The organism is Streptomyces yokosukanensis (assembly GCF_001514035.1).
In the GTDB taxonomy this organism is placed as follows: domain Bacteria; phylum Actinomycetota; class Actinomycetes; order Streptomycetales; family Streptomycetaceae; genus Streptomyces; species Streptomyces yokosukanensis.
The window spans coordinates 1-57,671 of sequence record NZ_KQ948231.1 but is presented as its reverse complement, the minus strand read 5'-3'; the positions used below and the strand labels follow the sequence as shown (position 1 = coordinate 57,671).

General features: G+C 73.0%; 49 protein-coding genes and 1 pseudogene (1 of these 50 running past the window's edge). 30 read left to right on the top strand and 20 right to left on the bottom strand.

Going from position 1 to position 57,671, the window contains the following annotated elements; genetic code table 11:
- The 5 genes from fabG to AQI95_RS40030 all read left to right on the top strand — a co-directional run.
- Positions 1–287: the 3' end of a 3-oxoacyl-ACP reductase FabG gene (fabG, locus tag AQI95_RS40050; protein ID WP_067135787.1), read on the top strand. It extends 475 nt beyond the left edge of the window; 287 of the gene's 762 nt are visible here — the last part of the coding sequence; its start codon lies off the left edge, out of view; the stop codon is at positions 285–287.
- A 12-nt stretch (positions 288–299) separates the two neighbouring features.
- Entirely contained in the window at positions 300–1,058 is a 759-nt protein-coding gene (locus AQI95_RS40045; protein ID WP_067135784.1) for an SDR family oxidoreductase, read from the top strand.
- Between the two features lie 187 nt (positions 1,059–1,245).
- Positions 1,246–2,823, top strand: coding sequence for an ABC transporter substrate-binding protein (locus tag AQI95_RS40040; protein WP_067135782.1), 1,578 nt, complete (start codon positions 1,246–1,248; stop codon positions 2,821–2,823).
- A 98-nt stretch (positions 2,824–2,921) separates the two neighbouring features.
- A complete protein-coding gene (ung, locus tag AQI95_RS40035) occupies positions 2,922–3,605 on the top strand; it encodes a uracil-DNA glycosylase (RefSeq protein WP_067135780.1) in 684 nt (227 codons plus the stop codon).
- 108 nt (positions 3,606–3,713) lie between these two features.
- Positions 3,714–4,178: a tetratricopeptide repeat protein gene (locus AQI95_RS40030; protein WP_067135778.1), complete on the top strand. Its 465-nt coding sequence runs from the start codon at positions 3,714–3,716 to the stop codon at positions 4,176–4,178.
- A gap of 49 nt (positions 4,179–4,227) precedes the next feature.
- Here AQI95_RS40030 and AQI95_RS40025 read toward each other — a convergent pair whose 3' ends face one another.
- The 3 genes and pseudogenes from AQI95_RS40025 to AQI95_RS49495 all read right to left on the bottom strand — a co-directional run.
- The gene (locus AQI95_RS40025; protein ID WP_067135776.1) at positions 4,228–4,707 is read right to left on the bottom strand and encodes a hypothetical protein; all 480 of its coding nucleotides are present in this window, start codon (positions 4,705–4,707) and stop codon (positions 4,228–4,230) included.
- Between the two features lie 115 nt (positions 4,708–4,822).
- Positions 4,823–5,335 (bottom strand): DinB family protein, encoded by a 513-nt coding sequence (locus AQI95_RS40020; RefSeq protein ID WP_067135774.1) that lies wholly within the window; start codon positions 5,333–5,335, stop codon positions 4,823–4,825.
- 42 nt (positions 5,336–5,377) lie between these two features.
- A pseudogene (locus AQI95_RS49495) lies at positions 5,378–5,521 on the bottom strand (TetR/AcrR family transcriptional regulator); the annotation flags it as partial.
- Positions 5,522–5,543: 22 nt separating this feature from the next.
- Here AQI95_RS49495 and AQI95_RS49490 point away from each other — a divergent pair.
- Together AQI95_RS49490 and AQI95_RS40015 are read left to right on the top strand one after the other, a co-directional pair.
- Positions 5,544–5,711 (top strand): hypothetical protein, encoded by a 168-nt coding sequence (locus tag AQI95_RS49490; protein WP_159056671.1) that lies wholly within the window; start codon positions 5,544–5,546, stop codon positions 5,709–5,711.
- On the top strand, positions 5,708–6,619 hold the full coding sequence (locus tag AQI95_RS40015) for a Gfo/Idh/MocA family protein (protein WP_067135771.1): 912 nt from the start codon (positions 5,708–5,710) through the stop codon (positions 6,617–6,619). The genes AQI95_RS49490 and AQI95_RS40015 overlap by 4 nt, the downstream gene beginning before the upstream one ends.
- On the opposite strand, the gene lnt is transcribed toward AQI95_RS40015, so the two are convergent.
- The 3 genes from lnt to AQI95_RS40000 all read right to left on the bottom strand — a co-directional run bounded on the left by lnt (position 6,537) and on the right by AQI95_RS40000 (position 9,946).
- Positions 6,537–8,111, bottom strand: a complete 1,575-nt coding sequence (lnt, locus tag AQI95_RS40010; RefSeq protein WP_067135769.1) for an apolipoprotein N-acyltransferase — start codon at positions 8,109–8,111, stop codon at positions 6,537–6,539. The genes AQI95_RS40015 and lnt overlap by 83 nt on opposite strands.
- Positions 8,112–8,262: 151 nt before the next feature.
- Complete coding sequence (locus tag AQI95_RS40005; RefSeq protein WP_067135768.1) at positions 8,263–8,739, bottom strand: nuclear transport factor 2 family protein; 477 nt, start codon at positions 8,737–8,739, stop codon at positions 8,263–8,265.
- A 253-nt stretch (positions 8,740–8,992) separates the two neighbouring features.
- Positions 8,993–9,946 (bottom strand): DUF5996 family protein, encoded by a 954-nt coding sequence (locus AQI95_RS40000; RefSeq protein ID WP_067135767.1) that lies wholly within the window; start codon positions 9,944–9,946, stop codon positions 8,993–8,995.
- A 332-nt stretch (positions 9,947–10,278) separates the two neighbouring features.
- Between AQI95_RS40000 and AQI95_RS39995 the strand changes: the two genes are divergently transcribed.
- Complete coding sequence (locus AQI95_RS39995) at positions 10,279–11,496, top strand: PP2C family protein-serine/threonine phosphatase (RefSeq protein WP_425264964.1); 1,218 nt, start codon at positions 10,279–10,281, stop codon at positions 11,494–11,496.
- Positions 11,497–11,758: 262 nt separating this feature from the next.
- Here AQI95_RS39995 and AQI95_RS45725 read toward each other — a convergent pair whose 3' ends face one another.
- The 3 genes from AQI95_RS45725 to AQI95_RS39985 form a co-directional block, all read right to left on the bottom strand.
- Positions 11,759–11,938, bottom strand: coding sequence for a hypothetical protein (locus AQI95_RS45725; protein ID WP_079071858.1), 180 nt, complete (start codon positions 11,936–11,938; stop codon positions 11,759–11,761).
- Between the two features lie 204 nt (positions 11,939–12,142).
- Positions 12,143–13,018 carry an undecaprenyl-diphosphate phosphatase gene (locus tag AQI95_RS39990; protein WP_067135766.1) on the bottom strand — a complete coding sequence of 292 codons (876 nt, stop codon included), beginning with the start codon at positions 13,016–13,018 and terminating at the stop codon, positions 12,143–12,145.
- A 183-nt stretch (positions 13,019–13,201) separates the two neighbouring features.
- Positions 13,202–13,672, bottom strand: a complete 471-nt coding sequence (locus tag AQI95_RS39985) for a winged helix-turn-helix transcriptional regulator (RefSeq protein WP_067135764.1) — start codon at positions 13,670–13,672, stop codon at positions 13,202–13,204.
- A gap of 125 nt (positions 13,673–13,797) precedes the next feature.
- On the opposite strand from AQI95_RS39985, the gene AQI95_RS39980 reads away from it, so the two are divergent.
- Complete coding sequence (locus AQI95_RS39980; RefSeq protein ID WP_067135761.1) at positions 13,798–14,967, top strand: thiolase family protein; 1,170 nt, start codon at positions 13,798–13,800, stop codon at positions 14,965–14,967.
- A 63-nt stretch (positions 14,968–15,030) separates the two neighbouring features.
- Here AQI95_RS39980 and AQI95_RS39975 read toward each other — a convergent pair whose 3' ends face one another.
- Positions 15,031–15,804 (bottom strand): TVP38/TMEM64 family protein, encoded by a 774-nt coding sequence (locus AQI95_RS39975; protein WP_067135759.1) that lies wholly within the window; start codon positions 15,802–15,804, stop codon positions 15,031–15,033.
- A gap of 167 nt (positions 15,805–15,971) precedes the next feature.
- Between AQI95_RS39975 and AQI95_RS39970 the strand changes: the two genes are divergently transcribed.
- From AQI95_RS39970 to AQI95_RS39960, 4 genes are all read left to right on the top strand, one after another.
- A complete protein-coding gene (locus AQI95_RS39970) occupies positions 15,972–16,706 on the top strand; it encodes a DNA alkylation repair protein (protein WP_067135757.1) in 735 nt (244 codons plus the stop codon).
- Between the two features lie 21 nt (positions 16,707–16,727).
- The gene (locus tag AQI95_RS47645; protein WP_159056670.1) at positions 16,728–16,877 is read left to right on the top strand and encodes a hypothetical protein; all 150 of its coding nucleotides are present in this window, start codon (positions 16,728–16,730) and stop codon (positions 16,875–16,877) included.
- Positions 16,878–16,976: 99 nt separating this feature from the next.
- A complete protein-coding gene (gene tuf / locus AQI95_RS39965; RefSeq protein WP_067135755.1) occupies positions 16,977–18,149 on the top strand; it encodes an elongation factor Tu in 1,173 nt (390 codons plus the stop codon).
- 88 nt (positions 18,150–18,237) lie between these two features.
- Positions 18,238–19,083, top strand: a complete 846-nt coding sequence (locus AQI95_RS39960) for a spermidine synthase (RefSeq protein ID WP_067135753.1) — start codon at positions 18,238–18,240, stop codon at positions 19,081–19,083.
- Between the two features lie 145 nt (positions 19,084–19,228).
- On the opposite strand, the gene AQI95_RS39955 is transcribed toward AQI95_RS39960, so the two are convergent.
- The gene (locus AQI95_RS39955; protein WP_067135751.1) at positions 19,229–20,293 is read right to left on the bottom strand and encodes a DUF8017 domain-containing protein; all 1,065 of its coding nucleotides are present in this window, start codon (positions 20,291–20,293) and stop codon (positions 19,229–19,231) included.
- A gap of 125 nt (positions 20,294–20,418) precedes the next feature.
- On the opposite strand from AQI95_RS39955, the gene AQI95_RS39950 reads away from it, so the two are divergent.
- Entirely contained in the window at positions 20,419–20,871 is a 453-nt protein-coding gene (locus AQI95_RS39950) for a DUF4442 domain-containing protein (RefSeq protein ID WP_208614381.1), read from the top strand.
- A 63-nt stretch (positions 20,872–20,934) separates the two neighbouring features.
- Here the strand turns inward: AQI95_RS39950 and galU are convergent, their stop codons facing one another.
- Complete coding sequence (gene galU / locus AQI95_RS39945; RefSeq protein ID WP_067135877.1) at positions 20,935–21,891, bottom strand: UTP--glucose-1-phosphate uridylyltransferase GalU; 957 nt, start codon at positions 21,889–21,891, stop codon at positions 20,935–20,937.
- Between the two features lie 305 nt (positions 21,892–22,196).
- Here galU and AQI95_RS39940 point away from each other — a divergent pair, with 305 nt between their 5' ends.
- From AQI95_RS39940 to AQI95_RS39910, 7 genes are all read left to right on the top strand, one after another.
- Positions 22,197–24,170, top strand: coding sequence for an RICIN domain-containing protein (locus AQI95_RS39940; protein WP_067135747.1), 1,974 nt, complete (start codon positions 22,197–22,199; stop codon positions 24,168–24,170).
- Between the two features lie 384 nt (positions 24,171–24,554).
- Entirely contained in the window at positions 24,555–31,760 is a 7,206-nt protein-coding gene (locus AQI95_RS39935; protein WP_079071856.1) for a type I polyketide synthase, read from the top strand.
- 1 nt (position 31,761) lies between these two features.
- On the top strand, positions 31,762–36,534 hold the full coding sequence (locus AQI95_RS39930; RefSeq protein WP_067135745.1) for a type I polyketide synthase: 4,773 nt from the start codon (positions 31,762–31,764) through the stop codon (positions 36,532–36,534).
- Positions 36,535–36,539: 5 nt separating this feature from the next.
- The gene (locus tag AQI95_RS39925; protein WP_067135743.1) at positions 36,540–36,860 is read left to right on the top strand and encodes an acyl carrier protein; all 321 of its coding nucleotides are present in this window, start codon (positions 36,540–36,542) and stop codon (positions 36,858–36,860) included.
- A 9-nt stretch (positions 36,861–36,869) separates the two neighbouring features.
- Positions 36,870–37,664, top strand: coding sequence for an alpha/beta fold hydrolase (locus AQI95_RS39920; RefSeq protein WP_425264963.1), 795 nt, complete (start codon positions 36,870–36,872; stop codon positions 37,662–37,664).
- The gene (locus AQI95_RS39915; protein WP_067135739.1) at positions 37,661–38,842 is read left to right on the top strand and encodes a glycosyltransferase; all 1,182 of its coding nucleotides are present in this window, start codon (positions 37,661–37,663) and stop codon (positions 38,840–38,842) included. Before AQI95_RS39920 ends, AQI95_RS39915 begins: the two co-directional genes overlap by 4 nt.
- Entirely contained in the window at positions 38,839–39,954 is a 1,116-nt protein-coding gene (locus AQI95_RS39910; protein ID WP_079071855.1) for a class I SAM-dependent methyltransferase, read from the top strand. The genes AQI95_RS39915 and AQI95_RS39910 overlap by 4 nt, the downstream gene beginning before the upstream one ends.
- Before the next feature lie 78 nt (positions 39,955–40,032).
- Here the strand turns inward: AQI95_RS39910 and AQI95_RS39905 are convergent, their stop codons facing one another.
- Positions 40,033–41,094 (bottom strand): lysylphosphatidylglycerol synthase transmembrane domain-containing protein, encoded by a 1,062-nt coding sequence (locus AQI95_RS39905; protein ID WP_067135737.1) that lies wholly within the window; start codon positions 41,092–41,094, stop codon positions 40,033–40,035.
- Between the two features lie 249 nt (positions 41,095–41,343).
- Here AQI95_RS39905 and AQI95_RS39900 point away from each other — a divergent pair, with 249 nt between their 5' ends.
- Positions 41,344–41,991 (top strand): DedA family protein, encoded by a 648-nt coding sequence (locus AQI95_RS39900; protein WP_067135735.1) that lies wholly within the window; start codon positions 41,344–41,346, stop codon positions 41,989–41,991.
- Positions 41,992–42,025: 34 nt separating this feature from the next.
- Here AQI95_RS39900 and AQI95_RS39895 read toward each other — a convergent pair whose 3' ends face one another.
- Positions 42,026–42,553 carry a gamma carbonic anhydrase family protein gene (locus tag AQI95_RS39895; protein ID WP_067135733.1) on the bottom strand — a complete coding sequence of 176 codons (528 nt, stop codon included), beginning with the start codon at positions 42,551–42,553 and terminating at the stop codon, positions 42,026–42,028.
- 109 nt (positions 42,554–42,662) lie between these two features.
- Here AQI95_RS39895 and AQI95_RS39890 point away from each other — a divergent pair, with 109 nt between their 5' ends.
- The gene (locus tag AQI95_RS39890; protein WP_067135731.1) at positions 42,663–43,427 is read left to right on the top strand and encodes an acyltransferase; all 765 of its coding nucleotides are present in this window, start codon (positions 42,663–42,665) and stop codon (positions 43,425–43,427) included.
- A gap of 73 nt (positions 43,428–43,500) precedes the next feature.
- On the opposite strand, the gene AQI95_RS39885 is transcribed toward AQI95_RS39890, so the two are convergent.
- Positions 43,501–44,358, bottom strand: a complete 858-nt coding sequence (locus AQI95_RS39885; protein WP_067135729.1) for a DMT family transporter — start codon at positions 44,356–44,358, stop codon at positions 43,501–43,503.
- 107 nt (positions 44,359–44,465) lie between these two features.
- On the opposite strand from AQI95_RS39885, the gene AQI95_RS39880 reads away from it, so the two are divergent.
- The gene (locus tag AQI95_RS39880) at positions 44,466–45,038 is read left to right on the top strand and encodes an XRE family transcriptional regulator (protein ID WP_067135727.1); all 573 of its coding nucleotides are present in this window, start codon (positions 44,466–44,468) and stop codon (positions 45,036–45,038) included.
- Positions 45,039–45,101: 63 nt separating this feature from the next.
- Here the strand turns inward: AQI95_RS39880 and AQI95_RS39875 are convergent, their stop codons facing one another.
- The 3 genes from AQI95_RS39875 to AQI95_RS39865 all read right to left on the bottom strand — a co-directional run bounded on the left by AQI95_RS39875 (position 45,102) and on the right by AQI95_RS39865 (position 48,677).
- The gene (locus tag AQI95_RS39875; protein ID WP_079071853.1) at positions 45,102–46,340 is read right to left on the bottom strand and encodes a 4-hydroxybenzoate 3-monooxygenase; all 1,239 of its coding nucleotides are present in this window, start codon (positions 46,338–46,340) and stop codon (positions 45,102–45,104) included.
- 66 nt (positions 46,341–46,406) lie between these two features.
- On the bottom strand, positions 46,407–48,044 hold the full coding sequence (locus AQI95_RS39870) for an APC family permease (RefSeq protein WP_067135723.1): 1,638 nt from the start codon (positions 48,042–48,044) through the stop codon (positions 46,407–46,409).
- A gap of 225 nt (positions 48,045–48,269) precedes the next feature.
- A complete protein-coding gene (locus AQI95_RS39865; RefSeq protein ID WP_067135721.1) occupies positions 48,270–48,677 on the bottom strand; it encodes a CoA-binding protein in 408 nt (135 codons plus the stop codon).
- A 145-nt stretch (positions 48,678–48,822) separates the two neighbouring features.
- On the opposite strand from AQI95_RS39865, the gene AQI95_RS49485 reads away from it, so the two are divergent.
- The 5 genes from AQI95_RS49485 to AQI95_RS39835 all read left to right on the top strand — a co-directional run bounded on the left by AQI95_RS49485 (position 48,823) and on the right by AQI95_RS39835 (position 55,347).
- Complete coding sequence (locus AQI95_RS49485) at positions 48,823–49,791, top strand: hypothetical protein (protein ID WP_244189024.1); 969 nt, start codon at positions 48,823–48,825, stop codon at positions 49,789–49,791.
- Positions 49,788–50,330 carry a SixA phosphatase family protein gene (locus tag AQI95_RS39850; RefSeq protein WP_067135719.1) on the top strand — a complete coding sequence of 181 codons (543 nt, stop codon included), beginning with the start codon at positions 49,788–49,790 and terminating at the stop codon, positions 50,328–50,330. The genes AQI95_RS49485 and AQI95_RS39850 overlap by 4 nt, the downstream gene beginning before the upstream one ends.
- Before the next feature lie 65 nt (positions 50,331–50,395).
- Positions 50,396–51,022 carry a YigZ family protein gene (locus AQI95_RS39845; protein WP_067135717.1) on the top strand — a complete coding sequence of 209 codons (627 nt, stop codon included), beginning with the start codon at positions 50,396–50,398 and terminating at the stop codon, positions 51,020–51,022.
- Positions 51,023–51,196: 174 nt separating this feature from the next.
- Complete coding sequence (locus tag AQI95_RS39840) at positions 51,197–52,360, top strand: exonuclease SbcCD subunit D (protein ID WP_067135715.1); 1,164 nt, start codon at positions 51,197–51,199, stop codon at positions 52,358–52,360.
- Positions 52,357–55,347, top strand: coding sequence for an AAA family ATPase (locus tag AQI95_RS39835; RefSeq protein ID WP_067135713.1), 2,991 nt, complete (start codon positions 52,357–52,359; stop codon positions 55,345–55,347). The genes AQI95_RS39840 and AQI95_RS39835 overlap by 4 nt, the downstream gene beginning before the upstream one ends.
- Positions 55,348–55,790: 443 nt before the next feature.
- Here the strand turns inward: AQI95_RS39835 and AQI95_RS47635 are convergent, their stop codons facing one another.
- Together AQI95_RS47635 and AQI95_RS39825 are read right to left on the bottom strand one after the other, a co-directional pair.
- Positions 55,791–56,096, bottom strand: a complete 306-nt coding sequence (locus AQI95_RS47635) for a hypothetical protein (protein ID WP_067135711.1) — start codon at positions 56,094–56,096, stop codon at positions 55,791–55,793.
- 45 nt (positions 56,097–56,141) lie between these two features.
- Entirely contained in the window at positions 56,142–56,786 is a 645-nt protein-coding gene (locus tag AQI95_RS39825; protein WP_067135709.1) for a hypothetical protein, read from the bottom strand.
- Between the two features lie 287 nt (positions 56,787–57,073).
- Here AQI95_RS39825 and AQI95_RS39820 point away from each other — a divergent pair, with 287 nt between their 5' ends.
- Positions 57,074–57,589 (top strand): DinB family protein, encoded by a 516-nt coding sequence (locus tag AQI95_RS39820; protein ID WP_067135707.1) that lies wholly within the window; start codon positions 57,074–57,076, stop codon positions 57,587–57,589.
- Positions 57,590–57,671: the final 82 nt, after the last annotated feature.

Below are 57,671 nucleotides of genomic sequence, written 5' to 3'. Positions count from 1 at the left end.
CCGGTCTGCAGGGCTTCACCAAGACCCTCGCCATCGAGCTGGGCAAGTTCGGCATCACCGCCAACGCGGTCGCGCCCGGCTTCATCGCCACCGAGATGACCAAGGCCACCGCCGACCGCGTCAAGATGGACTTCGAGGACTTCAAGAAGGCCGCCGCGGGCGCGATCCCGGTGCAGCGCGTCGGCGAGCCCGAGGACATCGCCAACGCCGTCGCCTTCTTCACCGGCGAGGCGGCCGGATTCGTCTCCGGCCAGGTGCTGTACGTCGCCGGCGGACCGCTCAACTGAGGGAACAGGTACATGACTTCCGTTGAACTCTCCGGCAAGGCCGCCCTCGTCACGGGCGCCAGCCGCGGCATCGGTTACGGCATCGCCGAGGCGCTCGTCGCCCGCGGTGACCGTGTGTGCATCACCGGCCGCAACGAGGACGCCCTGAAGGAGGCCGTCGACAGGCTCGGCCCGGACCGCGTCATCGGCGTCGCCGGCAAGGCGCACGACCTCGACCACCAGGCCGAGGTCGTCGAACGCGCCATGGAGGCCTTCGGCCGCCTGGACTTCCTGATCAACAACGCGGGCACCAACCCGGTCTTCGGCCCGATCGCCGACCTCGACCTGAACATCGCCCGCAAGGTCTTCGAGACCAACGTGATCTCCGCCCTCGGCTTCGCCCAGAAGACCTGGCACGCCTGGCAGAAGGACAACGGCGGCGCGATCGTCAACATCGCCTCGATCGCGGGCATGTCGCCCTCGCCGTTCATCGGCGCCTACGGCGTCAGCAAGGCCGCGATGATCAACCTGACGCAGCAGCTGGCGCACGAGTTCGCGCCCAAGGCGCGGGTCAACGCGATCGCGCCGGGCGTCGTCAAGACCAGGTTCGCGCAGTCCCTGTACGAGAACCGCGAGGAGGAGGCCGCCGCCGCCTACCCGCTGGGCCGCCTCGGCGTGCCCTCCGACATCGGCGGGGCCGCCGCGTTCCTCACCTCCGAGCAGTCCGACTGGATCACCGGTCAGACGCTCGTCGTGGACGGCGGGATCTTCCTGAACGCCGGCGTGGGCTGAGCCACCTTCCGGGCGCCGATTTTCGGACGGATCGGCGCCCGGATCCCCTCATGGGATCCGCCCAGCGGACTGACAACGTCGTCATGACGAAAACGATCAAGAAGCCCTGCTCCAGGGGCGATTCGGAGGCGCGAACGCTGCGGTATGGTCTGCCGACCCTTGGTACGGCAGATCGAGGAGTGTGCGCGTGTTCAACCGGAACCGATTCCTGCGGAGAGTCGCGGCGATCGCGTCCCTGTCCCTGGCTGCCGGCTGCGGTCTGCTGTCCGGCGGCGACGGCGGCGGCAAGGGGCCGATCGTCGTGGGCACCACCAGCGCCCCCAGCACGCTGGACCCCGCCGGCGCCTGGGACGGCTCCTGGGAGCTGTACCGGAACATCTTCCAGACGCTGCTCGCCTACCCCAACGGCGCCACGACCCCCCAGCCCGACGCCGCCGAGCGCTGCGCCTTCACCGACTCCTCCAGTCGCACCTACCGCTGCACGCTGCGCTCGGGCCTGAAGTTCGCCGACGGCGACCCGCTGGACGCCAAGGCCGTCAAGCACTCCATCGACCGCATCCGCACCATCGACGTCCCGGGCGGCCCCGCCGGCCTGCTCGGCAGCCTGGACCGGGTGCAGGCGCTCGGCGACCGCGACGTCGTCTTCCACCTGAACCAGCCCGACGCCACCTTCCCGTTCGTGCTGGCCACCCCCGCCATGTCGATCGTCGACCCGGACGACTACCCGGCCGCCTCGCTGCGCAAGGACGACAAGGTCTACGGCTCCGGACCGTACGAGCTGAAGTCCTACGAGGAGGGCAAGCAGGCCGTCCTCGTCAGCAACGGGACCTACCAGGGCTTCGCCAAGCGGCAGAACGACGCGGTGACCATCCGCTACTTCCAGGACTCGGCCGGCATGGTCAAGGCGCTGCGCGCGAAGCAGATCGACGTCACCTACCGCGGCCTCGCCGCCGACGACATCGTCGCCCTCCAGCAGCGCGGCAACAGCAACCTCCAGCTGGTCGACGGCACCGGCACCGACATCAGCTACCTGGTGTTCAATCCCAAGGACCCCTGGGCCAAGGAGCCCGCCGTACGCAAGGCCGTCGCCCAGATCGTCGACCGGGGCGCCATCGCGCACAAGGTCTACAAGGACACCGTCGACCCGCTGTACTCGATGGTCCCCAAGGGCCTGACCGGGCACACCACCGGCTTCTTCGACAACTACGGCGACCCGAGCGTCCCCAAGGCCCGCAAGATCCTCGACGACGCCGGCATCCACCGGAGCGTCCCGCTCACCCTCTGGTACACCACCGACCGCTACGGCTCCGAGACGGCGCTGATGTTCCAGGAGCTGAAGCGGCAGCTGGAGGCCTCAGGCCTGTTCACCGTCACCCTGAAGAACCGCCCCTGGAAGACCTATGTGGTCGGCTACCAGAAGGGCGAGTACCCGGTGTTCGGCCGAGGCTGGTTCCCGGACTTCCCCGACGCGGACAACTTCATCGCCCCGTTCGTCGGCGAGCACAACGCGCTCGGTACGCCCTACCCGTCCAAGGAGATCACCGGCAAGCTGCTGCCGCACTCACGCGCGGAGAGCGACCGCGCCCAGACGGTCAAGGACGTGGAGGAGGCCCAGCAGATCATGGTGAACGACGCCCGGCTGATCCCGCTGTGGCAGGGCCGCCAGTTCATCGCCGCCAGCGAGGACATCTCCGGCGGCGAGCAGGCCCTCGACCCGTCGACGATCATGACGATGTGGGCACTGCACCGCAAGACCAGCTGGTGAATCGTCCTCGTGGCAGCGGTTGTCAGTGGTCGCCTGTAGGTTCTGAGGCCTGGAAGTGACCACACACCGTAGTTGATCGACACCGTGAGGACGTTGACGTGACCGACATCGCCATGCTGCCCGAGTCCTGGCGCGGGGTTCTGGGCGACGAACTGCAGCAGCCCTACTTCAAGGAGCTGACCGAGTTCGTCGAGGAGGAGCGGGCGAAGGGTCCCGTGTATCCGCCGCGCGAGGAGGTCTTCGCCGCGCTGGACGCCACGCCGTACGACAAGGTCAAGGTCCTGATCCTCGGCCAGGACCCGTATCACGGCGAGGGCCAGGGCCACGGCCTGTGCTTCTCGGTCCGCCCCGGTGTGAAGACCCCGCCCTCCCTGCGGAACATCTACAAGGAGATGAAGGAGGAGCTGGACCTGCCGATCCCGGACAACGGCTATCTGATGCCGTGGGCCGAGCAGGGCGTCCTGCTGCTGAACGCGGTGCTGACCGTCCGGGCCGGCGAGGCCAACTCGCACAAGGGCAAGGGCTGGGAGAAGTTCACCGACGCCGTGATCCGCGCGGTCGTCGACCGTCCCGACCCGGCGGTCTTCGTCCTGTGGGGCAACTACGCCCAGAAGAAGCTGCCGCTGATCGACGAGAAGCGGCATGTGGTGGTCAAGGGCGCGCACCCCTCCCCGCTGTCCGCGAAGAAGTTCTTCGGCTCCCGCCCGTTCACCCAGATCGACGAGGGGATCGCCCGGCAGGGCCACGAGTCGATCGACTGGCGGATCCCGAACCTGGGGTGAGCCGCCGCCGGGCACCGGCCTGAAAAGGCGACGGCGCAGCCTGACCAGGAATCCCGACGCCGCCGGTTAGCGTCGGGACGGACAACGGACGACGGCCCGGAGGGCACCGTGGCGGAGCAACAGGAGCAGGCGGCGCTGGACGCCGTGCTGACGCGGATCGGGCAGGTCGTGATGCTGCACCACGGCGGTGACCGCGAGGAGGCCCGCAGTCGCTTCCTGGACCTGTGGGCGGAGATCGGCGAGGACGGCGCCCCGCTGCACCGCTGCACCCTGGCCCACTATCTGGCCGACACCCAGGACGAACCCGAGGACGAACTGGCCTGGGATCTGCGGGCGTTGTCCGCCGCGGAGGAGGTGGCCGACGGTCCCGGCGCCGAGCCGCCGAGCGTGCGGGGCTTCTTCCCCTCGCTGCATCTCAATCTGGCCGCGGACTACGTCAAGCTGGGCCGGCCCGAGGCCGCCCGCAGCCATGTACGGGCGGCCCGCGCCGCCGCCGGCGCGCTGTCCGACGACGGCTACGGCGACGGGGTCAGGGCCGCGATCGGTCGCCTGGAGTTGCGGTTGGGAAGCTAGGCCGGTGGTCCGAGGGCCCCGCGGGGCTGCCGTGCAGCGCCGGTGCCGGTCAGTGGCCGTACGTCTCGTCGCAGATCTGTGACTCCGGGCTGCCCTCGCGCCAGCCGCCGTACTGCCTGCCCAGGGCGCACACGCCCGGGGCCTTCGGGGCCGGGGCCGGCAGGGCCGGGGTGCGGGTGTGCGTGTGCCGGGGCTGCTCGGGCTGGGGGTGTGGGCGCGGGTGCGGGGGAGCCGGTGGGGCGGCCGGCGGGCGGTGGGGGAGCGGGGGTGCCTCGGTCGGGTGCTGCCGGGCGGTCGGCGACGGGTGTGGCGGATGCCGGGAAGCGCCGGTCATCTCCAGTGCCTCCCGCGCCGGTGCCTGCACCACCCGGGGCTCCGCGCTGCCGTCCGGCCGGGGCGCCGTCGGCGGCGCGGGTGCCCTGTCCCGGAAGGGCGCGGGTGTCGCCGGGTGCTGGACCGTCACACAGCCGGCGAGGGCCGAGACGGCCACGGTGGCCAGGAGCGCTGCGGTGGTCGTCGTTCGATGCACCCGCGCAACTCTGCTGGGTCGGCCCCCGGCTTGGCAGCAGGGAGCCGATGCCGACGCCCCCGCACGGGTGATCTCGTGCCCCGTACGAGGGGATTCGTGGTGCCGGAGGTGACGTTCAGTCGCCCACGGTGCCGTCGATCCGCTCGCGCAGCAGGTCGGCGTGGCCGTTGTGCCGGGCGTACTCCTCGATCATGTGGGTGTAGATCCAGCGCAGGTTGAACGGTGTGTCCGTGAACCTGCTCTTCCCCTGGGACAGATCGTCGAGCCCGAAGCCGGCCGCGTTCCGCCGGGCGATCTCGATCTCCGCCTGCCAGGTCGCGTACGCCTCCTGCCAGGTGTCGGCCTCGGTGAGGTGGAAGTCGCCGTCCCGGTCCTCGTCGGTGTAGTAGATGGGCCCGGGGCCGTCGCCCACCAGTACCTTGCGGAACCAGCCGCGCTCGCACTCGGCGAGATGCCGGACCAGCCCCATGAGGGTCAGTTCCGAGGGCGGCACGGAGGCGGTGCGCAGTTGGTCGTCGGTCAGCCCCCGGCACTTCTCGGCCAGCGTCTGGCGGTGGTAGTCCAACCAGCCCTCCAGCATGGCGCGTTCACCGGCGGTCTGGGCGGGCTCTCGGCGTTCCGTCGTCATACCCGTATTCTCACCGAGGCCCACGCGGTCTACCAGGGCGTTTCACCGCCCCAGCATTCCGGCGAGCAACTCCCGCAGATCTGACCGCACTTCCTCAAGGCCCGGCACCTCGGTGCTGAAGGAACCCGCGGCGCACGAGAACATCAGCCCGTCCGCCCAGGCGATCAGGGACAGCACGTGCCGGGCCGTCAAGGCCGCCCGCCTGAACATGGCCGGCAACCCCACCGTCCTGGCCCTGCGCAACCTCTCGATCGCGGCCCTTGCGCAGGCCGGGCCCGCCCTCTTCCTGCGCGGCTTCGACGGCATCGCCGACTGGCGGCCCCCGTATGCTGCCCAGGAGGCACACGCGGGCACGCGGCACAGGGAGGGCATGTGAAGGTCGGCTGCATCGGACTCGGGGACATCGCGCAGAAGGCGTATCTGCCGGTGCTGGGAGCGCAGCCGGGGATCGACCTGCATCTGCAGACCCGGACGCCCGCCACCCTCGACCGGGTCGCGGACACCCTGCATCTGCCGGCCGAGCGGCGGCACACCACGCTGGACTCGCTGCTGGCCGTCGGCCTCGACGCGGCCTTCGTGCATGCGCCGACCGCCGTCCACCCCGAGATCGCCACCCGGCTGCTCCAGGCGGGAGTACCGACGTACGTGGACAAGCCGCTCGCCTACGAACTCGCCGACTCCGAACGGCTCGTGGCCCTCGCCGAAGAGCGCGGGGTCTCCCTCTTCGTCGGTTTCAACCGCCGCTACGCCCCCGGCTACGCGCAGTGCCTGGAGCACCCGCGCGAGCTGATCCTCATGCAGAAGAACCGGATCGGACTGCCCGAGGAACCCCGCTCGATGATCCTGGACGACTTCATCCATGTCGTCGACACCCTGCGCTTCCTCGTGCCCGGCCCGGTCGACGACGTCGTCGTGCGCGCCCGCGTCGAGGACGGACTGATGCACCACGTGGTGCTCCAGCTCGGCGGCGACGGCTTCACCGCGCTCGGTGTGATGAACCGGCTGAGCGGCTCAACGGAGGAGGTTCTGGAGGTCTCCGGGCAGGACACCAAGCGGCAGGTGCTCAACCTCGCCGAGGTGGTCGACCACAAGGGCCAGCCGAGCGTGCGCCGGCGCGGCGACTGGACGCCGGTCGCCCGGCAACGCGGCATCGAGCAGGCGGTCCTCACCTTCCTCGACGCCGTGCGCGCCGGAAAGGTGCTCAGCGCCCGGGACGCGCTGGCGACTCATGAACTGTGCGAGCGGGTGGTGCGAGCGGTGCGGGACCGTTCCGGCGCAGCCTGAGCGCTCTGCCCCCTTCCGTCGCGCACAGCGCGGTCAGCACCAGGAGCGCGCCGTGCACCGGCCAGTCGCCGAAGCGGACGTACGGCGTGGTGCCGTGTGCGAGCGGAACGTCGTACACGTGGGCGGTGCTCGCGTCGGTGCCGAGCCACGGCCCGAGCCGCTCGCCGCTCGGCCCGTAGACGGCGGAGACTCCGGTGAGGGTCGCGTGCACCATCGGGCGGCCGGTCTCGGCGGCTCGCAGCGCGGCCAGTGAGGCGTGCTGCTCCGGCGCCCAGCTGCCCTGGAAGGACGAGGTGGAGGACTGGCCGAGCAGGACATCGGCGCCGTCCTGGGCCAGATGCCGGCTCATGTCGGGGAAGGCCGTCTCGAAGCAGATCAGCGGGCCGATCCGCAGCCCGTGCCCGGCGTTCATCACGACCTGCTCGGTGCCGCGCCTGCGGTCCTCGGCGGCGGCCCTGCCGACCGAGGTGGCCCAGCCGAGCAGCGAGCGGGCCGGTATGTACTCGCCGAAGGGCACGAGCCGCATCTTGTCGTAGCGGTAGCCGGTCAGGCCGTCGGGGCCGACCAGCACCGAACTCTTGTAGATGCCGGGCCGGTCGGAGCGGTGGGCGTCCACGTTCACCAGGACATCGGCGCCGGTCGTGCGGGAGAGCGCGGCGATCCGCCGGGTCAGATCGGGCCGGTCGCCCAGATCGAAGCCGACGCTGGACTCGCCCCACACGACCAGGTCGACGTGCCGGCCGGCGAGCTGCCGGGTCAGCTGCTCCTCCCGGGCGAAACGCTGGTCGCCGCTGTCCTGCCCGTCCACGATCCCCGGCTGCACGACGGCGATCCGGACCCGCCCGTCGACCTGCGGATGCGGCGCCCACACCCACGCGGCCGAGGTCGCGGCGGCCGTGGCGACCAGCGAGGCCACGGCCGGTACACGCGCCTCGCGCACGGACAGCAGCACGGCCGCCGCCACGTTGACGGCCACCACCAGGAAGCTGAGCAGCCACACCCCGCCGACCGAGGCCAGCCGCAGCGCCGGCGACACCTGCCACTGGCTGGCGCCCAGCATGCCCCACGGCCCGCCGAGCCCCTGCCAGGACCGCACCAGCTCGACCATCAGCCAGGCCGACGGCAGCACCAGCAGCGCGGCGGCTCCCCGGCCCGGCGTCGGCCGCTCGCCGAGGAAGCGGCGCACCAGCCAGCCCCAGGGGGCCCACAGCGCGCCCAGCAGGGCGGCGATCAGGAAGATGAACACATGCAGGCTCGGCAGCAGCCAGTGGTGCACGGCCACCAGGAAGCCGAAGCCACCGCTCCAGCCGTCGTACGCGGCCCGCCGCCCGGTCGGTGCCGAGCGGGCGAGCAGGATCCAGGGGACCAGGGCGACGTAGGCGAACCACCACAGTGCGGGGGCGGGGAATGCCAGTACGGGCAGGGCCCCGGCGAGGGCGGCGACGGCGGAGCGCCGCCAGGGGGAGGTGAGCCAGTGGTCGATCGTCCTCATGGGGACCCTCCCTACCCAGCCTGCACTTCCAGTGTGCGCGCCGGGGCCGAGCTGTGACAGGGGACCGCCTGGGGGCCCTGGAGCGCGGGTGGGGATGCCGACGGGCGGCCACGGGCCCGTCGCCGTTGTTCGCGCGGTTCCCCCGCGCCCCTTACGGGGTTGTCGCCCCCTGCGCCGGAAGGCGGCGCCACTTCTCCTCCACGACCACCTCGCGCAGCCGCCAGCCCTCCGGTGTGCGCAGCAGCGCGAAGCCGTATCTGCCGCCGCACACCAGGTCCGGCGCGGTGGGGCCGTCGTCGGTGGCGAAACGCATGGGGTTGAGGTAGTCGGCCCGTACCGAGGCCGTGTCGCCTGTGTCGTGCTCCATGATGTCGAAGCGCACCCGGCGGTTGACGATCAGATGCTGGCGCATGGAGAACAGCGCCAGGCTCTCGGCGAGCCACTCGGCGATCTGGCCCGCATGGCCCTCGATGCCGCCGGCCGAGCGGTAGTCGGCCCGTCCGTCCCTCGTGAACAGTCTCTGGTATGCCGTCCAATCGCCGTCGTCCACCGCCACCGCGTACGCGGTGATCAGCTCGTCCACGGCCAGCCGGTCCACCACGGCCGCCAGCTCCGCACGCTGCGTCATCGGCACAGTTTTGGGCATGGCGGGCCTGGAGCCAAGAGGCGCGCGGGGACATTCGGTGGTATCGGGATATTCGGTGGTGCGGGGCATGGCCGGGATCCGCCACGCGTCATCGAGGAAGCGATGGGCCGACTGGACTCCGGCGAAGTGCGCGATCTGGACCAGCTCGACGCCGAGGCTCGGGATGACCTCCTTGCCGGCGATCCTGCCAGGGAAGACCAGCCGGCCGCTTCCGAGTCAGGAAGCTCCACCTGAGTCAGCCGTGCTGGTGCTCGACGAGCGAGGGCGGTGTCCTGCTCATGTACCAACCCTCGACGCGGGGTCCGACGAGGTCGGACGGCCAGCCTGCCGTCTCGACGGCGGCGTCGTAGACGGCGTCACCGAACGCCACGATGGCCTGGTGCGGGTCCGCTGTCTCCCTGAGCCTGGCCCACGGCAGACGAACCAGACCGGCGTCGGGATGCCAGGCGGCGCCCTCAACGCCCCAGGACCGGCCCCCGAGACCGTCCGGCTGGGGCCAGATGTATGCGTACATGCCCACGTTCGGAGCCTTGGCGTCCCCGAAGGAGAATCCCACCGACACGTACGCGTCGAGCTGGGCGTTCTGCATGAACGGCGGCTGGTGGGCCGGCGGCACGGTGGGCTGCGCCCGGTAACGCGTGGCGGACAGGTCGAAGCCGCCCCACATCACACCGACCCGGGGGCGGTGTCCCAGGAAGGGAGCCTGCCACGCCTCGAGCCCGTCAGCGGCGAGGTTCAACGCTGTCCAGATCAGCCGGGCCGCGTGGCCGTCCCAGGTGCGCTCGACGCGATCGTCCTCGAAGCGCGGCGGGGCATCCGGAATCTCGCAGATCAACGAGCTGCGCGGTCGGTGTATGCCGAGCTCGTCCGCCGCCTCGCAGAAGGACGCGTAGAACATGGCGACTGATCCCTCGGACAATGGCACCGTCCGCGAGCCGTTGTCGGCCTCGATGACCACCCCACCGTCGAGCAGGCTGTAGTGCACTGTGAAGGTCACTCCGCGCTGCCGAAGGGTCGGCGTGCTGAGCCCCCGGGGGGTGACATCGAGGACGATGTTTCCCCAGCCGGCTTCGAAGGGCTCGTCGAGGGTGTACTTGCCTGCGACCTGTACCACCCGGTTCACGTAGTCGACCATGGGCGCCAGGTCCTCATATACCAGCGTCGGCCACGCATTGAGACGTTCGCTCACAGAGAGCCTCCCAGCGTGTCGATGGGATCAGCGGGAGGGGACGTCCGGTGATGCGCCCGCGTCGCCATGCAGCGACGAGCGGGCCTCGGACACCGAACTGCGATCCAATACCCCATTCTCACACGCAGGTCAGGGCCGTGCCCACTCGGTGGCACCGGACGTTTGACGAGCTCGGCCGGTAGCCGGGATGCGCCACCGCCACCTGATCCCATCGGGCCCCGCCGGGGGAGCACGGTTTCCGGGAGCGAGCGCCGCCGTCCTCGCCCTCCCTCACCACCGGCCTGCCCGACGTGAGACAGGTCGGGGTCGGTGTGAGACTGGGCAGGGAAGAGGTGATCCCCGTGTCGGACCCACCGCACGCGTCCTCCGGTTCCGACACCGCCGTCGACGAGAATCGGCTGGAAGAGCTGGTCATCGAGGCGCAGAGCGCTCTGCCGGTCGAACTGCCCGCCCTGGCGAACCGGTGCGCCTCGTCCCTCGGGTTCGACACCGCGCTGATCTACCTCGTCGACCTGCAGCAACGGCTGCTCATCCCACTCGACGAGGCCTTGGACCCGTTGCCGGTGGACCGCTCGTCGGCCGGCTGGGCGTACCGCACGGTCTCCCCGCGGGTGGCCGAGGCCGACGGCGGACTGGTGCTCTGGATGCCTCTGGTCGACGGTGCGGAGCGGCTGGGCGTGCTGGCGGTCCGGACCGCCTCGCTCGACGGGGTGCGGATGCGCCGCAGCCGGATGCTGGCCCATCTGTTCGCCATGCTGATCACCTCCAAGCGGGCCTACAGCGACTGGCTCGCCGCCCGGACCCGCACCACGACCATGCAGTTGCCCGCCGAGATGCTGCGGGCTTTCCTGCCGCCCCGCACCATCGGCAGCAGCAGGTGCGTGTCGACCGCGGTCATGGAACCGGCGTACGACATCGCCGGTGACGCCTTCGACCACTCGGTGGTCAAGAACATCCTGCACACCATGATCCTCGACGCCATGGGCCACGACCTGACCGCCGGGCTGACCACGTCGGTCGCCATGGCGGCGGCGCGCAACGCCCGCCGGGGCGGCGGTGACCTGGCCGATGTCGTCGGCTCCGTCGACCAGGCGCTCGCCGAGTGGCTGCCCGACCACTTCTGCACCGGTGTGCTGTGTCGGCTCGACGCCGAGACTGGGGTGCTGCGCTGGGTCAACTGCGGTCACCCCCCACCGCTGTTGATCCGTGCCGAGCGGGTGCTCACCGGCGCGCTGGACAGCCCTCCGCAGCCGCCGATCGGCCTGGCGGTCCCACTCGCCCCGGCGGCTCGGCAGGTCCACGAGACGACCCTGGAACCGGGCGATTGCGTCCTGCTCTACACCGACGGTGTGGTGGAGGCCCGCGACACGGACGGTGCGGAGTTCGGCCTCGACCGGTTCACCGACTTCATCATCCGCTCCTCCGCCGCCGGACAGCGCCCGGCCGAGGTGCTGCGGCTGCTCATCCACGCCGTCCTCGACTACCAGCGCGACCAACTGCACGACGATGTGACGATCCTGCTCTTCGAATGGCGCCCGCAGTACTGGTGACGCGGTAGCGCGCCGGGGCCGCCGCGGTGCCGAGACCGACCGGGGTGGCTTCGAGCGGGCCCCGCGCGACGCCTGTCCGTCGCGCTGCGTCCGGGACCTGCACGAGGACCAGGCTTTCCGGAGGCGGCAGTTGAGGGAGTCTCCGGCTCGTGTCGAGTGGGACCCGAGCAGGAGCCGAACCATGCTCGGCTGTTCCACCGGTCGTGTGCGAGCCCAGCCCTTCGGACCCGGGGCGTCCGGTTGCCGTGCCGCCCGGCCGGGGTCAGGCCGCCTTGATCACCTCGCCGCGGATCGCAGCGGCCCACTCGACCACCAACAGCTCGTACTCCGCGCGTTCCTGGGTCGACAGGGTGCCGCCCGCACGCAGCCACAGCGCCCGGATCTGCTCGTTCACCTCGGCGGCAGACCGCACGGAACCAGAGGGCAGGGAATCGGGGGACATGCGGACAGCCTAGGGGCAAGCACTGACACTGCGCTACCGCCCGGCTACCCAGAAGGTATGGGGTTGGTCACCGCCGTTCGGAGGCCTCGTCCTCGGTCGATCCAGGCCACCGGGCATATGCCCTGCGGGACCGCTCCGTTCGGGCCGTTGGAGATGTCCGAAACAGCGGCGGCGCACAGGGGCCGGGGCGGGGCCCCGCCTCGCTCAGCCCGCCGACTCCGCCGCGTGCGGGCTCAGGACGCCCGCCGAGACCAGGGCGATGATCACCACGCCGAGGGCCACGCGGTACCAGACGAACGGCATGAAGCTCTTGTGGGAGATCCATTTCATGAACCAGGCGATGACCGCGTATCCCGAGGCGAACGCGATGACCGTCGCCAACAGGGTGGGCCCCCAGGCCACATGACCCTCGCCCACCGAGTCCTTCACCTCGAACGCGCCCGAGGCGAGCACCGCCGGGATGGCGAGGAGGAAGGAGTAGCGCGCCGCGTCCTCCCGCTTGTAGCCCATGAACAGGCCGCCGCTGATGGTCGCTCCGGAGCGGGAGACGCCCGGGACGAGCGCGCAGGCCTGGCACAGGCCGTAGATCAGGCCGTCCCGCACGCCCAGGTTCTCCAGCGTCTTGCGCTGTTTGGGCGCGCGGTGCCGGCCGCCGGTCTCGTCACGGGCCGCGAGACGGTCGGCGACGCCGATGACCAGGCCGACGACGATCAGCATGGTGGCGGTGACCCGCAGATCGCGGAACGGCCCCTCGATCTGGTCCTTCAAGGTCACGCCCAGCACGCCGATCGGGATCGAGCCGACGATCACCAGCCAGCCCATCTGGGCGTCGTGGTCCCGGCGCCGCGCCTTGTCGAAGAGCGAGCGGAACCAGGCCGAGACGATCCGGCCGATGTCCCGGCGGAAGTAGATCAGCACCGCGGTCTCCGTGCCGATCTGGGTGATCGCCGTGAAGGCCGCTCCGGGGTCCTTCCAGCCCGAGAACGCCGCGGCCAGCCGCAGATGCGCGCTGGAGGAGACGGGCAGGAACTCGGTCAGCCCCTGGACGAGTCCGAGGACGAGGGATTCAAACCAAGACATGGAGGTACGACGTCCAAGTGCTGATAGGCAAAGAGTAAAGGGTTTATCAAGCGACGAGGGCAGCGTAGCGGGCGGCGTGACCGCGGGGAAACGGGGGGTTGGCGGGTCCGAGGGGGTGGGCGGAGCGGGTTCGGTGGCGCTGTGGAGGGTCGCGGGGCTGCCTCGGCGCACCCGGGCGGAGCGTTACGCCGCCGAAGGGCCGGTGACCGTCCAGCCCGGGACCTGGGCGTGCGCCGTGAGGTCCTCGTGGCGCACCTCGCCGCCGCAGGCCCGGCAGGTGACGACCGGCACGAGTTCGTTGCCGCAGCCGTGCTCGACGGCCATGGGCAGGTCGGTGCCCTTGCGGATGTGGCGGTCGCCCCACTCCTTGAGCGTCATCAGGACCGGCTCCAGTTCGAGGCCCGCCGGTGTGGCCCGGTACTCGAAGCGCTGCGGACGCTCGCTGTAGACGCGCTTGGTGAGGATCCCGGCGTCCACGAGCCGGCGCAGCCGGGTGGCCAGGATGTCGCGCGGGGCGCCGATGTTGCGCACGAGCTGGTCGAAACGGCCGTTGCCCAGACACACCTCGCGCAGTACGAGCAGGGAGTACTTCTCGCCGACCAGGGCGAGGGCGTCGGCGATCGAGCAGGGGCGCGGGTCTTTCGTGGCGGCCATGACGGCCAGTCTAGAGGAGGGTTTGATTTTCCAACTCTGCGAGTTATCGTGGGTCCAGATTTCCTACTCACTGGTAGCTGCCGTATCCCGCTACGGACAGCCGGACGGCCAAGGAGGCCCGCGCCATGCGCGACGCAGTGATCGTCGAAGCCGTACGCACCCCCATCGGCAAGGGCAAGCCCAACGGCTCCCTCGCCCATGTCCACCCCGTGCAACTGCTCGCCCACACCCTGCGCACCCTGGTCGAGCGCTCCGGCGTCGACCCCGCGCTGGTCGACGACGTCATCGGCGGCACCGTCGACCAGGTCGGCGAGCAGGCCATGAACACCACCCGGTACGCCGTCCTCGCCGCGGGCTTCCCGGACACGGTCCCCGCGACCACCGTGGACCGCCAGTGCGGCTCCTCCCAGCAGGCCGTGCACTTCGCCGCGCAGGGCGTCATGTCGGGCGCCTACGACCTCGTCGTCGCCTGCGGTGTGGAGTCGATGAGCCGGGTGCCGATGTGGTCCAACGTGCCCGCCGGGAAGGACCCGTTCGGGCCCGGCGTCGCCGAGCGCTACCCCGAGGGCCTCGTCCCGCAGGGGATCAGCGCCGAGCTGATCGCCGCCAAGTGGTCCCTCACGCGGGCGCGGATGGACGAGTTCGCGGTCTCCTCGCACCACAAGGCCGCCGCCGCGTGGCAGGCGGGCCTCTTCGACGCCGAGGTCGCGCCGCTGGACGGCGTCACCAGCGACGAGTGCGTACGGCCCGGCAGCACCCCGGAGATCCTCGCCGGCCTCAAGCCCGCCTACTACGACCCCGCCTTCGCCGAACGCTTCCCGCAGATCGACTGGAGCGTCACCGCGGGCAACGCCAGCCCGATCAACGACGGCGCCTCCGCCGTCCTGATCACCTCCAGCGAGACCGCGGCCCGCCTCGGCCTGCGCCCGCTCGCCCGCCTGCACAGCTTCGCCGTCACCGGCTCCGACCCGCTGCTCATGCTCACCGGCGTGATCCCGGCGACCGAGAAGGTCCTGCGCCGGGCCGGGCTGACCCTCGACGACATCGACCTCTTCGAGATCAACGAGGCGTTCTCCAGCGTCGTCCTGGCCTGGCAGCAGGAGACCGGTGCCGACCTCGCCAGGGTCAATGTGCACGGCGGCGCCATCGCCCTCGGCCACCCGCTCGGTGCCAGCGGCACCCGGCTGACCACCACCCTGGTCCACGCGATGCGTGAACGCGGTGCCCGCTACGCCCTGCAGACCATGTGCGAGGCGGGCGGACTGGCCAACGCGATGGTGCTGGAAGCCGCCTGAGCGGTGGGTGCCGTGACGCGTCGCCGGTCGTCCCGTCGCGGCGGGCCCTGCCCCTTCGGGTGCCTACTGCGAGCGCAGATGGTGACGCTTGCGCCAGGCCACCACCGAGCCCAGCAGCGCCGGTACGGCGATGCAGGCCATCGCGATCAGGAAGGCGGGGGACGTCGGCGTGGCGGCGCGGGCCCCGGCGACCGCGTAGGCGGCGGTGTTCGGGACCGAGCCGACGGCCGTGGCCAGCAGGAACGGCCACCAGCGCATCCGGGAGACGGCCGCGCAGTAGTTCGCCGCCCAGAACGGCACCCCCGGAAAGAGCCGGGCCGCCAGCATGGACCGGAATCCGTGCCGGCTCAGCTGCCCGTCGGCCGCCTTCAGCCAGCGGCCCCGCAGCAGCGGACGCAGCGCGTCCTGCCCGAGCGCCCGGCCGAGCCCGAACGCCACGCCCGCTCCGAGCACCGTGCCCGCCAGCGCGGTCGTGAGCCCCAGCTGCGAGCCGAACAGCGCGCCCGCGGCCAGGTTGAGCAGGGGCCGCGGCACGAACGCCACGGTGCACAGCCCGTACGCCACCGTGAACACCGCGGCTGCCGCGGCCCCGCCGAGCTGCGGCGGCCAGCCGTGGGTCAGCAGCCGCTGCGGCTCGAAGACCAGCACGCCCGCGGCGGCACCGGCGAGCAGGGCGAGCAGCAGGCCGAGCCGGACGTAGGGGTACGCCGACGCTCGTGCGGGGCGGCCGGCGGGAAGGGCGCCGGGCAGGCGCGCCGCAGGTGCGGCGAACTCCGTGGCGGTGGCCCCCGCGGGGGCCGTTACGGTACCCCCGGAGCGGTCCGTTGCATCGGGCATCCGGTGACACTAACCCACCTGTGCGTGTGATCGCCGCCCTGGGCCCCGGGTGCCCGTTTCACCGCCGGTACCTCCAGGCGACGCCTGTACGGAGGGGGTTGCACGCCCCGTCGGGCCGGGCGCCGCGCCGTCGCGGACGCCCCGGCGGCGAACGTATATTCGACAGTATGGCTCGTGTCACGACCGTCACCGGTGCGACCCCGCCGGACGTGCCGCGCAGTGCGCTCGCCGACACCGTCCTGGCCCGCGTGACGGCCCTGCTCCCGCCCGCTTCCGATCCCGGGCGGGCCGACGCGATGCGGGCGTACATGAAGGACGTGGCGCCCTTCCTCGGCATCCCCACCCCGGCCCGCCGCGCCCTGTCCCGCACCGTCCTCGCGGGCACGCCCCGGCCCGACGAGGCCGACTGCACCGCGATCGCGCTGCGCTGCTGGGCGCTGCCCGAGCGCGAGTACCACTACTTCGCGGTGGACTTCCTGCGCCGGCACGCCGGCCGTCTCTCCTCCGGCTTCCTGCCGGTGGCCCGGCACCTGGTGACGACCCTGCCCTGGTGGGACACCGTCGACCTGCTCGCCGCGCACGTGGTCGGACACCTGGTCGCCGCCGACCCCTCGCTCACCGCGGCCATGGACGCCTGGATCACCGACGGAGACCTGTGGCTGGTGCGCACGGCACTGCTGCACCAGTTGCCCCGCAAGGAAAGCACCGACGCCGACCGGCTGTTCACCTACTGCCTGCTCCAGTCCGGGCACCCCGACTTCTTCGTCCGCAAGGCGATCGGCTGGGCCCTGCGCGAGTACGCCAAGACCGATCCCGAGGCCGTACGGGCCTTCCTGGTGCGGGAGCGGGGCCGGTTCGCCCCGCTGACCGTGCGGGAGGCGCTGAAGAACATCGGCGCCTGAAGCCGCCCCGACGCACGTACGGTGAAAAATCATTCGACGCCGGACATCCGCTGGGCGATGATCGACGGCATGTTCCGGTACGCCTTCCTCCTCGCAGCATCCGCCGTCGCGGATGCGCCGAAGGCTGCCGTCCCGCTCCTCGTGGCCGCTGTCGACGGCGCCCGAAGCTGACCCTCTCCGGACAATCCGGCGGACCCCGCAGGGAGAGGGTCGGCCGGTCCTCGGGGTCCCGCGTTTCTCCCTACGGCTGAGAGGCTTCGAGGTACAGCCATGTCCAAAACGGCCTACGTGCGCACCAAGCCGCACCTGAACATCGGCACCATGGGTCACGTCGACCACGGCAAGACCACCCTGACCGCCGCCATCACCAAGGTCCTCGCCGAGCGCGGCACCGGCACCTTCGTGCCCTTCGACCGCATCGACCGGGCCCCGGAGGAGGCCGCCCGCGGCATCACCATCAACATCGCGCACGTCGAGTACGAGACCGACACCCGGCACTACGCCCACGTGGACATGCCGGGCCACGCCGACTACGTCAAGAACATGGTCACCGGCGCCGCGCAGCTCGACGGGGCGATCCTCGTCGTCTCCGCGCTCGACGGGATCATGCCGCAGACCGCCGAACATGTGCTGCTCGCCCGGCAGGTGGGCGTCGACCACATCGTCGTCGCGCTCAACAAGGCCGACGGCACGGACGACGCGGAACTGGTCGACCTCGTCGAGCTGGAGGTCCGCGACCTGCTCACCGCCCAGGGCTACCCCGGCGACTCCGTACCCGTCGTACGGGTCTCGGGCCTGCGGGCGCTGGCGGGCGACCCGCGCTGGACGGCGTCCGTCGAGGCGCTGCTCGACGCGGTGGACACCTATGTGCCGATGCCGGAGCGCTACCTGGACGCACCGTTCCTGCTGCCGGTGGAGAACGTGCTGACCATCACCGGGCGGGGCACGGTCGTGACCGGTGCGATCGAGCGCGGCGTGGTGCGCGTCGGTGACCGCGTCGACGTGCTCGGTGCGGACGTCCGGACGGTCGTGACCGGGCTGGAGACCTTCGGCAAGCCGATGCAGGAGGCGCAGGCCGGGGACAACGTGGCATTGCTGCTGCGGGGCGTGGCGCGGGACGCGGTCCGGCGCGGGCATGTCGTGGCGGCTCCCGGGAGTGTGGTGCCCGCACGGCGGTTCTCGGCGCGGGTGTATGTGCTGGCCGGGCGTGAGGGCGGTCGTACGACGCCGGTCGCGACCGGATACCGGCCGCAGTTCTACATCCGTACGGCGGATGTGGTGGGGGACGTCGACCTCGGTCCGGTGGGCGTGGCCCGGCCCGGAGAAACCGTGGAGATGACGGTGGAACTGGGACGGGAGGTTCCCTTGGAGCCCGGGCTCGGGTTCGCCGTCCGCGAGGGCGGACGGACCGTCGGAGCGGGGACCGTCATCGCCGTCGGATGAACCGTCGTGGGGAGCTGCGCGCCCGGTGCGGCCGGTCGCGCAGCTCCCCACGCCCCGCGCGGGGGGCTCAATCACCCACAATGGGCGGGTGAACGAATCGATACCCGTCAGCCGTACGACGGACTTCGGCAGCGCCAGACTCATGCCCGACGTCGACCGCCCGCGGGCCTGGCTGCTCACCGTCGACGGGGCTCCGCAGTCGTACGTCGATCTCGATGAGCCGACGCATCTGGAGTTCGAGTACGCGCGACGGCTCGGGTACGTGCTCGATGCCGTGGCCGAGGACGGGCGGGCGCTGGACGTGGTGCACCTCGGGGGAGGGGCGCTGACACTGCCGCGCTATGTGGCGGCCACCCGGCCCGGTTCCCGGCAGGACGTGGTCGAGGCCGACGCCGGGCTGCTGGACCTGGTCGTCGAGCAGCTGCCGCTGCCGGCGGGCTCGGGTGTCGCGCTGCACGCGGCCGACGCCCGGGCCTGGCTGGAGGCGGCCCCGGACGATCACGCCGATGTGCTGATCGCCGACGTGTTCGGCGGGTCCCGGGTGCCGGCGCACCTGACCACGCTCGCCTACGCCCGCGAGGCCGAGCGGGTGCTGCGGCCCGGCGGGGTCTATCTGGCGAACCTCGCCGACGCCGCGCCGTTCGGCTTCCTCCGCTCCCAACTGGCCACGCTCGCCCGGTACTTCGAAGAGCTGCTGCTGATCGCCGAACCGGGCGTGCTGCGCGGCCGGCGGTTCGGCAACGCCGTGCTCGTCGCCTCGCACCGGCCGCTCGACACCGCCGCCCTGGCCCGCCGCACCGCGGCGGACGCCTTTCCGGCGCGGGTCGAACACGGGGCGGCGGTGCGGGAGTTCACCGGCGGTGCGCGGCCCGTCGAGGACGCCGACGCCGTGCCGTCACCCGAGCCCCCCGACGGGGCGTTCGGCATCGGCTGAGGCGGCCTGGGCCCCGGCCGCCGGCTGGGTGCGGCGGGCCAGGGTGCGCGCGGGCCGTGCGGGAGGGGCTCCGGCTTCATCGGGCGACCATTGCCCGCGCATGGCGCGCGGGCAACCGGATCTCGCCCTCACGAGCCGGACCGGCTCACTGGTTCGTCGGGTCTCCGTGCAGCCGGACCGAGCCGAGGATCTTCATGATGGTCGCCTTGGGCACCTCGCCGTTCACTCCCGAGGCCCCGTAGAAGTTGAACGACACATAGTCGTGGGCGGAGTTCTGGAATCCGAAGGTGAGCGCCTTGCCGTCGGTGACGCACTTGCCCTTCTTGGGCGTGTGGGTCGACTGGGCCCAGCCGTAGCTGCCCTTGATGCCCGAATCGGTGGTGAAGGGGGTGGCCTTCTTGTCGAAGGTGATGCTCTTCTTGTCGGGCTGGGTGTAGCCGCCGTAGACCCACCAGGCCGGCGTGTTGATCGCGATCTCGTCGGTGTCCTTGGCGCCGCTCGCGCCCTTGGAGCCCACGACCGCCAGGGGGGTGTCGTCGGTGCGGCCGTCCTTGTCGTCGTCGGAGGTGCACCACTTCGGCTTGTCCTGGGCTGTGCCCGACATGACGATGGCCTTGTCCTTCTCGGTCTTCGGGAAGTCGAAGCCGGTGTCCAGGCCGGGGGCCTGGATCTCCCAGTCCGCGGGCACGTCGTAGGCGACGCCCCACCGGGGGTTCACCACGACCTTCCAGCCGGCGACGGTCGGCTTCTCCGACTGGGTGCCGCGCGGGTCGTCGGTCGCCGACGAGGTGGGCGTGGGCTGGGAGGTGGGTGACTGGCTCGTGTGCTGCCCGCTCTTGCCATTGTCGGCCTGGTTGTTCTTGTCGTCCTTCCCGCCGAGGACGAGATAGCCGGTCACACCGGCGGCGACCACGACCGCCGTGGCCGCGACGATCGCGATCAGCCTCGTGCGGCCACCGCCGCCCTGCGGGGCCTGCGGGACGGGCACGGTGGGCGGCTGCTGCTGCCCCCACTGCTGCTGCTGGCCGTACTGCTGCTGGTCGTACTGCCCGGCCTGCGGATACTGCTGGTACCCGGGCTGCTGGTACGGGTTCGGCTGCTGGTAACCCGGCTGCTGATACGGGTTGTGCTGAGGGTTGCCCTGCTGGTTGTTCTGCGGGTTGCCCTGCGGGTTCTGCGCGCCCCCTGGCGGCTGCTGATCTGGCCACATGGCCAGTAACCCTAGTGCTGTCGGGGACACGATTCGGTCACCGGTCCTCGTCAGGGTGATAGCGATGAGGGGCGAGCTGCGGTTCGTGCTGGCCAGTTTCTGCTACTCGTGAGTAACATGAGGTCATGAGCGCAGACCAGATGTCGATCGGCGAGATGCTCGCCGCCACCGTGCCCATGGCCCGGACGCTGAACCTGGACTTCCAGGAGACCACCCCGGAGAAGGCCGTCGTGTCCCTTCCGGACCAGGACGCCTATCACAACCACGTGGGCGGGCCGCACGCCGGTGCGATGTTCACGCTCGGGGAGTCGGCCAGCGGGGCCATCGTGCTGGCCGCCTTCGGCGACCAGCTGACCCGCGCGGTGCCGCTCGCCGTCCGCGCCGAGATCGCCTACAAGAAGCTGGCGATGGGCGCTGTCACCGCGACCGCCACGCTGGGCCGTACGGCCGCCGAGGTCGTCGCCGAACTGGACGCCGGGCAGCGCCCCGAGTTCCCCGTGGCGGTCGAGATCCGGCGCGCGGACGGCGCCGTCACGAGCGAGATGACCGTCGTCTGGACACTGCGTCCCAACAGCTAGGACCCGCAGGGCGGGTGCCGGGAGAGGGGCTCCGTCGAGAGCCCCTCTTCGCGTCTGTGGCGGTCATGCGGCCCGATGCCCGTCCCGGCTGCCCGGCGCGCGGTCGGTTGCCAGTGCGGCCGTGAACTCCCGGAGCCAGCGCCGGAATTCGGGGCCCAGGTCCGGGCGGTCGCAGGCCAGCCGGACCACGGTGCGCAGATAGTCGGCCTTGTCGCCGGTGTCGTAGCGCAGACCGTCGAAGACGACCCCGTGCACCGTGCCGCCCGCCGCGAGGTCCTGGAGCGCGTCGGTCAGCTGGATCTCGCCGCCGCGGCCCGGCGCGGTGCGCTCCAGGACGTCGAACACGGCCGGGTCGAGGACATAGCGGCCGATGACCGCGTACCGGCTCGGCGCGGTCCCGGGCGCCGGCTTCTCCACCAGACCCGTCACCCGGACCACATCCTCCTCGCCCGTCGCCTCCACCGCCGCGCAGCCGTAGAGGTGGACCTGCTCCGGGGCGACCTCCATCAGCGCCACCACGCTGCCCGCGCGCGCCTCGCGGACCTCCAGCATGCGGCTCAGCAGCGTCTCGCGGGCGTCGATGAGATCGTCGCCGAGGAGGACCGCGAACGGCTGGTTCCCGACGTGGTGGCGGGCGCACAGCACGGCGTGGCCGAGGCCGAGCGGGTCGCCCTGGCGGATGTGGTGGATGTCGGCGAGCCGCGCCGGATCGCGCACCGCGTCCAGCCGCACGGTGTCGCCCTTGGCCGCCAACGCCTGCTCCAGCTCGAAGGCGTTGTCGAAGTGGTCCTCGATGGCGCGCTTGTGCCGTCCGGTGACCATCAGGATGTCGTCCAGGCCCGCCGCGGCCGCCTCCTCGACCACGTATTGGATGGCCGGCTTGTCGACGACCGGCAGCATCTCCTTCGGGGTGGCCTTGGTCGCGGGCAGGAAACGGGTGCCGAGCCCGGCGGCCGGTACGACGGCCTTGCGGACCGTGCCGGGGCGTGCGGGGGTCGCTGAGGAGTGGGGGGCGATCATGCGGCCCATGCTGGGGGGCGCGGATGAGAGCGCGCCCGGAGATACATGGGAACCGCCTGTGAAGTGATACCGGCGGTAACTGTCATGCAATTCGCCGACTTTGAAGTCGAGTCATTCGAACTTCTTGTTTCCTATGAGTCGCGTGTGCGAAGGTGAGCCTCCCTGCGGGAGGGCAAAGGCGGGCGCCGAGCGCCCAGGCCGGCCCTTTAGGTATGTACCAGATCCAGGTATGCACCACATCGGCACTGCTTTCCGACAGGACGGCATTCCACGTGCTGTCCTGCGGCTGGAAAGGAAATGGTTCCGTGCAGTCCCCTCACCCCCCACGCCCGCCGTACCCGCCACTGCCCGGAGCGCCCGGGGAGTCCGACCGTGATCTCGTCGCCGGACTCGGCGGCCCGCACCACGTCCGCCATCACGCCGTCGCCCTGCTCCTGGCCCGTCACTGGCGGGCCGCCCGCGACTACGCCGTCGTCTGCCTGGCCTCGGCCGGTCCCACCGCCCAACTCGTCGCCACCGCCGCCTTCCACGAGGTCCTCGGCCGGATGGCCGGCGGAGCGATCGGCGGCGCCCTGCGCCCCCAGCTGCTGGTCGCCGTCCGTGACACCGTCCGCGCCTGGGCGGCGGACGAAGCCGCCTGCGCGACGCTGCCGGAATTGCGCCGCCCCACCGGAGGTCGCGGACTGCGCGCGACGAAGCCCGGAACGCCGGAAAGGCGACAACTCGCCGAACGCGCATTCCGGGCCCTTCCCGGCGCCTCGCAATGCCTTCTCTGGCACATCGAGGTCGAAGCCGAACCCATATACATACCCGCCGGTCTGCTGGGCATCGCCCCGGCCACCGCGACGGCCGCCCTGGCACTGGCGCGCGAGCAATTCCGAGGAGGTTGCGTACGCGCCCACCGAGAACTCGCGCCCTCCAGGGAATGCCGCTTCTACAACCGGCTCCTGGACGTCCCTCTGCGCCGCGGCGGCGCCCTGCTGCCGGATGTCCGACAGCATCTGACGGTCTGTGCGTACTGCCGGCACGCCGCCGAGACCTTCGCCCGGTTCGAAGACGGTCTCGGCCTCCTGCTCGCCGAGACCGTGCTCGGCTGGGGAGCCCGCCGCTACCTCGACGCGCGACCCGGACGCGTCCCCGCCGAGGAGGCGCCGCCCGCGCCCGACCCGGCGGCGACGGCACCCGGCGGCAGACACCGCACCGCGCACGGCGGCCGCCACCGCACCGCCGTGGCCGTCGGCGTCGGACTGACCTCGCTCGCGCTGCTCGCCACCGTCCTCGTGGTCAGAAGCTGGTCCGATGACAACGGTGTCCCCGCGCCGGGCGACACCTGGGGCGCCCCTGCCGGCCGCACCACCCGGCCCGGCGACGCCCGATCCGTCACCTCGCCCTCCGCCGCCTCCGCCGCCTCGGTCGGCGACCCCGTCGAGATCGCCCACGGCGGCCTGCGCGACCTCCGCTCCGGCCGCTGCCTGGACGTGCGCGGGGACGGTGCCGAGGCCGGCGCGGGCGTCGGCCTCGCGCCGTGCACGTCCGCCGCGACGCAACAGTGGTCGTACCGGGACGACGGACTGCTGCGCAGCGCCGCCGACCCGTCCCTGTGCCTGGCCGCCGACCCCGGCACCAGGAACGTCGTGCTGGCAGGCTGCGTCGTACACGCCGGGGAGGTGACGTACGACTTCACCGTGCGTGGCGAGATTCTGCTCCGCGGGCAGGAGGGCCTCGCGCTCGCTCCCGGCCCCGGCGGTACGACGGCCCGGGTCGGGCTGGCGCCGCGCGACGGCTCGCCGGAGCAGCGCTGGGTGCTGGATCCGGGTGTGTACGGGCTACGGCGGCCCGACGCGGCGGTGCCCGGCGCTCCCGCCTCCCCGGGCAGCACCGGCGGTACCCCGGGGGCTGACGGTGTCCGAGGGGTTCCCGGTGTCGTCGGTCCTGCGGGCGAGGCCAGGGCGTCGGACGGGGCGCCGGGCGGGGCGGATGCGCCGGGGGACGGGCAGCCGGGCCGTCCGGACGGCGGCTTCGGGGGCGTGCCGCACGCGGGTCCGTCGCGCGGGATGCCGCAGGGCGCGGGCGAGGGCGGCGACGGCGGGGGCGGTGGGCCCGGCGAATCGGGTGCGGCGGGCGAGACCCGGATCGCTCAGGTCCGCACCGAGCGCGACCGGCGGTGGGCCGGTCCCGTGTCGCCCGGTGAGGTGATGCGCGCGGCCCACGACGTCCTGTCGCCGATCGCCCCCACCGTCGCCGCACCGGCGACGATCGCGGGGGCGCTGCTGGGGTGACCTGCCGCGCACTGTCTCCCGAAGGCCGGACCGCGTTCGAGCCACAGCGGCGAAGTCATGCGGAATTTACAGATGCCGACCGAATGTCCCGGCGCGTTGCGGCCGGGTGAGTGCACGGTGAAGCGGCCGGACGCTTTGACGGGGTTGTGGTGGTGTGGCGCGTGGACCCGGGTGGTCCCGCGCCTGCACCCGTGGGCGGAATGACGGCGTTTCCGGTTCTTGCGGGGAATTCGACCACCTGGCCGAATCGATGTCACCGGCCGTGAAATGGGTGCGACATTATTGACCCATGAGTAGCCCCGGGCTAGGTTCCGGTGCCCTCGCACCAGAGCGTTCCGCCGCACACCCCCCACCGTGCAGTCTCGCCGATCGTGCCGGAGCATCATGACCTCGCCTGTGCGCGCCCATGACCTCGTCCTGTGCCTCACCCCCTGCGGAGAACCCGACGCAGGTCTCACCGCCGCCGCCTGCGCCGCCGGCGCACTCGGCATCCTCGACCTCGGTACGGGTGACCGAGTGTCACGTCAGGAACTGTCGCGGCTGAGACGGGCCGCCCCGGGCCCGTTCGGTATACGGGTGACCGGGCGCTGCGCCCTGACCCCGGCCGACGTCGGCGACGTCCCGGACATCGTGGTCCACACGCCGGACGCACCCTGGACCATCGCCGAACTCCCCTCGTCCGTCCGGGTGTTGGCGGAAGTCACCGACCTCGGGCAGGCGCGTGCGGCCGTACGCGCCGGTGCCCGGGGGCTGATCGCCCGGGGCGCCGAGAGCGGCGGCCGGATCGGTGACCTGAGCACCTTCGTCCTGCTCCAACAGCTGCTGTCCGACGCGGAGGTGAGCCGGCTCCCGGTCTGGGCATGCGGCGGCATCGGGCCGCGTACGGCGGCGGCCGCCGTGGCCGGCGGTGCCGCCGGGGTCGTCCTCGACAGCCAGCTCGCGCTGCTCCCCGAATCGGGTCTGCCCGAGGAGGTCCGAGCGGTGCTGCGCACCCTGGACGGCTCGGAGACCGTGGTACTGGGCGGCCACCGGGTCCTACGGCGCCGGGGACCGGACGCCCCGCGACCACCGGCGGACGCCCCCGAGGCGGTCGCACCCCTGCTGGGCACCCGCGACCTGCGCGAACAACTCCTCCCGGTGGGCCAGGACGGCTTCCTCGCCGCCCGGTTCGCCGAACGGTACGGGGACGTACGGCGGGTGGTGCGGGCGCTGTCGGCGGCGATCCACGCGGTGGCCGAGGGCGGCGCGGTGCCTGCGGCGACGGACGGGGTGGCGCACGGGCACCCCGCATCGGCGGCGACCCCCGGGGTGGCCGACGGTGGCCCGGTGTCCGGGGTGGCCGACGGCGGTCTAGCGGCTGCGGTGCCCCCCGGGGTGGTCGACGGCGGTCCGGCGGCTGCGGCGACGTCCGGGGTGGTCGACGGCGGTCCGGCGGCTGCGGTGACGCCCGAGGTGGCCGACAGTGGCCCCCTGGCAGTCGGGGGCCGTGGTCCGGTCGAGTGCGGTCCCGTGTCCGCGCTGCGGGCCGGGTCGGCGATGAGTCGGGCGCTCGGGACCCGGTTCCCGGTGGCACAGGGGCCCATGACCCGGGTCAGTGACCAGGCCGGCTTCGCCGCCGCCGTGGCCGCGGACGGGGCGCTGCCGTTCCTCGCGCTGGCCCTCGCCGACGGCGAGCGGACCCGGACGATGCTCACCGAGGCACGGGCCGTGCTGGACGGCCGGTCCTGGGGCGTCGGCGTGCTCGGCTTCGCGCCCGAGGACATCAGGAACGCCCAGCTCGACGCCGTACGGGAGCTGCGGCCCACGCACGCGATCGTCGCGGGCGGCCGGCCCGCCCAGGCCGAGACGCTGGAGCGGGCCGGGATCCGCACCTTCCTGCACGTGCCCTCGCCGGGGCTGCTGCGGCAGTTCCTGGACGCAGGCGTGCGCCGGTTCGTGTTCGAGGGGGCGGAGTGCGGCGGGCACGTGGGGCCCCGGGCCTCCTTCCCGCTGTGGGAGGCCCAACTCGCGGTGCTGGAAGACTTCCTGGCCGACGCCGACGACGCGCAGGCCCGGCGGCTGGAGGTGTTCTTCGCCGGCGGCGTGCACGACGAGCGGTCCGCGGCGATGGTCGCGGCCCTGGCCGCGCCGCTCACCGCCCGGGGCGCCGCCGTCGGCGTCCTCATGGGCACCGCCTACCTGTTCACCGTGGAGGCCGTCGCCCACGGCGCCGTTCGGCCGCTGTTCCAGCGGCAGGTCCTCGCCGCGACCGCGACCGCCCTGCTCGAGACCGCCCCCGGCCACGCCACCCGCTGTGTCCCGAGCCCCTTCACCGCCGACTACCGCGCTCGGGAGGCCGCGCTACGGGCGCAGGGTCTGCCCGGCCGCGACATCTGGGAACGCCTGGAACGGCTCAACGTGGGCCGACTGCGCATCGCCAGCAAGGGAGTCGAGCGCGACACCGGCGGCGCGTTGACGGCCGTCGGCGAGGAACGCCAGCTCGCGGACGGGATGTTCATGGCCGGCGAGGTCGCCGTCCTGCGCTCGGCGACCACCACCCTGGCCGACCTGCACCGCTCGGTGACCGACGGCGCCGCCGACTTCCTGGCGCGGCGGGCCGAGCGGATCGGGCGGGCCGTACGCCCGAGCCCGCCGCGCCCGGCCCGCCCGGCACCGCCCCCGCCGCTCGACATCGCGATCGTCGGCATGGCCTGCATGTTCCCCGAGGCCCCCGACCTCGCCGCCTTCTGGGCCAACATCGTCGGCGGACACGACGCCGTCACCGAGGTGCCGCCCGAGCGCTGGGACCCCGCCGTCCACCACACGGCCAAAAGCACGGCGTCCCGATGGGGCGGCTTCCTGCCCCGCATCCCCTTCGACCCGCTGCGCTACGGCATCCCGCCCGCCTCCCTCGGCAGCATCGAACCCGTCCAGCTGCTGTCCCTCGAGGCGGCCCGGCGGGCGCTGGAGGACGCCGGGTACGGCGAGCGGGGGCGGGAGTTCGACCGCGCGCACGCCTCCGTCGTCTTCGGCGCCGAGGCGGGCAGCGACCTGTCCAACGCCGTCACCCTGCGCGCCGTCCTCCCCGCCTACTACGGCAAGGTCCCCGACGGCATCGAGGAGCAGCTGCCCCGGCTGACCGAGGACTCCTTCCCCGGCATGCTCGCCAACGTCATCTCCGGCCGGATCGCCAACCGGCTCGACCTCGGCGGCGCCAACTTCACCGTGGACGCCGCCTGCGCCTCCTCGCTCGCCGCCCTGGACGTGGCCTGCAAGGAGCTGGTCTCCGGCACCAGCGACCTCGTGCTGTGCGGCGGCGCCGACCTGCACAACGGCATCAACGACTTCGTCCTGTTCTCCTCCGTCCACGCGCTCTCCCCGACCGGACGCTCCCGTGCCTTCGACGCCGGGGCCGACGGCATCGCCCTCGGCGAGGGCGTGGCCTGCCTGGTCCTCAAACGGCTCGCGGACGCCGAACGGGACGGCGACCGGATCTACGGCGTGGTCAAGGGCCTCGGCTCCGCGAGCGACGGCCGCTCCCTCGGCCTGACCGCTCCCCGCCCCGAGGGCCAGCGGGCGGCCCTGGAGCGCGCGTACCGCAACGCCGGTGTGTCACCCGCGGACGTCGGCCTCGTCGAGGCGCACGGCACCGGAACCGTCGTCGGCGACCGCACCGAACTCACCGTGCTCACCGAGGTGTTCGGCGAGGCGGGCGCCGCCACCGGCGGCTGTGCGCTCGGCTCGGTCAAGTCGCAGATCGGGCACACCAAGTGCGCCGCCGGACTCGCCGGACTGATCAAGACCGCCCTCGCGCTGTACACCGGGGTCACCCCGCCCACCCTGCACCTGGAGCGCCCCAATGCGGCCTGGTCGCAGGAGACCGGACCCTTCGTCTTCCACACCCGCGCCCGGCCCTGGACCGCACCGGCCGCCGAACGCCTCGCCGGAGTCAGCGCGTTCGGCTTCGGCGGCACCAACTTCCACGCGGTGCTGGCCGCTCACGCCGACGCCGTACCGCCCCGCCAGGCCCTGGACGTCTGGCCCGCCGAGCTGTTCCTGTTCCGGGGCCGGGACACGGCGGCGGCCCACCGGCAAGCCGAGGAGATCCTCCGGGCCGCCGAGGCCGACGGCAGTCCCTGGCGCCTGCGCGACCTCGCCCTCGCCGCGGCCCGCCGCGCCGACAGCTCGCACGAACCGGTACGGGCCGCGCTCGTGTCCCGCGACACCGGGGAACTCACCGGGCAGCTGCGGCGGCTCCTCGCCGGGGAGCACGATCCGGCCGCCGGGATCCATGTGGCGGACCCGCCGGACCCGGCGGCCTCCCCCGGCCAGGTCGCCTTCCTCTTCCCCGGGCAGGGCAGCCAGCGCCCCGGCATGCTCGCCGACCTCCTGGTCCACCTCCCCGAGCTGCGCCACCACCTGGACCTCGGCCGCGCGCACGCCGACACCGTCCATCCACCGGCCGCCTTCGACGACGGCGCCCGCGAACAGCGCCGGGCCGCCCTCACCGACACCCGGGTCGCGCAGCCCGCCCTCGGCATCACGGGCCTCGCCGCCCACGCCTTCCTCACCTCGGCCGGCGTCCACCCGGGCACGGCCGCCGGGCACAGCTACGGCGAGCTGGTCGCCCTCGCCGCGGCCGGCGCCCTCGACCCCGAGACCCTCCTTGACCTGAGCGCCGAGCGGGCCGGGGCGATCCTGGCGGCGGCGGGCGACGATCCGGGCACCATGGCCGCCGTCGGCGCCGCGGCCGAGACCGTCGTACGGATCCTGCGCACCTCCGGCGCACCCGGCTCCGTCGTCGTCGCGAACCTCAACTCGCCGGACCAGACGGTGATCTCGGGACCGACGGCAGACGTCGAGACTGCCGCAGGGCTGCTGCGGGCCGCCGGTCTCGGGGCCCGGCGCATCCCCGTGGCCTGCGCCTTCCACAGCCCGCTCGTCGCCGCGGCGGGGGAACGGTTCGCCAAGATCCTCGCCGACAAGACGGTACGGACGCCCGAGTTCCCCGTCTGGGCCAACCGCACCGCCGCGCCCTATCCGCCCGACCCCGACGGGGTGCGGGCCGAACTCGCCGCCCAGATCGGCGCCCCGGTCGCCTTCGCCGCCCAGATCGAGGCGATGTACGAGGCCGGCGCGCGCGTCTTCGTCGAGGCGGGCCCCGGCACGGTCCTCACCCGGCTGGTCGGACGGATCCTCGGCGACCGCCCGCACCGCACGGTCGCCTGCGAGCCGACCGCCGACAGCGGTCTGCGCGGCTGGCTCGACGCCCTCGCCCGGCTCGCCGTCGCCGGACAGCCGGTGCGCACCGCCTGGCTGCTGCGGGGCCGCGACGCGATCGACGCCCTGCGCACCCCCGCACCGAAACGGCCCGGCTGGACGGTCGACGGCCATCTCGTCCGCACCGCCGACGGAGCACTCCTGCCCGGTGCCCTGGCACCGGCCCGACGAGTCGTGGAGGCGACCGTGACCACCGACCAGCCGTACGGAGCCCCGTCCGACCGGGACGCGCTCATCGCCGAATTCCTGCGCACCAGCCGGGAGATGATCGCCGCACAGCGCGACGTCCTGCTCACCTACTTCGGCGCCGCCGTGCCACCGGTCCCGGTCGCACCCCAACCGGCAGCACCGGTGCCGCTACCCGAACTCCCCTCGGCACTACCGCAGTTGTCCGCGCCGGACGTGGAGGAGCCGGACCTGGAGGAGCCGGTGGCCGACGTGGCGCGGGTCGTCCTGGAGATCATCAGCGAACGCACCGGCTACCCCGTCGACATGATCGAGCCCGATCTCGACCTGGAGGCCGACCTCAGCATCGACTCGATCAAGCGCGCCGAGATCGCGGGCGAACTCGCCAAGCGCCTCGGCATCGCGGGCGGCGCCCATGTGCTGGACGACGCCGAACTGGAGGAGCTGGCCAAGGCGCGCACGGCGGCGGCCGTGACGGGCTGGCTGACGGCGCGCGTCGCCACGCACACGGGCGACGAGGCGGGCCGAGCCGACGGGCCGGCCGAGGCGTCGTACCAGGCGGAAACAGCCGAGGCGTCGTACCCGGCAGAGGAAGGTGAGGGAGCCGGCGGACAGCGGTCCGCGTCGGCGCGGCTCCCCGCTCTCGGGGTGGCTCCCCGGCGGCATGAGCTACGGCCCGTGCCGTTGGCGGAGCCGGAGCGCGAGCTGGCCGCCGCGCATGTCCCCGCCCCCGACCCCGACCTGTCCGGCCTGCGTTTCGCCCTGCTGGGAGCGGCGCAGGGGGCGGCGGCCGAGGTCGCGGCGCGGCTCGCGGCGCACGGTGCTGACACCGTGCTCCTCGACCGGGGCCACCTCCTGACCGGATCCGACGGTCCCGTCGACGGCGTCGTCCACCTCGACGCGCTGCCCGGCCCGGACCTCCCGGTGCTGCCGGACGCGTTCCCGGTGCTGCGGGCGGCGCTCGCGTGCGGCCCGCGCCGACTGCTCGCGGTCCGGGCCGCCGACCCCGCGGGCGCCCTGCGCGCCGCCGGTCTGGACGGGCTGTTCCGCAGCGTCGTGTGCGAGTACCCGGACCTGCTCGCACGGGTCGTCGCCGTGGCCGACACCGCCCCGGCGGCCGTGGCCGACGCCGTGCTCGCCGAGCTGCGCGCACCCGGACCCGCTCCCGTCGTGCTGCGTACGGCGGCCGGCGCCCGGCAGGGGCTGGAGCTGGTGCCCGCGCCGCTCGGCCCGCTCGCCGCCACCGGCGCCGGACCCGCCGGACCCGGCGCCGCCGAGGCGGCCGCGCTCGGCCTCGACCGGGACTCCGTCGTCCTGCTGGTCGGCGGTGCCCGGGGCATCACCGCGAGGTTCGCGGCCACGCTGGCCGGCGCCTGCCGCTGCCGTGTCGAGCTGCTGGGCCGCACCCCCGCGCCCGCCGGTCCCGAGGACCCGCACACCGTCGCCGCCCGTACCCCCGTCGAGCTGCGCGCGGCCCTCGCCGCCGGGCCCGGCGCGCCCCGGCCCGCCGACATCAACCGCGCCGCCGAGCGGATCCTCGCCCAGCGGGAGATCGCCACGACCCTCACCGAACTCGGCGCCCTCGGCAGCGCGGCCCGCTACCGCTCGGTGGACTTCCGGGACCGGGACGCCGTCCTGCAGGCGGTCAAGGAGATCCACGCGGATCACGGCCGGCTCGACGGAGTCGTCTTCGCCGCCGGAGTCATCGAGGACCGGCTGATCGCCGAGAAGAGCCCCGAGTCCTTCCAGCGGGTCTACGGCACGAAGACGGCCGGGGCCACCGCGCTGTTCGCCGCCCTGGACGACCTGCCCGGCACACCCGCGTTCACGGTGCTGTTCGGCAGTGTCGCCGCCGTCCTCGGCAACCGCGGCCAGGCCGACTACGCCGCCGCCAACGACGCCCTCGAGACGCTCGGCGCCGACTGGGCCGCCCGCACGGGCGCTCGTGCGCTGACCGTCCACTGGGGCCCCTGGGCGCCGTCCGGGACGCACGGCGGCATGGTCGGCGCGGAACTGGGCCGCGAGTACGCCCGGCGCGGCATCGAGCTGATCGACCCGGACGAGGGGACCGCGGCCCTGCTCCGGGAACTCGCCTGGGGCGATCCGTCGGCCCGCGCCGTCGTCTACACCGCGTCGGGCTGGTGACATGACGGAGCGTCACACTCCTGTCGCCGTCGTCGGGATGGCGGTGCTGCTGCCCGGCGCTCCGGGCCTCGACGCCTACTGGCGCAACCTGCGCGACGGCGTCGACGCGATCGGCGAGGTCCCCGCGGACCGCTGGGACGCCGACTACTACCGGCCCGGACCGGCCGCCGGGCCCGCCGCCCCGGACCAGGTGTACTGCCGGCGCGGCGGGTTCGTCGACGGCCTGGCCGAGGTGGACGTCACCCGCTACGGCATCATGCCCGCCTCGGTGCCCGGCACCGAGCCCGACCAGCTGATCGCCCTCGACGTGGCCGCCGCCGCCCTCGCCGACGCGGGAGGCGAGGAGCGGCTGCCCGAACGCCACCGCATCGGTGTCGCGCTCGGCCGGGGCGGCTACCTCACACCGGGCCTGGTCCGCCTGGACCAACGGGTGCGCACCGCCGCACAACTGACCCGCACCCTGGGCGAGTTGCTGCCCGACCTGACCGCCGGGCAGCTCGCCCGCGTCCGCGCGGCGTTCACCGATCGGCTCGGCCCCGACAGCCCGGAGTCCGCGATCGGCCTCGTCCCCAACCTCGCCGCCTCCCGCATCGCCAACCGGCTCGACCTGCGCGGCCCCGCCTACACCGTGGACGCGGCCTGCGCCTCCTCCCTGATCGCCGTCGACCAGGCGGTCACCGAACTCACCACCGGCCGCTGCGACCTGATGCTGGCGGGGGGAGTGCACCACTGCCACGACATCACCCTGTGGAGCGTCTTCGCCCAACTGCGCGCCCTGTCCCCGACCGAGCGCATCCGCCCCTTCCACCGCGACGCCGACGGCATCCTCATCGGCGAGGGCACGGGCGTCGTCGTACTGAAGCGCCTCGCCGACGCGGAACGCGCCGGCGACCGGGTGTACGCGGTGATCCGGGGCACGGGCGTGGCCAGCGACGGCCGCACGGCGGGCCTGGTCACCCCCGACCCGGGCGGACAGGCCCGCGCGGTACGACAGGCCTGGCACGCCGCCGGACTCGACCCCGCCGCACCCGACTCCCTCGGCCTGCTGGAGGCCCACGGCACCGCCACCCCCGCCGGTGACGCGGCCGAACTTGACACGCTGGCCGAGGTGTTCGGGCCCGCCGGTGACGACGGCTTCCGCCCGGTGCTCGGCTCGGTGAAGTCGATGATCGGCCACACCATGCCGGCCGCGGGGGTCGCGGGCCTGGTCAAGGCCGCCCTCGCCCTCCACCACGGCACCCTCCTGCCCACCCTGCACTGCGAGGACCCGCACCCCGCCCTGGCCGCGACCCGCTTTCGTACCCTGGAGCGCTCCCGGCCCTGGGAGACCGACGCCCGGCAGCCGGTCCGCCGCGCCGCCGTCAACGCCTTCGGGTTCGGCGGGATCAACGCCCACGTGGTGCTGGAAGAGGCGCCGGGCGCCGCTGCGGGGCCCCGTCGGCGCTCCGCGCCCGCCACTGCCCCCGCTTCCGCACAGGTCACCGAGCCCGAGCCGATCCTGCTGCTCGCCGCCGACAGCGTGACCGACCTCGCCGCCCGCCTCGGCGCCGACGACGCGGCCGTCCTCGCCGCCGGGCTCGACCCGACCCGGCCGCCGCCCGGCGCCGGTCCCGTCCGGCTCGGCATCGTCGCCCCGACCGCCAGGCGACTCGCCCTGGCCCGCCGCGCCGTCGCCAAGAGCCGCGCCTGGCAGGGCCGAGGAGACGTGTGGTTCCGGCCGGGCCCGCTGCTCGGCCGGGCCGGCGACCGCCTGGCGTTCGTCTTCCCCGGCCTGGAGGGCGACTTCGCGCCCCGCACGGACGACGTCGCCGCCCACTTCGGCCTCGCCCCGGCGCCCGGCACCGACGTCCGGGTCGACGACGTCGGACGGCACGGGTTCGGCGTCGTCGGCGTGGGCCGTCTGCTGGACCGGGCGCTGCGCCGCATGGGCGTCGTACCGGACGCGGTCGCCGGGCACAGCGTCGGCGAATGGACGGCGATGGCGGCGGCCGGACTGTACGCCCCCGACCAAGTCGACGCGTTCATGGCCGAGTTCGACCCGGACACGGTCACCGTCCCCGGTCTCGCCTTCGCCGCCCTCGGCACCTCCGCCGCACAGGTGCGCGCCGCGCTCGCCGAGTCCTGGGCCGACTTCGGGATCGTGCTCTCCCACGACAACGCGCCCCGCCAGTCCATGGTCTGCGGACCCGGCGCGGCGGTCGAGGAGTTCGTACGGTCGCTGCGCGCGCAGGGCGTGATCTGCCAGGTGCTGCCCTTCCGCTCCGGCTTCCACACGCCGATGCTGCAGCCGTACCTCGCGCCCATCGAGGAGGCCGCCGCCCGCTTCCGGCTGCACCCGCCGACCGTGCCGGTGTGGTCGGGGACGATCGCGGCGCCCTTCCCGGGGGCGGAGCCGGAGGTGCGCGAGCTGTTCGTACGGCATCTGCTGGAACCTGTCCGCTTCCGGGAGCTGACCGAGGCCCTCCACGCCGCCGGGCATCACGTCTTCGTCCAGGTCGGCCCCGGCCGGCTCACCTCCCTGATCGGCGACACCCTCGGCGACCGCGACCACCTGGCCGTCGCCGCCAACGCGCCGGAGCGCGACGGCATGGCCCAACTGCGCCGCGTGGCAACGGCGTTGTGGACGGCCGGAGCGGAGACGGTGCCCGCACTGCCGCCCCGCACCGCCGCGCCGGGGCGGGCCCGACGGCACCGCCCGCCCGTCCGGCTCGACCTCGGCGGTGCCCTCGTCTCCCTGGAGGGGCCGACCCTCGCCACCCTCCGCACGGAACTGCGCCCGCACGCACCTGCCGCACCCCCGACACCCCCGCACCCGCCTGCCGCGCCCCCCGCACCCGCACCCGCACACAGCCCGGTCCGGTCCGCCGCGTACAGCGCGGCCCAGGAGGTCCCGAGCGGTCACGGCCTCGGCGAACTCGACAGCCTCGCCACGCGCTTCCCGGTCGCCGCCGAACTGACCGCCCTGCTGCGGGACACCGCCGACACGGCGGCCCAGCTGATCACCGCCGCCCGCCACCGCGCCCCGAGCACCGGGGCGCTCACGGCGGCCGGGCCCGCCAGGACCGCACCGGCTCCCGCCGGGCCCACGGGCGACGTGCCCGCCCGCACCGCGCCGACCGGCACCGCACCCACCTCCGCCGGGCCCCCGGGCACCCCCCGCACCCCCACCGCAGCCACCGGCACCGCCCCCACCGTCACCACCGTCCGCGTCTGCCCCCAGACCATGCCCCACCTCCTGGACCACTGCTTCTTCCCGCAGCGCCCCGGCTGGCCGGACGTCGAGGACCGGTGGCCGGTGGTTCCCGCGACCACGATCATCGGGCAGCTGATGGACGCGGCGGAGGCGGCCGCCCCCGGGCTGCGGGCGGTCGCCGTGCACGAAGCCCGCTTCGACCGGTGGCTCACCGCCACACCTCCCGTCGACGTACCGGTCACCGTCACCACGGACCCCGGCCGCCCGGACCGCCTCACCGTCGCCTTCGGTCACACGGCCCGCGCCACGGTCGAACTCGCCCCCCACCACCCCGGACCACCGCCGCCGAGCCCGCTCCCCGAGGCGTCGGAGCGCCGCCCCGAGCACACCGCCGCCCAGATCTACCGTGAGCGCTGGATGTTCCACGGCCCCGGGTTCCAGGGGCTGACCGACCTCACCGCCATCGGCGAGCGGCACATCCGGGGAGTGATCACCGCACCCACCGCGCCGGGCGCCCTGCTGGACAACGTGGGCCAGCTCCTCGGCTACTGGATCATGGCGACGCGTACCGAACGCACCGTCGTCTTCCCCGTGCGGATGCGGCACATCCGGTTCCACGGGCCGCACCCGGCCCCCGGCACCGAGGTGGGCTGCGTGCTGCGGATCACCTCCCTCACGGACACCGTTCTGGAGGCCGACGCGGAGCTGACCGTCGGCGGCCGGGTGTGGGCCGTGATCGGCGGCTGGCAGGACCGCCGCTTCGACAACGACCCGACCACCCGGCCCGTCGAGCGCTTCCCCGAGCGCCACACCCTGTCCCAGGCCGTGCCCGGCGGCTGGGCGCTGGTGCACGAGCGCTGGCCGGACCTCGCCTCACGCGAGCTGATCATGCGCAACATTCTCGGCGCCGCCGAGCGGGCCGCGTACGCCGCACGCCCGCCGCGCGGCCGCCGGCAGTGGCTGCTCGGCCGGATCGCGGTCAAGGACGCCGTACGGCAGTGGCTGTGGCAGCACGGCGAGGGCCCCGTCTTCCCGGCGGAACTGCGGGTGCTCAACGACGAGTTGGGCCGCCCCCGCGTCACCGGGGTGCACGGCCGTGCGCTGCCCCCGCTGGACGTCTCGCTCGCCCACCGGGCCGAGGCGGGCGTGGCGATCGTCCGGCCGCACTCCCCGCGGCCCGGCCCCGGCATCGACATCGAAGAGGTCACCGAGCGCGATCCGGCCACGCTCGCCACCGCGCTCGGCCCGGCCGAACTGCGCCTGCTGCACGCCCGGTCGGCGGACGGCACCGGCACGGAGGCCCTGTGGTTCACCCGGTTCTGGGCCGCGAAGGAGGCGGTGGCCAAGGCCGAGGGCGTCGGATTCGGCGGTCGGCCACGGGACTTCGCGGTACTGGAGACCACCCCGGACGGCAGCCGGCTGCTGGTCTCCGGCCGCCTGGAACGCCTCTACACCGTGCACTGCGCGTCGGTGGCGAATCCGCCCGCCCTGCCTCGGCGCGCCTACGTCGTGGCCTGGACGACCGAGCCCGGGGCCGCCGACGAACACCCCCACGAAGTACCCGAAGCAGCCGAGGAGTAGCCCCGATGAACCCCACCCAGCCGGCCCCGGCGCAGCCCACCGCGGACACCGTGCTCGCCGACGTCACCGGCATGCTCCGCACGGTGCTGGCGGAGTACGGCGACGACGACGCGCTGATCGGCATGTCCACCACCTTCAACCGCGACCTGGAACTGGAGAGCATCGACCTCGTGACCCTGGCCGGGCTGCTGGAGGAGCGGTACGGGCAGCGGGTCAACCTCGCCGAGTTCCTCGCCGGCATGGAGTTCGACGAGATCATCGAGCTGACGGTCGGCCGGCTCGTGGAGCACGTGGTGTGGAGCCTGAAGACCACGCAGGCGGGCTGAGCCGTGGCGATGGTCGACGCCGGCGGGGTCCGGCTGCACGTCCAGCGCACGGGACCGGCCGCCGGCCGCGTCCCGCACGCCACGGTCGTCCTGGTGCACGGGCTGCTCACCGACAGCCTGGCCAGCTACTACTTCACCGTCGCGCCCGGCTTCGCCGCGGCCGGGCTCGACGTCGTCATGTACGACCTGCGCGGGCACGGCCGCAGCGAGCGTCCGCCGCGCGGCTACACCCTCGACCACAACATCGACGACCTGGAGGCGCTCCTCGACCGGCTGGCGGTCACCGGGCCCGTCCATCTCGTCGGCAACTCCTACGGCGGCACCATCGCCTTCGGCTTCGCCGCCCGCCATCCGGAGCGTACGGCCACGCTGACGCTGATCGAGTCCGAGCCCGCGACCGCCGCCTGGGCCGCGAAGCTCGGCGGCATCCTCGACCGGGTCATGACCCAACTCGCCCACAACGAGCCCGACGCCCTCGCCTGGATCATCGCGCACCGGGGCCACAACACCGCGCGGCTGGCCAAGGGGGCGGCCCGGCTCGCCCGCGAGACCACCCTCGGCCGGGACATCCCCGCGAGCCGGGTGCTGACCGAGGAGCAGATCAGGGCCGTACACTGCCCGGTCCTCGGCGTGTACGGCGGTGACTCGGACCTCGCGGACCTGGTGCCGCTGAAGGAGGCGCTGCTGACGGACTACCGGGCGGTCGTGCTGCCCGGCCACGAGCACTCGGTGCTGGTGGAGGCGCCGGCCGCCGTCGGCGGGCACATCCTGGACCTGATCCGTGCCGGGGCGGGGGTCGGATGAGCGCCTTCCTCTTCGTCGTGCCGCCGCTGACCGGGCACGTCAACCCGGCCGTCGGCGTCGCCGCCCGGCTGACCGCGCGGGGGCACCGGGTGGCCTGGGCGTGCGCGGACCCGGCGCTCGTCCGGCGCCTCGCGGGCGCGGACGCCCAGGTGTTCGGGTGCGCGGGTCCGGTGCCGGGCGCCGAGGGCGTCGTACGGCCGCCGGACCTGCGGGGCGCGGAGGCGCTGAAGTTCCTGTGGGAGTGGTACCTGCTCCCGCTCGCCGACGCCATGGCACCGGGCGTCCGCGCGGCGGCCGAGGCGTTCCGCCCGGACGTGGTCGTGGCCGATCAACAGGCCTTCGCCGGTGCCCTGGTGGCCGAACGCCTGGGCCTGCCGTGGGCCACCTCGGCCACCACCTCGGCTGAGTTCTCCGGCGCCTACGACGGACTGCCGAAGGTCGCGGTCTGGCTCGGCAAGCGCCTGACCGAGCTGCGGGCCCGCATCGGCGACCCGTCCGGCACCGCCGACCCGCGCTCCTCACCGCACCTGCTGCTGGTCTTCAGCACCCCCGAACTCATCGGCCCCCAGGCGCCGTTGGCGCCGCACATCCACTACGTCGGCCCGTCCCTCGCCGGTCGCCCCGCCGGTTCCGGCTTCCCCTGGGAACGCCTGGACCAGGGCCGGGCGAAGGTCCTGGTGACCCTCGGCACGGCGAACGCCGACGCGGGCGGCCGGTTCCTCGCCGAGTGCCGCACGGCGCTGGGGGAACGCGCCGACCGGGTGCAGGCGGTGATCGCCGACCCGGGCGGCCTCCTCGCGGTGCCGGCCGACGACAAGGACGTCCTGGTCGTCCCGTCGGTGCCCCAACTCCCCTTGTTGGAGCGGGCGGACGCGGTCGTCTGCCACGCCGGGCACAACACCGTGTGCGAGGCCCTGTGGCACGGCGTCCCGCTCGTCGTCGCACCCATCCGCGACGACCAGCCCGTGGTGGCCGGACAGGTCGTGGACGCGGGCGCCGGCGTCCGGGTCCGCTTCGGCCGGGTCCGCGCGGACCGGCTCGGCGCGGCCCTCGACACCGTTCTGACCGACCCCGTCCACCGGGCCGCCGCCGCCCGGATCCGCACCGCGTTCCGCGCGGCCGGAGGCGCCCAGGCCGCGGCGGCCCACCTCGAACGACTCGCAGCGGAGAGCCGATGAGCGACACGAGCGACAACAAGACGAGCGACACGGGCGACAAGAGGACGGGCGACAAGAAGGAGAGGGCGGCTCGCGTCGCCGCCCTGCGTCCCGCCTACCGGAGCGATCTGGCCGCCGGCACGGACCGCTTCTTCGCCGCCCGCCGCCCCGACTGCCCCTGGTGCGGCTCGGCCCGCCTCGCCACCCGGCTGCGCACCACCGACCTGCTCCAGCACAAGCCCGGCCGCTTCACCCTCGACCGCTGCGCCGACTGCGGCCACACCTTCCAGAACCCCCGACTGACCGACGAAGGGCTGGAGTTCTACTACCGGGACTTCTACGACGGCCTCGGCGAGCAGCGGATGAGCGGCACCTTCGGCGGCCGTGGCGCCATGTACCGGGGCCGCGCCGAGGCGATGCTGCCGCACGACCCCGCCCCGAAGACCTGGCTGGACGTCGGTACCGGCCACGGCCACTTCTGCGCGGCGGCCCGGACCGTCCTGCCCGGCACCTCCTTCGACGGCCTCGACTTCACCGACGGTGTCGAACTCGCCGCCCGCGAGGGCCGCGTGGACCACGCCTACCGCGGCGCCTTCCCGGACCTCGCCCCCGAACTCGCCGCCCGCTACGACGCGGTGAGCATGTTCCACTACCTGGAACACAGCACCGACCCGGACCGCGAACTGCGCGCCGCCCACGAGGCCGTACGCCCCGGCGGTCACCTCCTCATCGAGGTGCCGGACCCGGAGAGCCGTTACGCCCGGCTGCTCGGCCGCTGGTGGCTGCCCTGGCTGCAGCCGCAGCACCTGCACTTCATGCCGGTCGCCAACCTGCGGCGGCGGCTGAGCGAGATGGGCTTCACGGTGGTCGCCGAGCAGCACGCCGAGGCACACGATCCGGTCGATCTGCTCGCCGCCGCCTGGCTGGCCCTCGATCACACCGCACCGCGCGAGGACGCCCCCTGGCTGCCCGAGCCGCCCGGCGCCCTCGGCCGCACCGCCCGCACCGCCCTCCTCCTCGCGGGAGTGCCCGCGCTCCTGACCGCGACCCTCCTCGACCGGCTCGCGATCCGCCCCCTGTCCCACCGCCTCGGCCTGTCCAACGCCTACCGGCTGGTGGCGCGCCGGAACTGATCGCGGCGCGGCCCGGCACCGGAGCCCGCGACGGACGGCACCTCGCCGAGACCGAGCCGGGCAGGGGGGGAGCCGGGGTCACAACGCCTTGGCGCGGATCAGCGCCGACAGGGTCAGGGTGCCCGGCAGCAGCGGCACCCAGTCGGTCAGCACCCGGTAGCCGATCACCGTCGCGGTGGCCAGCGTCAGTGAGGACCCGAAGGCGACCAGTGTCCACACCAGGGCCGCGTCGACCGCGAGCCCGCCCGGCGCGGGCACCGCCCCGACGGCCGTGCCCGCCGCGAGATAGGCGAGCACCATGTGCGCCCACGGCAGCCCGAGGCCGAGCGCGGCACCGACACACGCGAGGGCGGTCCCCTGCAGCAGCGGCATGGCGACCGCCCCGCCCCACAGTGCGACCACCCGGGCGGGCCGTCTGTGCACCTCCCGCGCGTCGGCGAGGGCGGAGCGCAGCAGCCCGGTCACCGGCCGGCGCAAGGGCCGTACGACCGTCAGCAGGATGCCCGCGATCGCGAGGGCGCCGCCCACGACCGCGGCGAGCGGCACCAGCAGCCGTCCGTCCGGCACCAGCTCGCCGAGCCGCCGCCAGGCCGGTGACGCGGCGAGAAAGACCATCAGCACCACGGTCTTGGCGGAGGACTTGGCCAGCGAGTACAGGCCGATCGACGCGGTCGCGCGGTCCAGCGGCACCCCGTGGGCCCGTAGAAAGCGCACGGTGACGGCGTGGGCGCCGAGTCCGGCGGGCAGCGCGTGGTTGGCGGCACCGGCGGCGAACTGCGAGGCGAGCAGCAGTCCCGGTGGGACCCGGTCCGGCAGGGCGCCCTGCCGGACGAAGGAGGCCGCCACCCAGTTCAGGCAGGTGAAACCGCCGCCGGCCAGCAGCCACCAGGGATCGGCGGCGACGAGGCGCCGGATCCCGTCGTACACCACGGGCCGGTTGGCGACCGCCCAGCCGCCGGCCAGCAGCAGCGGAGCCAGGCACAGGGCCAGCCGTACGGGCCGGCCCGCCATGAAGGACGAGGGCCGGGGCGCATGCGTTCCCGACGGCGCCTCCCGCGCGAGCGCGGAGGCCGGAGCCGCGAGCGCGGAGGCCGGGGTCAGGGGGAGTGAGGAGAGCGGGGAGGGGGACGGTGAGGACACGGGGACGTCGTCCTTCCGCGGCGGGTCCCGGGGCGGGGACCTGGGGGAGGCGGGTCGGGCGATACCGGGAGAGCCTTCCCCGCCCGCGTGACACCGGGGTGTCCGAGAACCCAAGGCCCGAGGGCGGGACGGTGCCGCCGCGCAGGTGTGCGCCATCCGCCGTTCACCGCCGACCAGGTAGCCTTCCCTTGGGGCGTCCTTTACGTGCGCGCCCGGCAGACGAGGTCAGCGACAGGGGAGGAACCGGCGGTGCACGTCCAGGAGTGGCTCGACTCGGTGCCCGCGGCGGCGGTCTACGCCGTGGTGGCCTTGGTGATCGGCCTGGAAAGCCTGGGCATCCCGCTGCCGGGAGAGATCGTCCTGGTCTCGGCGGCGCTGATGTCCTCCCAGCACTCGGACATCAATCCGATCGTCCTCGGCGCCTGTGCGACCGCCGGCGCCGTGATCGGCGACTCCATCGGCTACGCCATCGGCCGCAAGGGCGGCCGCCCGCTGCTCGCCTGGCTCGGCAGGAAGTTCCCGAGACACTTCGGTGAGGGCCATGTGGCCACAGCCGAGCGGTCGTTCGAGAAGTGGGGCATGTGGGCCGTCTTCTTCGGCCGCTTCATCGCCCTCCTGCGCATCTTCGCCGGCCCCCTCGCGGGCGTCCTGCACATGCCCTACTGGAAGTTCCTGATCGCCAACGTCCTCGGCGGCATCTGCTGGGCGGGCGGTACCACGGCGGTCATCTACTACGTCGGCGTCGTCGCCGAGGACTGGCTGAAGAAGTTCTCCTACGTCGGCCTCGCGGCCGCGGTCCTGATCGGCCTGGCCTCCATGCTGCTGGTCAAGCGCAAGGCGAAGAAGGCCCAGCTGCAGCGCGAGTGCGACGCGGAACCGGTCGGCGCCGGCGACTGAGTCCGCCGCACCGGTCCGCCTCATCCGCCGAGGCCTACCGATGCACGTCCTTGTGCGCCTTCGCCAACTCCGTGTACAGGGTGCCGTTGAGGGTCACGCCCTGCTGTTCTTCCTCGCTCAGCTCCCGCCGGACCTTCGCCGGCACCCCTGCCACCAGCGACCCCGGGGGCACCACCATCCCCTGCGGCACCAGAGCCTGAGCCGCCACGAGCGACCCGGCGCCGATGACGGCCCCGTTCAGCACGGTCGCCCCCATCCCGATCAGGCAGTCGTCCTCGACCCTCGCCCCGTGCACCACCGCGTTGTGCCCGATGGACACCCGCTCACCCACGCTGACGGGAAACCCGGGATCGGCGTGGAGCGTCACGTTGTCCTGCACATTCGCGTTCGCCCCCACGGTGATCGTCTCGACGTCACCGCGCACGACCGCCCCGTACCAGACGCTGGCCCCGGCATGCAGCGTGACGTCCCCGATCACCGAGGCCGTGGGCGCCACGAACGCCTCGGGATCGACCCGGGGCTCCCTGCCGCCGATGCCCACGATCAGCGCCTGCTGTGTCATGACGGTTCTCCTCGCGTCGTCGTCCCCCGCACCGTACGACATGGGCTGGGGCAAAGATCACAGCAGGCAGCCCTCTCGCCGAAAGCGCCCGCTTAGTAACGTGACCCCCGTGCCCCAGCGGAAGAACACGTTCTCATTCCGGCGACGCCGCGCAGCGCAACGTGTCGTCCACCAGGCCTGGGCCTGGATCCAGCGCACGGGCTCGGTCACGGCCGAGCACCCGGCAGGGTTCCGGTTCGGCTCGATCGGCGAGGCCACCCGCCTCGCCTTCCCGCTCGGCACGGTCTTCGGCGAGCCCTGGATCCACCTCGGCTCCCACTGCATCGTCGGCGAGCAGGTCACCCTGACCGCCGGCCTGATGCCGGACCTGGACCTCGGCCCCGACCCCATCCTGCGCATCGGCGACGGAGTGGTCCTCGGCCGCGGCAGCCATGTCATCGCGGACACGACGGTCACCATCGGCCGGGACTGCTACTTCGGCCCGTACGTCTACGTCACCTCCACCAACCACTCCTACGACGACCCGCACCAGCCGATCGGCAGGCAGTGGCCGCGCATGGAGGCCGTGGAGATCGGCCCCGGCTGCTGGATCGGCACCGGCGCGGTGATCCTGCCGGGGGCGCGGATCGGCCGGAACGTGGTCGTCGCGGCCGGCGCGGTGGTGCGGGGCACGGTGCCCGATCACGCCGTGGTGGCCGGTGCGCCCGCCCGCGTCGTGCGGCGCTGGACGGCCGAGGACGGCTGGCAGCCGCCGCTGCGGACCCCCGCCCCGGTGCCGATCCCGGACGGGACGACACCGGATCAGCTGCGCGCGCTGGCCGACCTGGACGAGGCTGCCGTGGCCCGCCTCGCGGACCTCGAGACGGAGAGCTGACCAGCCCGGCTCCCGTGGCCGGAAGTCGCCTCGGCCGGAGGCCGGTTTCGGCCGGTCGCGAGGATCAGCGTGTTCAGCCGGTCGCGAGGAGCAGCGTGCCGACCAGGGCGAGCCCCGCGCCCGCCGCCTGCACCGTGCGCAGCCGCTCACGGAGAAAGCCGCGCGCGGCCAGCGCGGTCACCACCGGATACAACGAGGCGAGAACGGCCGCCACGGTCACCGGGCCGTGCCGGGCGGCGATCGCGTAGGTGCCGTTCGCGGCGACGTCGGCGAGCCCGACGAAGGCCAGCGCGGGCAGCGAGGCCCAGGGGAAGCCGCTCCGCGGCACCGCCCGGCCGCCCCGCCGGACGGAGACGGCCAGCGCGCCCGCGCCGACGGCGACGCTCGTCAGCCGCTGTACGAAGAGGGCGAGGAACAGGCCGGTGACATCGGTGGAGGCCTCGGCGATCAGGGCGAAGACCGCACCGAAGCCCAGCGCCGCGACCAGCGTGAGCAGGATCGTGCGACGCTGTACGGCCGCGCCCCGCAGCTGCGGACCGCCCGCGAGGACGACACCGGCGACGGCGACCGCGATGCCGGCGAACTGGAGCGGCCCGGGTCGTTCGCCGAGGAACAGGCCCACGCCGACCGGCACGGTCACGCTCAGTGTGGCGAGCGGCGAGACGACCCCCATCGGGCCGCGCGCGAGCGCCTGGTAGAAGCAGAGCAGGGCCACCGGCCCCACCGCTCCCGCGGCGAACGCGAACCACAGCCGGGGCCCGGCCTCGCTCCAGCCGCCGGTCGCGACGACGATCGCACCCAGCACCGCCGCCGCGACGGCCTGCGAGACGACCACGACCGTCAGCGCGGGCGTACGCCGGGTCAGCAGCCCTCCGCCGAAGTCGGCCAGCCCCCACAGGAGGCTGGTGGTGAGGGCGAAGAACGCGGTCATGGCGGGCCTCGCAGTACAGTTTGGTGAACGACCGGGTACACCCCACCGTAGTTCACCCCATTGAACCCTGTCATCTCATATATTGAACTCTCATCGATGGACGTGATGTGTCGGACCTCGACCTGCTGACCCAGTCCCTGGCGCGCAACGTCAAGCGCTGGCGCACCGAGCGCGGCTTCACCCTGGACACGCTCGCCGCCCGCGCGGGAGTCAGCCGTGGCATGCTCATCCAGATCGAGCAGGCCCGGACGAACCCCAGCATCGGCACCGTCGTCAAGATCGGCGACGCGCTCGGCATCAGCATCACCACCCTGCTCGACTACGAACAGGGCAGCACCGTCCGCATCGTCCCCGCCGAGCAGGCCGTACGGCTGTGGCACACGGATGCCGGCAGCTACAACCGCCTCCTGGCGGGCACCGAGGCGCCCGGACCGCTGGAGATGTGGGACTGGCGGCTGATGCCCGGCGAGCAGAGCCCCTCCGAGCCGCACCCGGTGGGCACGGTGGAACTCGTCCATGTCACCGCGGGTGAACTGACCCTCACCGTGGACGGGGTGAAGCACCTCGTGCCGACCGGCGCCAGCGCCGCGTTCGAGGCGAGCACCCAGCACACCTACGGCAACGAGGGGGACGTACCGATGGACATGGTGATGGCCGTCTCGGTGCCGCCGGTGCGCTGACCGGGCCGCGGCGGGCTGTCGGCGTGCGGCCGTGCGCGCACCCGCCGGGCCGCCCGCCGGACCTCAGTAGGCGCCCGCGTCACCCAGGTACTGCTCGGCGAAGGCCGCCGCCGCGGCCGGTGAGGTGAACAGCCGCCGCAGCCGGGCCAGTGTCGTGCCGGTGCGGAACGGGTCGTCCGACGCGACACCGTGATAGATGTCCGACAGCCACTGCGAGAACTCCTGGTAGTCCCACACCCGGCGCAGACTCGCCGCCGAGTAGCCCTCCAGACCGTCGCGGTCGCCCCGCGTCACACAGGCGGCGAGCGCGTCGCCGAGCAGGAAGGCGTCGTGCAGGGCGAGGTTCATGCCCTTCGCGGCGATGGGCGCGACCAGGTGACCGGCGTCCCCGGCGAGGAACAGCCGCCCGTGGGCGAGCGGTTCGACGACGTAGTGGTGCATGTCCAGGACGCGCTTCTCGATCAGCCGGCCCTCGGTGAGCGGCGGCGCTCCGGCCGCGGCGAGCCGCGCGCGCAACTCGGTCCAGACCCGGTCGTGCGACCAGTTCTCCGGATCGTCACCGGGCGGGCACTGGAGGTAGAACCGGGTGACCCCGGGGCTGCGGGGCATCTGCCCGGCGAAACCGCGCGGATGGACGCCGAACAGGACGCAGTCGGTCGACGGCGGCACCTCGGCGAGCAGGGCCAGCCAGCCGATGCCGTCGTCCTGCCGCGCGATCCGCCGCTGCCCGGCCGGTATCGCGTCCCGCGTCACGCCGCGCGCGCCGTCGCAGCCGGCGACGAAGTCGCAGCGCAGCAGCCGCCGTTCACCCGTCTCGGGGCACCGGTACGAGACCGCGGGCCGCTCCGAGTCCAGGTCGTGGAGGGCGACATCGCGCACGCCGAAGCGGATGTCGCCGCCGCGCACGTCGGCGTACTCCCGCACCAGGTCCGTCACCAGCAGCGGCTGCGGATAGACATGGTGATGGCTGCCGGTCAGCTCGGCGTACGGGAAGCGGTGGCGTTCGCCGCCGAAGCGGAACTCGCAGACGCTGTGCGGCTCGGCGCGCTGCCGCAGCCGTTCGCCGAGTCCGCGCCGGTCGAGTTCGCGTACCGCCCATTCCTCGATGACGCCGGCCCGGGGCCGTGTCTCGATGAACTGTCTGCTCCCGGTCTCCAGGACGACACAGTCCACGGAGGCGGCCCGCAGGATGTTGCCGACGGTGAGCCCGGCCGGCCCGGCGCCCACGACGACGACCGTACGGCGTTCCTCCGTACGGCGTTGCCCGGGCGCGGAGTTGAGGTGGGGGGAAGGGGAGATCACCCCCGCATTATGACGGTGTCCCGTCAGCCGGATCCGGCTGACGGGACACCAGGGGGAGCGGAGTGATCAGTGCGCCGGGGCGTCGGTGACCACGACCTCCTCGATGCTGCGCTCGATCGCCTCGGGCTTGGAGGCGGTCGCCTTGGCCCAGAAGTAGATGCCGAGCGAGAACACCGTGACGACCAGCATGTCCCACCACAGCGGCAGATCACCGTTGCCGCCGAAGGTGCTCAGGTAGGAGATCACGCCGATGCCCAGCAGGTAGGGCGGCAGCCACTGCGCGGCCTTGAAGTCCAGCCGGGGGGCGTCGGGCAGGCCCTTGCGGATGGCGTAGGCGGCGTAGGAGCCGAGCAGCGCGTAGCCGATCAGGATCGCGCAGCCCAGGCGCCACAGGGTGTCCCAGCCGGACCAGAAGATGATCAGGTTGGCGACCACGAAGGACAGCGGCGAGATGAACTTGCCGAAGGGCAGCTTGTACGGACGGTCGTGGTTCGGCAGCCGGTCCGAGAAGACGCCGTAGGCCAGCGGGGCGCCCGCGTACATCAGCACGCTCGCCGAGGTGATGAAGCCGACCAGCGTCTGCCAGCTCGGGAACGGCGCGAAGCAGATCACACCGGTCACGAACGACATCGCCAGGCCGAACCACGGGACACCGCGCGCGTCGGTCTTGGCGAAGACCTTCGGGGCGTAGCCGTTCTTGGCCAGACCGTAGGAGATACGGGAGGTGGCGGTGGTGTAGATCAGGCCGGTGCCGCCGGGGGAGATGATCGCGTCGGCGTACAGGACCCAGGCCAGCCAGCCGAGGCCGACCAGCGAGGCGAGACCCGCCCAGGGGCCGCTGATACCGGCGTAGGCCAGGTTCGCCCAGCCCTTCGCGAAGGAGGCGTGCGGCAGGGCGGCGATGAAGACGACCTGGAGCAGGACGTAGATCACGGCGCCGATCGCGACCGACCCGAGGGTCGCGCGCGGCAGGTCACGCTTGGGGTTGCGGCTCTCGCCGGCCAGCTGGATCGCCTGCTCGAAGCCGAGCAGCGCGAAGATGATGCCGCTGGAGCTGATCGCGGTGAGGACGCCCTTGGCACCGAACGGCGCGAAGCCCTCGGAGGTGAAGTTGGCGGGGTGGAAGTTGCCGATGGCGATGATGAAGATCGCCGCGAGCGGAACCGCGATCTTCCACCAGGTGGCGGCGCTGTTGGTGTGCGCCAGGATGCGGACGCCGAGGAAGTTCACCGCGACGAACACGGCCATGAGGACGACCGCGACGGCGATGCCGCTGGTCGTGAGCGTGCCGTTGGTGTTCTGCAGGCCGTCGGCGAAGTGCCAGTGCTTGGCGTAGCCGATCATGGCCTCGACCTCGATCGGAGCCACCGTCGCGGCCTGGAGCCAGGAGAACCAGCCGAAGGACATGCCGGCCAGGCCGCCGAAGGCGTAGTGCGGGTAGCGAGCGGTGCCGCCCGCCACCGGGAACATGCCGCCGAGTTCGGCGTGCACCAGCGCGAGCAGCACGATCGCCACCGCACCGATCACCCACGAGATGATCGCAGCGGGGCCGGCCGCCACGACAGCCTTCTCGGCGCCGAAGAGCCAGCCGGAGCCGATGATCGAGCCGACGGAGGCCCACATCAGACCGATGAGTCCGACGTCTCGGCGCAGACCACCGGTGTCGCTTGTGGCTACCGGTGCAGCCTGGTCGACATTCGCCATGTCAAGGGGCCTCTCAGATCGTAAACGCAGGTTTAACGGGGAAGGAGGCCACAGGCTAGGGAGACTTTCCGAGCGAGCAAAAGACTGTTAACCAAGTTTTGACCTTAGATCTTGGCTGTCTTGAGCGCACGGTCGGTCACTGACTTGTCACAGGTCAGATGCCCGCTCGGAATGTCAATATTCATCAGTGAATTGTGAGTAGAAGGAGAGATTCGCTGGTATCGGCTACCCGAGCAGGGGAAATTCGATAGCCGGGCAACGGTCCATCACCATGTCCAGACCGGCCGCCCTGGTCCGCGCGCAGGCGGCCTCGTCCACGACACCGAGCTGGAACCAGACCGCCCGCGCGCCCTTCGCCGCTGCCGCGTCGGCCACCGCTCCGGCCAGCTCGCTGTTGACGAAGACATCGACCACGTCGACGTCGAAGGGGATGTCCGCGAGCGAGGCGTAGCCCCGCTCGCCGTGCACCGTCTCGGCCCTGGGGTGCACCGGCACGATCCGCTTGCCGTACCGCTGGAGCACCTGCGCCACCCGGTACGCGACCCGGCTCCGGTTGCCGGACAGGCCCACCACCGCCCAGGTGTCGCCCAGCTCGGTCAGGATCCTGCGGATCGTCGCCTCGTCGTCGTACACGGCCGCCTCCTCGGGCTACGGGGAACTCCTTCCGTCGCCAACAGCACCCCGCCGGGTCCGGATTCCCGGCCCGCCGTCTCGCCACCACGTCCGGAATCGGCGCAAGGTGCCTGCGTAGTGCCGTCCGCCCGCCTACGCTCAGCCCGTGCTGCACATCCTCGACGCCCGAACCGGTGAGCCCGTCCCCGCCGCGCCCGCCCGCCGCGGTCTGACCCGCGTCGAGGCCCGTGCCTCAGGCCTCGACCCGACGGCGCTGCGGGTGCTGCTCACGGCCGACCTGCTCGTCCGCGCCCTGGAACTGGGCGGCACCCCGGTCTGGACGATCCTGACCGCCCCCGACCGGCACGCCGAACTGCGCACAGCGGCGACCACCCTGTCCATCCGCCCCTTCGAGGACGGCCGCGACCTGGCGTCGGGGCTGGGGGAGGCGCAGGCGATCCATGTGACGGCCGAGGGCGCGGACGTCCCCGGCGGCGGTCCCGTGGTGGCCGTGGCGCCCGTGGAGTGGCTGGGGGAGCCGCCGAGGGACCGGGCGGCGGCGTCCGCGGAGCCGTCCGCGGAGCCGTCCTCGCCGAAGGACGCGGCCCCGTCCGCCGGTGGGTCCGGAAGACCCGGTGGCGCCGCGCAGCAGGACCTTGCGGGCCACGCTCCCGCGCGTGCTCCCGAACCCGCTCCTGCACCCGCCCCGGGCCTCGCCCCCGAACCCGCACCCCACCCCGCACCCCACCCCGCACCCCACCCCGCACCCCACCCCGCGCTCCAGCCCCTGCTCGACGACCCCGCAGCCCTCCGGCTCGCCCTGATCGCCGTGCCGCGTCGCGTGCCGGTCCGGCTGGACCCCTCGGCGCTGGCCGAGGCCGCCGGGGAGCTGGCGCGCTGGCGGCGCGCCGTGGCCGGCTGGGCCCGGCGGCCGTCGCGGCCGGTGCCCGACGAGGCGCGGGCACGGCTGCGCGCCGCGTGGGAGGACGATCTGGACCTGCCCGCCGTGCTGGACGTGCTGCGGGACGTCGAAGGCGCCCCCGACCTGCCCGACGGGGCCCGCTTCGAGACCTACGTCTACGCCGACCGCCTGCTGGCCCTCGACCTCGCCCGCGACCTCGGGAGCCTCGCATGATCACGCGCGCGGGCACCGGCCCGCTGCGCCGCCTGGTGGTGCTGCGGCATGCGAAGTCCGCCTGGCCGGAGGGCGTCGAGGACCACCGCAGGCCGCTCGCGTCACGCGGCCTGCGGGACGCCCCCGCCGCCGGCCGCGCCCTCGCCGAGGCCGACTGCCTGCCCGACCTCGCCCTGTGCTCCACGGCCGTGCGCGCCCGCCGCACCTGGGAGCTGGCCTCCGCCGAGTGGGGCACTCCGCCGCCGGTGCGGTACGACTCCCGGTTGTACGGGGCGGACGTACCGGATCTCCTGGAGGTGATCCGCGAGGCGCCGCCCGAGGTGGAGACGCTGCTGGTGGTCGGGCACAACCCCGGACTGGAGGAACTGGTCCTGGAGCTGGCCCGGGACGGGCTCGACGACACCCTGGACCAGGTGCGGACGAAGTTCCCCACGTCCGCGATCGCCGTCCTGTCCTGGCACGGCACCGGCTGGCCGGCCCTCGGACCGGCCGGGGGGCTGCTGACGTCGTTCACGGTGCCGCGCGGGCACAGGGAGTGACATGCCCGACTGCTCGGCGGCACCGCCCGTCCCGGCGCTCGCGGGGGAGCGCATAGGCTGACGGGATGCAGGACGAGTACCGCACAGTCGCCCGCGCGGGCGTGCACGAGATCGAGATCAACCGCTCCCGCTTCCTGTGCGCCCTCGCCCCGGCCGCCACCGAGCAGGAGGCGCAGGACTTCATCGCCTCCGTGCGTAAGGAGCACGCCGACGCCACCCACAACTGCTGGGCGTACGTCGTCGGCGCCGACGCCCGCGTGCAGAAGGCCAGCGACGACGGTGAACCGGGCGGCACCGCCGGCGTCCCCATGCTGCAGATGCTGCTGCGCCGTGAGATGCGCTACGTCGTCGCGGTGGTCACCCGCTACTACGGAGGCGTCAAGCTCGGCGCCGGCGGACTCATCCGCGCCTACGGCGGCGCCGTCGGCGAGGCACTCGACACCCTCGGCACCCGCACCCGCCGCCGCTTCCGGCTGGCCACGGTGACAGTCGACCACCAGCGCGCCGGCAAGGTCCAGAACGATCTGCGCGCCACCGGCCGCGAGGTCCGAGACGTCCGCTACGGCGAGGCCGTCAGCATCGAGATCGGCCTGCCCGACGCCGACGTGGACGCCTTTCGCGCCTGGCTGGCGGACGTGACCGCGGGTACGGCGGGATTCGAACTGGGCGGAGAAGCCTACGGAGACGCCTGACATCCCGAATCATCGGGCACGAACCCGAACTCATCGGACATGAAGACGTAGACGTATGACGTATCTGTAGACGTAAGGGGTGCGGGGTCGGCGGGTCGTCGCGGGTCGATACGGGACGTACCGCCCGTGACTTGTCGCCCGTGATGTCAGACCCGGCCGTTACCCTCGGGGATCATGAGACTGCTGCACACGTCCGACTGGCATCTCGGCCGGGCCTTCCACCGGGTGAACATGCTCGGGGCCCAGGCCGAGTTCATCGGTCACCTCGTCACCACCGTGCGTGAGCGCGAGGTGGACGCGGTGATCGTGTCGGGTGACGTGTACGACCGCGCGGTGCCCCCGCTCGCCGCGGTCGAGCTGTTCGACGACGCCCTGCACCGCCTCGCGGACCTGGGCGTGCCCACGGTGATGATCTCCGGCAACCACGACTCGGCCCGCCGCCTCGGCGTCGGTGCCGGACTCATCGACCGCGCCGGCATCCACCTGCGCACCGAGCCGTCCGCCGTCGGCAACCCGGTCCTGCTGACCGACGCCCACGGCGACGTCGCCTTCTACGGCCTGCCGTATCTCGAACCGGCCCTGGTGAAGGACGAGTTCGCGGTCGAGAAGGCCGGTCACGAAGCGGTGCTCGGCGCCGCCATGGAGCGCGTCCGCGCCGACCTCGCCACCCGCGCGCCCGGCACCCGTTCGGTCGTCCTCGCCCACGCCTTCGTCACCGGCGGCCAGGCCAGCGACAGCGAGCGGGACATCACCGTCGGCGGGGTCGCCGCGGTGGCGGCCGGGGTCTTCGACGGCGTCGACTACGCGGCGCTCGGCCACCTGCACGGCTGCCAGGCCATCACCGAGCGCGTGCGCTACTCCGGCTCCCCGCTCGCCTACTCCTTCTCCGAGGCCGACCACCGCAAGAGCATGTGGCTGATCGACCTCGGCGCCGACGGCTCCGTCGCCGCCGAGCGCGTCGACTGCCCGGTGCCCCGCCCGCTGGCCCGCATCCGGGGCCCGCTGGACGACCTCCTCGCCGACCCGGCGCTGGCCCGCCACGAGGACGCCTGGGTGGAGGCCACCCTCACCGACCCGGTCCGGCCCGCCGAACCCATGGCCCGGCTCACCGAGCGCTTCCCGCACACCCTCAGCCTCGCCTTCGCCCCCGAGCGGGCCCCGGACGACCCTCTGGTGTCGTACGCGCGGCGCCTCGCCGGCCGCAGCGACCAGCAGATCGCCCAGGACTTCGTCGCCCATGTGCGCGGCGCCGGGCCCGACGACCGCGAGACGGCCGTCCTGCGCGAGGCGTTCGACGCCGTGCGCGCCCACGACGCCGTGCGGGAGGTGGCACGATGAGGCTGCACCGGCTCGACATCACCGCCTTCGGGCCCTTCGGCGGCTCCCTGGCCGTCGACTTCGACGCCCTGTCCGCCGCCGGGCTCTTCCTGCTGCACGGCCCCACCGGCGCCGGCAAGACCTCCGTCCTGGACGCCGTCTGCTACGCGCTGTACGGCTCCGTCCCCGGCGCCCGGCAGAGCGGCCAGGGCATGAACCTGCGCAGCGACCACGCCGAGCCGCGCACCCGCACCGAGGTCCGCCTCGCCCTCACCGTCGCCGGACGCCGACTGGAGATCACCCGGCAGCCGCCCTGGGAGCGGCCCAAACTGCGCGGCACGGGCACGACGGTCGACAAGGCCCAGACCTGGCTGCGCGAGTACGACGCCGCGGCCGGCCTCTGGAAGGACCGCAGCCGCTCCCACCAGGAGATCGGCGAGGAGATCACCCAACTCCTCGGCATGAGCCGTGAGCAGTTCTGCCAGGTCGTGCTGCTGCCCCAGGGCGACTTCGCCCGCTTCCTGCGCGCCGACGCCGAGGCCCGCGGCCGACTGCTGGGCCGCCTCTTCGACACCCAGCGCTTCGCCGACGTCGAAAGGCGCCTCGCCGAACGCCGCCGCGCCACCGAGGCACGTGTGCGGGACGGCGACACGGCACTGCTCGCCGACGCCCACCGCATGCAGCAGGCGGCCGGCGAGGCCATGGACCTGCCCGAGCTGGCCCCCGGCGATCCCGGCCTGGCCGCCGCGGTGCTCGGCGCCGCCGCCGTCGCGCGCGCCACCGCCCGCGAACGCCTCACCGTCGCCCATCTGCGCCTCGCCGCCGCCGAGTCCGCCCACGCAGAGACCCGGCGCGCCCTGGAGGACGTACGCGAACTCGTCCGACTGCAGAGCCGGTTCGCCGAGGCCCGGCAGCGCGCCGAGCGGCTCCAGGAGCGGGCCGGCGCCCACCGCGAGGCACAGCAGCGCATGGAGCGGGCCCGCAAGGCGGAGGCGGTCGCGCCCGCCCTGGAGCTTCGGGAGGCCGCCGAGGAGGAGCGCCACCGGGCGGCCCGCGCCGAGGCACAGGCGCGCGGCGCACTGCCCGACTCCTACGCCGACGCGGGCGCGGCCGGACTCGCCACCGCCGCCCGCCGGTCCGCCGAGGAGCTGGGCGGCCTGGACGCGGCCCGCCGCGCCGAGCGGCGGCTCGTCGAACTGGCCACGGAACGCGGTGGGTTGGACCGTCAGGAGCGCGCCGACGAGGACGTGCTCCGCGAGGCCGAGACCTGGCTCGCCGCGTGGGACGCCACGCGCGCGACACTGCAGTCCCGCGTCGACGCCGCCCAGGAGGCCACCACCCGCGCCGAGCGGCTCGCCGTGCAGCGGGACCCCATGCGCGGACGCCTCGGCGCGGCCCGCACCCGCGACGAGCTGGCCGCGGACCTGGAGGACGCGCAACACCGGGCGCTCGCCGCCGAGCAGCGCGCCCTCGACGCCCGCGGCCACTGGCTCGACCTCAAGGAACAGCGCCTGAACGGCATCGCCGCGGAGCTGGCCGCCCATCTCACTGACGGCGAGCCCTGCACGGTCTGCGGAGCCACCGAACACCCCGCACCGGCCCGCAAGGTCGCCGGACACGTCGACCGCGAGAGCGAGGACCGCGCCCTCGCCGCCCACCAGCGCGCCGAGGAGCAGCGCGCCGAGGACGAACGGCGGCTCGGCGTCGTCCGCGAGGCCCTGGCCGCCGCCACCGCCGAGGCCGGCGACATCCCCACCCCACAACTCGAAGCGAAGGTCGCCGAGTTGGAGCAGGACTACGCCCTCGCCCGCCGTGCCGCCTCCGCCCTGCACGCCGCCCATGAAGAGCTGCGACGCGCCGAGCGCGAGCGAGAGCAGCGTCTCGCCGACAGCCGACAGGCCGCCGTACGGGCCGCCTCCCGGCTCACCCGGCGCGAGAGCCTGGAGCGTGAACAGGCGCAGACGGAAAGGGAGTTGACCGAGGCGAGGAGCGGTTTCGGCAGCGTGGCCGCGCGTGCCGCACAGCTGGAGCGACAGGTGGCGCTGCTCACCGACGCCGCCGACGCCGCGCGCACCGCCGAGGACACCGCCCAGCGCCTGAAGGACGCCGACGCCCGCCTCGCCGACGCCGCCTACCGGGCCGGTTTCGACACCCCGCAGGCCGCGGCCGCAGCCCTCCTCGACGCCGCGGCCCACCGCGAGCTGCAGCACCGGCTGGACGCCTGGCAGACGGAGGAGGCCACTGTCCGCGCGATGCTCGCGGAGGCCGACACCGCCGATGCCGCCCGGCGACCGGCCGCCGACCCGGCCGCGGCCGAGCGCGCGGCGGCCGGCGCCGAACACCGGCTGCGCGCGGCGGCCTCCGCACGGGACGCGGCCGCCCGCTGCTGCGCCGAGCTGGACCGCCTCTCCGCGCACGCCACCGGCGCCGTACGCCGACTCGCCCCGCTCCGCGAGGAGTACGACCGCGTCGCCCGCCTCGCCGCCCTCACCGCGGGCACCGCCGCCGACAACGAACGCAAGATGCGCCTCGAGTCCTATGTGCTCGCGGCCCGCCTGGAGCAGGTCGCCGCCGCCGCGACCGCCCGACTGCACCGCATGTCGTCGGGTCGCTACACCCTCGTCCACTCCGACGACCGCGCCGGACGCGGCCGCAGCGGACTCGGACTGCACGTGGTCGACGCCTGGACCGGCCGCGAACGCGACACCGCCACCCTCTCCGGCGGCGAGACCTTCTTCGCCTCCCTCGCCCTCGCCCTCGGCCTCGCGGACGTCGTCACCGACGAGGCCGGCGGCGTCCGCCTCGACACCCTCTTCATCGACGAGGGCTTCGGCAGCCTCGACGACCAGACCCTCGACGAGGTGTTGGACGTCCTCGACTCCCTGCGCGAACGCGACCGCAGCGTGGGCATCGTCAGCCACGTCCCCGACCTGCGGCGTCGCATCCACGCCCAGCTGGAGGTCGTGAAGGGCAGAGGGGGGTCGACGCTGCGGCAGCGGGGGGCCTGACCGCATCAGCGGCCCAGCGCACGCCGACACATTGCCGCCAGTCTGGGTGGATTTGTTACCTGTCTTTCCGTACCTTTCCTTGATCTTCTTTGCCCTTCTGTCCCCCGCCTGTCCCCCGGACGGCCTCCGGGCCAGCGGTCGCGTGAGTCGGACCGGCGGGCGTGTCCGTCGTTGCAGGTGGCGAGCAGTGAAGGATTCGACTGACTCCCGCCGCGAGTTCGCCATCCTGAGGGATGGCTGTTGCACCTTGACGTGCTAGCGTCGTCGCCGTTGCCCCCCCGGCGTACCTTGCTCTACGGCAACCCCGATGCCCGGGCCGCCATCGCTTCGGCGATGACGGAGGTCGGCGAACGCCGGTCAGGGATCCTCGTCGAGCAGGACAACGAACACGAGGCAACCTGACGCGAACGCGCGCTGAACGCCGAGGATGCGCTCAAGGCCGCCTACACGAGGACCGCACCCAGCGCACTCGCATTGGTGAACTCCTGGGTCAAATCAGGGACTTCGAAGCCAAGTGGCCCGAGGGGACCATCCAGCGGATCACCACCGAGAACACCACCCTCAAATAGCGAGTCCGGCAGGTCACCGCCGACAACCGCACCCTCGGTGAACGCCTCCATGCTGCCGACTCCAACCTTCGTTTCCAGGACCGCCGCATCGCCGACCTCGAAGCCGGGATCGTGGGGATCTGGCAACCCGGCGCAGAGCCGCTTCGTCCGGCTCGGTGACCACAGGAATACCCTGGCCATCGAGCCGGACGGTATGGCGGATTCCCGGCATGGGGTGTTGGTGGGTCAACTGGTGAGGCCGTCGCCGGTCGCCGGCCTCCTATGGCGATCCGGACCGTAGATCGCAGTGAGAAAAGGCGTGATTCCCAGGGCGTAGAAGCCGTACTCCAACTGCTGGTACCACGCTCGCTCGCCCTCAAGCTCTTTGGACACCTGAACGGGTACTCCACCGGGCTGGTCACTCGTCGACACCATGACTACGAACGACGTGCCCTCGTCTGCTGGGTCAGACGGATTATCGATCACGGTGAAGTCCCAGGTTGCTGCGCCGGGGACATCCGAGTCAGCATCCAGTCGCCGTAGGATGTATGTCGGCTGTCGCAGCAGCACTCCGGACTGTGCCCGGATTGCCATCGTTCTCTGTCCCACGACTCGCCAGGGCGGCTCCGGGCGTGTGTGGTGAACGTCCGAGAACAGTTGGTTCCGCAGTTCCGAGTACTCAGCGGCCGTCTGGGCGAGGACTCTTGTGTCCTCAGCCAGTTGACGTCTGGTGTCGCAACTGTCGAGCAGACCGCCCAGCGAGTGCAGTCTGCCCCGGACCCATGGCTTGAGGAAGCGGTCAAGGGCACCTAGCCGGTAGGCGTCCTCAGCAGACTCGGCGACCAACATCGCGCCACGCACCAGAGCCTGATATCCCTCTTTGAGATCCATGGGTCCCCTCCCCTGAGACGACGGTCACCGCTCACCGTATCGATCACTAGGCCAACAGCGAGTTCTGAACGGACAGTCGGTAACGGCACGTTGCAGTTACTGAGGTTTGATTCGTGATGTCGCTGGGTCGACGCCTTGAACTGCGGAGAGGAGGGCCCGCCCCGCGGCATCATGCGAAGATCACCAGTAACACCCCGATGTCCCCAACCGTGACCAAGATCGTAAATCGAGGAAGAGCCCCCGTCATCCAGGTCCCTATCCCGACCGCTCTGGTAGCGTGCGCCGGCATGTCATCGGAACTGGAACGCCCCCCGCTCCAAGCGGACGAACGCACCGCGCTCATCGGCTGGCTGGACCTGCAGCGGCAGATCCTGCGCTGGAAATGCAAAGGGCTGAGCGACGAGGACGCGCGCCGCCCGGTCATCCCGACCTCACCGGCCATGACGATGGCCGGTCTCATCTCCCACATGCGCTGGACCGAGCACATATGGCTGGAAGTGGTGTTCCTCGGCGGCGACAAGAAGCAGAACCCCGCATTCGACGAGTCAAGCAAGAACGCCGACTGGCACACCGACGGCCGCTGCCTCGCAGAGCTCCTCGCGGAGTACGAGGCCCAGTGCGCCCGCAGCAACGAGATCGTTGCCGCGGCCGACCTGGACGACGCCGGCCGCCACCCCGACTTCCGCGACGGCAGCGCCAACCTCCGCTGGATGCTGATCCACCTCGTCGAGGAGACGGGGCGACACGCGGGGCACGCGGACATCGTCCGGGAGCTGCTCGACGGCACGAAGGGCTACTACTAGCGCAGCTCCGCGAAGCGGGCCCTTCCCTCAGGAGCCAGGCCAACACGCCTCACGACCAATGCGGGAGGGTCTGATGCACGAG

Bases quoted from the DNA above. Each gene is read 5' to 3' on its own strand.
- AQI95_RS40045 (WP_067135784.1), top strand. From the start codon at position 300: ATGACTTCCGTTGAACTCTCCGGCAAGGCCGCCCTCGTCACGGGCGCC.
- AQI95_RS39985 (WP_067135764.1), bottom strand. From the start codon at position 13,672: ATGGCCGCCACGAAAGACCCGCGCCCCTGCTCGATCGCCGACGCCCTC.
- AQI95_RS39975 (WP_067135759.1), bottom strand. From the start codon at position 15,804: ATGCCCGATGCAACGGACCGCTCCGGGGGTACCGTAACGGCCCCCGCG.
- AQI95_RS39930 (WP_067135745.1), top strand. From the start codon at position 31,762: ATGACGGAGCGTCACACTCCTGTCGCCGTCGTCGGGATGGCGGTGCTG.
- AQI95_RS39910 (WP_079071855.1), top strand. From the start codon at position 38,839: ATGAGCGACACGAGCGACAACAAGACGAGCGACACGGGCGACAAGAGG.
- tuf (WP_067135755.1), top strand. From the start codon at position 16,977: ATGTCCAAAACGGCCTACGTGCGCACCAAGCCGCACCTGAACATCGGC.
- AQI95_RS39835 (WP_067135713.1), top strand. From the start codon at position 52,357: ATGAGGCTGCACCGGCTCGACATCACCGCCTTCGGGCCCTTCGGCGGC.
- AQI95_RS39845 (WP_067135717.1), top strand. From the start codon at position 50,396: ATGCAGGACGAGTACCGCACAGTCGCCCGCGCGGGCGTGCACGAGATC.
- AQI95_RS39885 (WP_067135729.1), bottom strand. From the start codon at position 44,358: ATGACCGCGTTCTTCGCCCTCACCACCAGCCTCCTGTGGGGGCTGGCC.
- AQI95_RS39840 (WP_067135715.1), top strand. From the start codon at position 51,197: ATGAGACTGCTGCACACGTCCGACTGGCATCTCGGCCGGGCCTTCCAC.
- AQI95_RS39990 (WP_067135766.1), bottom strand. From the start codon at position 13,018: ATGTCTTGGTTTGAATCCCTCGTCCTCGGACTCGTCCAGGGGCTGACC.
- AQI95_RS39970 (WP_067135757.1), top strand. From the start codon at position 15,972: ATGGCTCGTGTCACGACCGTCACCGGTGCGACCCCGCCGGACGTGCCG.
- AQI95_RS40005 (WP_067135768.1), bottom strand. From the start codon at position 8,739: ATGACGCAGCGTGCGGAGCTGGCGGCCGTGGTGGACCGGCTGGCCGTG.
- AQI95_RS39825 (WP_067135709.1), bottom strand. From the start codon at position 56,786: ATGGATCTCAAAGAGGGATATCAGGCTCTGGTGCGTGGCGCGATGTTG.
- AQI95_RS49490 (WP_159056671.1), top strand. From the start codon at position 5,544: ATGGCCGGCAACCCCACCGTCCTGGCCCTGCGCAACCTCTCGATCGCG.
- AQI95_RS39925 (WP_067135743.1), top strand. From the start codon at position 36,540: ATGAACCCCACCCAGCCGGCCCCGGCGCAGCCCACCGCGGACACCGTG.
- galU (WP_067135877.1), bottom strand. From the start codon at position 21,891: ATGATCGCCCCCCACTCCTCAGCGACCCCCGCACGCCCCGGCACGGTC.
- lnt (WP_067135769.1), bottom strand. From the start codon at position 8,111: ATGAGGACGATCGACCACTGGCTCACCTCCCCCTGGCGGCGCTCCGCC.
- AQI95_RS39935 (WP_079071856.1), top strand. From the start codon at position 24,555: ATGACCTCGCCTGTGCGCGCCCATGACCTCGTCCTGTGCCTCACCCCC.
- AQI95_RS39950 (WP_208614381.1), top strand. From the start codon at position 20,419: ATGAGCGCAGACCAGATGTCGATCGGCGAGATGCTCGCCGCCACCGTG.
- AQI95_RS40020 (WP_067135774.1), bottom strand. From the start codon at position 5,335: ATGACGACGGAACGCCGAGAGCCCGCCCAGACCGCCGGTGAACGCGCC.
- AQI95_RS39895 (WP_067135733.1), bottom strand. From the start codon at position 42,553: ATGACACAGCAGGCGCTGATCGTGGGCATCGGCGGCAGGGAGCCCCGG.
- AQI95_RS39850 (WP_067135719.1), top strand. From the start codon at position 49,788: ATGATCACGCGCGCGGGCACCGGCCCGCTGCGCCGCCTGGTGGTGCTG.
- AQI95_RS39870 (WP_067135723.1), bottom strand. From the start codon at position 48,044: ATGGCGAATGTCGACCAGGCTGCACCGGTAGCCACAAGCGACACCGGT.
- AQI95_RS39955 (WP_067135751.1), bottom strand. From the start codon at position 20,293: ATGTGGCCAGATCAGCAGCCGCCAGGGGGCGCGCAGAACCCGCAGGGC.
- AQI95_RS39980 (WP_067135761.1), top strand. From the start codon at position 13,798: ATGCGCGACGCAGTGATCGTCGAAGCCGTACGCACCCCCATCGGCAAG.
- AQI95_RS39820 (WP_067135707.1), top strand. From the start codon at position 57,074: ATGTCATCGGAACTGGAACGCCCCCCGCTCCAAGCGGACGAACGCACC.
- AQI95_RS39915 (WP_067135739.1), top strand. From the start codon at position 37,661: ATGAGCGCCTTCCTCTTCGTCGTGCCGCCGCTGACCGGGCACGTCAAC.
- AQI95_RS39920 (WP_425264963.1), top strand. From the start codon at position 36,870: ATGGTCGACGCCGGCGGGGTCCGGCTGCACGTCCAGCGCACGGGACCG.
- AQI95_RS45725 (WP_079071858.1), bottom strand. From the start codon at position 11,938: ATGTCCCCCGATTCCCTGCCCTCTGGTTCCGTGCGGTCTGCCGCCGAG.
- AQI95_RS47635 (WP_067135711.1), bottom strand. From the start codon at position 56,096: ATGGCCAGGGTATTCCTGTGGTCACCGAGCCGGACGAAGCGGCTCTGC.